Genomic DNA, 56883 nt, shown 5'->3' with positions numbered 1-56883 from the left:
CACACCGGACGCATCCCCCCGTCACGAGCACCAAGCCACGCCCGCGCACGGGGTTCGGCCGTGCGCGGGGCGCGGGTGGTCAGGCGGGGAGGGTCTTCTCGATGGCGGTGACGACCTCGGCGGACTCCGGCTCGGCCTGGGGCGCGAAGCGCGCGGCGACGGCACCGTCCGGGGCGATGAGGAACTTCTCGAAGTTCCAGCGGATGTCGCCGGTGTGGCCCTCGGCGTCGGGGACGTCGACGAGCTCCCGGTACAGCGGGTGCCGGCCGTCGCCGTTGACCTCGACCTTCTCGGTCATCGGGAACGTGACCCCGTAGGTCGCCGAGCAGAACTCGGCGATCTCCTCGGAACTTCCGGGCTCCTGGCCCATGAACTGGTTGCAGGGGACGCCGAGGACGGTGAAGCCGCGCCCGGCGTACGTCTCCTGCAGCTTCTCCAGGCCGGAGTACTGCGGAGTGAGGCCGCACTTGGAGGCGACATTGACGATCAGCACGGCCTTGCCCCGGTACTGCCCGAGGTGCGCGGGTCCGCCCCGCAGGGCCTCGATCTCTACGTCGAAGACAGACATGTGGCCGATCCTAGGAGATCGCTCCCCGGATCGGCTCCGTCCTCGCCGCCGGTGCCGCCGGCGGCCGGGGTGGCCGCGCCGCCGGCCGCGCTCATCCGCCCAGGGCGCCCGTCACTTGCCCAAGGCGTTCACGAAGGAGGCGAGCTGGTTGCCAGCGTTGCCCAGCTGGTCGAAGGCGTTGTTGACCACTCCTGCCGCATCCGTCGGTGAGCTCAGCAAGTAGAAGATGACGAAGGCGATCGCCACATAGCGGAGGTTCTTCTTCATCCGTAACGCCGTCCCTGGTTGTAGCGCGCGACACAATCGACCCGATCCCATTGTGCCCCGCCGCGGCTGCCCGCAAAGCGCGATTTTACTGTGACGTACGGGCAACCGCTTGGTGGCGCCCGGTTGAGAACGCCCGAACCGGCGGGGTACGTGCCCCGGCGGGCGGCCGTCAGTTCGGGATCGCGCTCATGAACTGCGACAACGACTCGGCGGCGTTGCCGAGTCCGCTCAGGGCGTTGTTGACGAGATGCGCCGCCCCCTGGGGGCGGCTGATGACATACCACGCCACGAAGGCGACGGCGGCGACCTTCATCCACTTCTTGTTCACTGCAACCACCCTCTGCGGTCGATCACTCACTCTCAGTGATTCCCCAGGGTGGCCGAAGAGAGATCAAGAAGGGACAAAGGGCCGGTCAGGTCCCCTTTGCGTGCCGGGCGAGGTAGTCGATGTAGAAGGGACGCAGCGCGTCCGCCATCTCGCCCTCGCCGGCGTGCGTGAACTCCTCCAGCAGCGACAGGCCGTGGAGGAGGTCGAACTCGGCGCGGTCGACCTCCCCCGTGGCCGCCGCGGCGGCCGGGATCGCGCGCAGCAGGTCCCACAGGAAGGAGACGTCGTGCCGCTCCTTGGCCAGACCCATCGCCCGCTCGTACAGCTCCTTGGACGTCAACTCGTCCAGGTTCCCGCCGTCTGGCGTCACTTCCGACATCCCCCGACTCTATTCGAGCGCGCGACCCGTCACCGCGCGCCGGGCGGCGGCCCGGCCCGTCACTTCGTGATGACGTTCGACGGGATCTCCTGGTCCTGCTTCAGCGCGCCGAAGAGCGTGGTCGCCTTGGACCTGTCCCAGGTGATGTAGGACCCGGCGGAGGCCGAGCTGCCGGAGCCCCCGATCGGGACGGTGGTCGTGACGCCGTTCCCGCCGCTGACGCCCTTCATCGCCCACATCATGCGCACGAGGTCGTACAGGTGGTCGCCGTCGTCCACGAGGAAGTTGCTGGTGGCGTTCATGGCCAGCGGGACGCTGCGGAACGGGTTGAGCATCGTGCCCGGGCTCGTCGCCTTCTTCATCAGCGCGCCGAAGAACTGCCGCTGGTGCTCCACGCGCTCGAGGTCGGCGCGGGCGAACGCGCGGGTGCGGACGTAGCCGAGCGCCTGACCGCCGTCCAGCGTCTGGCATCCGGCCTTGAGGTTCAGCCCCGCCTTGCGGTCCTTGATGTTCTCCTTGACGCAGATGTCGACGCCGCCGACGGCGTCCACGACGCCCACGAAGCCGCCGAAGCCGATCTCGGCGTAGTGGTCGATGTGCAGCCCGGTGGCCTTCTCCACGGTCTGGACGAGCAGCTTGGGGCCGCCGAAGGCGAAGGCCGCGTTCAGCTTGTTCGAGCCGTGCCCGGGGATCGGGAGGTAGGAGTCGCGCGGCAGGCTGATGAGGGACGTCCCGCCGGAGCCGTAGTGCAGCAGCATCATCGAGTCGGTGCGCCGCCCGGAGGCGAAGCCCGTCGCGAGCCGCTTCTGGTCGTCCTTCGACAGGCCCTCGCGGCTGTCGGACCCGACGATCAGCCAGTTCGTCCCCGGGGTGTCGGCGACCCGGCCCGGGTAGTCCACGAGGACCGACTCGCGCTTCAGCCGGGAGTCGAGGTAGAAGTAGCCGCCCACGACGACGACCAGGAGCACGGCCAGGAGGGCGCCGAGCACCCGCGGCCACCGCCGCCGGTGCCGCCGCCGGTGGGGCGCCCCGCCGTACGGCCCGCCCTGCTCGACCCGGCCCCCGGCGAGCTGGTCGCCGGCGTACGGGTCGTCGTGGGGGTCGCCGTAGGTGTCCCGCCCGTAGGCGGCGTGGTGGTGCTCCGCGCGTGCGGAGTGGTCCCTGCTGCGCGCCACGCGGCCGCCCTCCTTGCGTGTCCGGCCTTCCGGCCAGCCGTCGGTCATGGCGTAGACCCTAGACAACCCGGGCGTGCGCCGCGTCCGTCCGGCGCATGATTGTCCACACCCACAAATCACCGTCCTCTGTGAGAAATGAAGCGGACATCGTCCCCCTAAGGGCGCACACTGCCCCTGGCCGGTAGTACGCGCGGAGGGCGGCGCATGGGTGCACGACGGCTTTTCCCCAGGCGGTCGGGGGGTCCCCGGACGTTACGGCGCCGCCGGCGGCGCCGGGAGGCGGCTCCCGATCCGGGGTTTCCCGAGGTGATCCTGTCCTGGCACGCCAAGGACAAGGAACTCACCGAGACGGGCATGGCGACGATCGCGCGGCGGCTCCCCTCGATGATCGTCCAGGCGGCGGGGCTGGCCTGGCGGGCGAGCCGCGCCGACGCGCTCGCGACCGTCTCGCTCAACATCGCCGCCGGGTTCTTCACCGCGTTCTGGCTGCTGGCCACGACCGGCGTGCTGACCGCGCTGTTCAGCGCCGCGCCGACCCCCTCGCGGGTCCGCGACGCCCTGCCGTCGCTGGCGCTGGTCGCGGGGGCGGTGGCGCTGCGGGCCGGGCTGCAGTCCGGCGCGGGCTGGGCGCAGGCCCGCCTCGAACCGCAGGTCGAGCGGCTGGTCGAGCTGCGGCTGTACGAGGCGACCACCGCGGTGGACCTGACCGCGCTGGACGACTCGGACTTCCTGGACGACCTGAAGCGCGCGGAGGGGCGGGGCATGATGTCGGCGCCCCAGGTGGTCCGGCACGCCGTGGACGTCCTGACGGGCCTCATCGGCCTGGTCGCGGCCGCGGGGACGCTCGGCGTGCTGCATCCGGTCCTGCTGCCGCTGCTGCTCCTCACCGCCGTGCCGGAGGGCTGGGCGTCGGTCCGCAGCGCGCGGATGCGGTACATGATGATGCTGTCGCTGATCGGGGTGACGCGCCGCAAGTGGATCCTGTCCGACCTGATGGTGGAGCGGCGGCACGCCGCCGAGGTGCGCTCGTTCACGATGCGGCGGTTCCTGCTGGAGCAGTACGACCGGTCCGCGTCCCACCAGCGGCGGGTCGAGCTGGACGTGGCGCGCCGGCAGACCGTCGTGAAGGTCACCGGCGACGCGGGCAAGGGCGCGGCGACGGCGCTGGTCTACGTCGCGCTCGGCGTCATGCTGTGGAAGGGCGCGGTGCCGCTGGCGGTCGCGGGCACGGCTGTCCTCGCGATCCGCTCGGGCCAGTCGTCCCTGGTCAACCTCGTGTTCGCGGTCAACCGTTGCTACGAGGAGGGGCTGTACTTCGGCGACTACCTGGCGTTCTGCGACGCGGCCGAGCAGCGGATCCCGCACCGCGCGCTGCCCGCCGCCGCGGCGGAGCGGCGCGCGCGGCTCCCGGACGACTTCGAGCAGATCACCGTCCGGGACGCGGTGTTCACCTACCCGGGCGCCGAGACCCCGTCCCTCAGGGGCGTCTCACTGGACCTGCGCAAGGGCGAGGTGGTCGCTCTCGTCGGCGAGAACGGCTCCGGCAAGACCACCCTCGCCAAGATCATGGCGGGCCTGTACGACCCGGACGCCGGCGAGGTGCGCTGGGACGGCGTGCCGCTGGCGGAGGTGGAGCCGTCCGAGGTGTGGGAGCGCATCGCCGTCATCGCGCAGGAGTACACGCACTGGCCGATGACCGCGCGGCAGAACATCACGATGGGCCGCGGCCGCGAGCCCGCGGACGGCGAGGACGAGGACCCGGCGATGCTCGGCGCCGCCCGCGCCTCCGGCGCCGACGAGGTCGTCCAGGAGCTCGCCCTCGGGTACGGCACGCTGCTGGACCGCCGGTTCAAGGGCGGCGCCGACCTGTCGGGCGGGCAGTGGCAGCGGCTCGCGGTGGCCCGCGGCTTCTACCGGGACGCGCCGCTGCTGATCTGCGACGAGCCCACCGCCGCCCTGGACGCCCGCGCCGAGCACCAGCTGTTCGAGCGGATCCGCACGCACGCCGACGGCCGGACCGTCCTGCTCATCACCCACCGGCTCGCCAGCGTCCGCTACGCCGACCGCATCTACGTCCTGGAGCGCGGCGAGGTGATCGAGGAGGGCGACCACGCCGCGCTGATGGCCCGGGACGGCCTCTACGCCGACCTGTACTCCCTCCAGGCCTCCGCCTACGCGGCAGGCGGGGCGGCCGGGCCGCGGGCCGGCGCCGACCGGCCCGCGGCGGACGGCCTGGCCGCGGGCGCCGGCTGACGGAGGGACGGACTAGATGTAGGGGCCGAAGCCCGCCTCCTCCTCGCGGGGCGGGGCCTCGGGCAGGTCCTCGGGGCGCAGCAGCGCGACCTCGGCGGGGTCGATCTCGCCGGGGGCCGCGTCCTCCTTGGCGGTGATGCGCTGGGCCTGCCGGGAGACCGCCGCCTCCAGCAGGTTGCGGACGAGCCGGGCGTTGCCGAACGAGGAGCCGCGCGGGTGGGCCGCGACGAGGCGGCGCAGCGCGTCCAGGATCCCGGGGGCGAGCGCGAACCCGTCCTCCGCCGCCATGAACTCGAAGATCGTGACGAGCTCGTCGTCGGTGTAGTCGGGGAAGCGCAGCCGCTTCGGGAACCGCGACTTCAGCCCCGGGTTGGCGTCGAGGAACCGCTCCATCTCGGCGTCGTAGCCCGCGACGATGACCACCAGGTCGCCGCGGTGCTCCTCCATCAGGCGCAGCAGCTCGGCGATCGCCTCGTGGCCGAAGTCGCGCCGGTCGCCGCCGCCGGAGGCCAGCGTGTACGCCTCGTCCACGAACAGGACGCCGCCGAGGGCGCGGGCGACCGCGTCCCGCACCCGCGGCGCGGTCTGCCCGATGAACTCGGCGACGAGGTCGGCGCGGGTGACCTCCACCAGGTGGCCGGACGACAGCAGGCCGAGCCGGGCGAACACGGCGGCGATCAGGCGCGCGATCGTCGTCTTGGCCGTGCCCGGGTTGCCGGCGAACACCATGTGCCGGGCCGGGGGCGCCGGGGACACCTTGGCGTCGCGCCGCAGCTGCTCCGCGCGGACCTCGGCGACCAGCGCGGCCACCTCGCGCTTGATGTCGGCGAGGCCGATCAGCCGCTCGACCTCCGCGAGGGGGTCGCCGGGGACGTCGTCGCGGCCGCGGGTGAGGGTGTCGGGGACGTCCTCCGGCAGGATCACGTCGAGGGACTCGTCCTCGTCGACGATCCCGTCGGCGAGGACGCGGCGCCCCTGCATCGCGACGGCCCGGTCGAGCAGGTTCGTCATGATGCGGACGTTGCCGATCCCGCGCTCGCGCGGTGCCGCCTCGACCAGCGCGCGCACCTTCTCCAGGACGCCGGGGGCGAGCTCGAACCCCGACTCGGCGGCCTTGGCGGTGAACGCCTCCACCAGCTCCTCCTCGGTGAGGTCGGGGAAGCGGAGCGTGCGGGGGAAGGCGGCGGCGAGGTCGGGGTGCGCCTTCAGCAGCCCGTTCATCTCCGCCTCGGGACCGGTGAGCACGACGACGAGGTCCTCGGTGTGCGCCTGCACGCTCGTCAGCAGGACGTCCAGCACCTCGCGGCCCCGGGCCGCGTCGGACGCGGCCGACACCAGGGCGTGCGCGTCGCGGACGACCAGGACGCCGCCGTGGGCCTGCTCCACCGCCCGGCGGACGCGCAGCACGCTCTCGCTGGCGTACTCGCCGAGCAGGTCGGCGCGCTCCACCTCGACCGTGTGGCCGGACGACAGCACGCCGATGTCGGCGTAGATCCGGCCGAGGATCCGCGCGACCTTGCCCTTGCCGGTGCCGGCGTTCCCGGTGAAGACCAGGTGCCGCAACCGGGTCCGGGCCGTCATGCCCGCCTCGCGGCGCAGCCGCGCGGCCTTGGCCTCGGCGACCAGCGCCTCGACCTCCCGCTTGACGGGCTCGATGCCGACGCAGGCGGCCAGCTCGGCGAGCGGGTCGGACTCGGCGGGGCGGCCCGCGATGAGCCGCTGCGGGAGGTCGGCGGCGGTGACCTCCAGCGGCCCGGCGCCCGATCCGTCCGGGCCGTCCTGCCGGACGCGCCGGTCCGCGGCGGCGACGGCCTGGCCCGCCATGTGCTCCACGAGCCGGGCTCCGCGCAGGTTCAGCAGCGGCGGGGTGCGGCGGAGCATGGCGCCGGCGGCCTCGGCGACCTGCTCTCCGGCCGTCGCGCCGCGCCGCGCGACGGCCAGGGCGAACAGCTCGGCGAAGTCGTCCTCGGCGAAGTCGCGGGTGCGGGCGGCCTCGAACGCCCGGACCAGCGCGGGGTTGGCGTCGAACAGCCGCCGGTCGCCGCCGGGGCGGCACAGCGCGACGACGTTGAGCGCCGGCGAGCGCGCCATGAGCCGCCGCAGCTCCTCGGCCGCGGCGGCGCCGCAGCGCTCGTGCGCGGCGAGCTTCTCCAGGTCGTCGACGACCAGGAGCATCCGGTGCTCCAGGCACTCGCGGACGCGCGCCTGGAGCCACAGCACGGCCTCGCTCACGCCGAGCGAGGCGAAGACCTGGTCGGAGATCCACAGCGCCTCGCGGACGGCGCCGCGCTCGGCGAGCATCTCCTCGGCGATCTCGGCCGCGGTGCCCTTCCCGGTGCCCTCCGGACCCGCGATGAGGAGCCGGACCGGCCGCTGCCCGGCGACCCGGGCCGCCACCGCCTCCCGCAGCGCCCGCTCCAGCTCCGGCTGCCCGACCAGCCGCGACCCGCTCTCGGTCGCGGGCTCCGGCTCCGGGGTCCCGGCCCTCTGCGCGTCGCCCTCGCCGCCGCCGAACTTCAGTGTGTTGAAGACCCGGCGGACGGTGAACAGGCGCCGCAGGTCGACCTGGAACGGGCGCACCGGCACCCGGCAGCGCGGGCTGACCGGCGCCTCCGGCAGTCCCTGGACGGAGCCGGTGAACCGCACCGCCATGTCCAGCCAGGCGCGGGCCGCGTCCGCCTCGCCCGCGACCAGGCCGCGCGCCAGCCACGCCCGGACGTCGTACTGCCACGCCTCGGCGGCGAAGCCCTCGCGCGCCGCGCGGAACCGCTCCTCGACGTTCTCGTAGCGGGCGCCGCCGAGAACGACCGCCAGTTCGGCCGGGACGACCGCGGCGTCGGCCGCCAGCAGGAGCCGGGCCAGCGCCTCGTCGGGCTCGTGCCCGTCCGCGACGGCCCCTGCCAGCCGCTCGTGCGCGGCGTCCAGCCCCTCGCACACCCAGCCCAGGTAGCCCACCGGCCCGGCCAGCTCGGGCAGGACGGCCAGCTCCTCGTCGGTCAGGCCGGAGACCCACGCCTCCTCCAGCCGCCGGTTGGGGACGGTCATGTCCGCCTCGCGCAGCGCCGGGTCGGCGGCGCGCCGGTCGAACAGGCCCGTCAGCGCCCGCCGCCGCCGCTCCAGCGGCTCCAGGCCCTCGAAGACCTCCAGCCCGGCCCGCGCGAGCTCGAACATCACCGCGCGCCGCTCCCGGTCGTCGCCGGCCGGCTCGGGCAGCCACAGGCCCGGCGGGCGCCAGCGCCCGCCCTGGGTGAACCACGCGGCCGGGTCGCGCACGGCCGACTCCGGCGTCGCCAGGAAGTCCGAGAGCAGCTCGTAGTCGACATCGCCGCGCGAGCCGCCGCGCACCGCCGAGGCGCCCAGCATGAACGTCAGCAACGACCACTGCTCCGCGCCGGCCGCGCTGGTGTCCCTGCCGTAGAAGTCGCTGAGCTGACGCGTCAGCACGACGGCGCGCTGGTCGGTGTTGTAGGCGACCGCGCGCTCGCGCATCTCCTCGTACAAGCCGTCAGGCACGCGCCAGGGGCCGTACGCGTACACGTCGAGGACCGGCTCCTCGGTGAGGAGCACTTCGAGATGGTCCGGCAGCCGGGGGGAACTCACCTGGGGTCGTCTCCTACGCAGCGGATCGAGGCAATCACATCCGACAGCACCTTACGGCGCGTCACGATCACGCACACCCCCGTTGCGGCGGGTTGGCAGGCGGCCCGGCGTCCGGGATAGTTGTCGGACGGAAACTATTCGCCGGATGAATTCCGGCCAAAGCAGCACACAAGAGGGGAACCCCCCGTGTCACCTTTGGAAGTGACCACACGGCCGGACGGCGGACGCGCCGTCCTCAGGCTGTGCGGAGAACTCGATGTCGCCGGCTCGGAGGAGCTGCGCGTCCACCTGAACGAGGCGCGCCGCGAGCACGGCGACCACCTCGTCCTGGACCTCACCGACCTCGAGTTCATGGACTCGGGGGGCCTGTCGGTCATCGTTGCCTGCTACAAGGCCGCCACCGCGGCGGGCGGCAGCCTCGTCCTCGCCGGCCCCCGGCCCATCGTCCGCCGCGCCCTGGAGATCACGGGGCTGCACCGGCGCATCCCCGTGAAGAGGACCCTGCAGGAGGCGCTGGCGGCCGAGCCCGACCGCGCCTGAGCCGCCGGGGCCCGGCGGAGGCCGGGAGCGGCAGGAACGCGCTCAGAGCGGGAGGGCGGTGGGGCGCTTGGGGCCGCGGCCGTCGCCCGAGGAGCGGCCCGTGGCCCGGCGGCCGATCCACGGCAGCAGGTAGGTCCGGGCCCAGTGGACGTCCTCGCGCCTCATCGTGAGCCAGTCGGCCGGGTCCAGCGGAGGCCAGGGCTCGCGCCAGTCGCCCTCGACCGGGATCCCCACCACCCCCGCGACGTAGAGCGCCATGCGCCGGTGCCCCTCGGGCGACAGGTGCAGGCGGTCCTCGTACCAGGCGCGCGGGTCGTGGAAGACGCGCAGCGGCCACAGGTCCACCACCGGGCAGCCGCGGCGGTCGGCGATCGCGCGCAGGTGCATGTTGTAGGTGGCGGCCTTGCCCCGGATGCGGCCGCCCGAGCGCAGCCCGCGCGGGTCGAACCCGGTGAACACCACGACGCGCGACCCGGTGGCGCGCAGCCGCCGGACCGCGTCGTCGAACACGACCGCGGCCGCGTCGGGATCCGCGCCGGGCCGGATCATGTCGTTGCCCCCGGCGCAGAGCGTCACCAGGTCGGGCGACAGGCCGACGGCGATCGGCACCTGGTCCTCCACGATCTGGCGCACGAGCTTGCCGCGGACGGCGAGGTTGGCGTAGCGCAGGCCCGGGTTCAGCGCGGCGATGTGCTCGGCGAGCCGGTCGGCCCAGCCCCGGAAGACGTCGTCCTGACCGGGATAGGGATCATTGAGGCCCTCGGTGAAGCTGTCGCCGAGGGCCACGTACGTTCCGATCCGCCCAAGTTCGCTCATCGCAACCCCCCAACGCGGATTCACGGTCGATCACGACGAACAATCATGCATCGTGCACACGACCTACGCGACCGTAGCCGGTGGCCGGACCGCGCCGCGCCCCCGGCGGCCGGAGCCTGTCACGACCCGGCCTCGGCCACGCGCGCGAACGCGTGACCTGGCCGGTGGAGCGAAGCCGGAGGCGAGCGGAACCGGGCGGATCGCGAAGCGATGCCGCGTTCGCCCAGGCACGGTCACGCAGCGAGCCGCTAGGCGAGCGAAGTGGGCCGGGACTGAATCAACACAGCCTAGAAGACTGCTGAAGATCTTGGGGTTTTGGTCCCGCCGCGGATGCGGCGGGGCCAGTGTGTTGTGGTGTGGTGATGGGTGAGTGGGCCGGGGAGACGGTCGGTCCGGATGTGTGGGAGACGTGCCGGGAGCTGATCCCAGCGGGGAGCGTGTTCGCGTTCCTGGCCGAGCACCGTGGCGCGTTGTTCCCGGCGGTGATGTTCGCGGACATGTATCCGTCGGCGAACGGGCGGCCGTCGATGCCGCCGCAGATCCTGGCCGCGGCGATCACTTTGCAGGCCCTGCACGGGCTGTCGGATTCTGAGACGGTGCAGGAGTTGCGGTGTGACCTGCGCTGGAAGGCCGCGTGCGGGCTGGGCCTGCACGACACCGCGTTCGATGCGTCGCTGCTGGCCTACTTCCGCCGTCGGCTGGCACGCTCGGCCCGGCCCGACCGGATCTTCGAGGCCGTGCGGGAGGTGGTGCGGGCGACCGGGGTGCTCACCGGCAGGCATCGCCGTGCGCTGGACTCCACGGTGCTGGACGATGCGGTCGCCACCCAGGACACCGTCACCCAGTTGATCGCCGCCGTCCGCTCAGTGATCCGCCATGTCCCCGGGGCGGCCGAGGTGGCCGCGGCGGCGTGCACCGCCCACGACTACACCGACCCGGGCAAACCGCGCATCGCCTGGAACGACGAGCAGGCCCGCGCCGAGCTGGTGGACGCCCTGGTCACCGACGCGCTCAGGTTGCTGGGGCACCTGCCCGAGCAGGAACTGGGCGAGCGGGCCGCGAACGCGGTGGGCCTGCTGGCCCTGGTCGCCGGGCAGGACGTCGAACCGGCCGAAGGGTCCGACGGCCGCGACGGGCGCTGGCGCATCACCGACGGCACCGCCCCGGACCGGGTGATCTCGACCGTCGACCCCCAAGCCCGGCACGTCCACAAGACCCGCAGCCACCGCCAGGACGGCTTCAAAGCCCACCTGGCCGTCGAGCCCGAAACCGGCCTGTTCACCGCGGTGGCCCTGCGGCCCGGCGCCGGGGCCGCCCACCACGAGGCCCTCGTCGGCCTGGACCTGCTCGCCGGCGAGGACACCCCGGTGCAGGTGTTCGGCGACACCGCCTACTCCACCGGCCAGGCCCGCCACGCCCTCACCGCCGCCGGGCACCGGCTGTTCATCAAGCCCGCCCCGCTGCGGCCCGCCGTCCCCGGCGGCTTCACCCTCGACGACTTCGCCATCGACACCACCAACGGCACCGTGACCTGCCCCGCCGGGCACACCGCCCCCTTATCGGACCCCGGCGGACGCCACCACCAGCGCAAAGCCGTGTTCGGGAACCGGTGCACCGGATGCCCCCTGCGCGAGCGGTGCACCAACGCCAAGGCAGGCCGGATCCTGACCATCCGCCCCCACCACGACCTCCAAGCCGCCGCCCGCCGCCAATCGGCCCACGACCCGGCCTGGCAAGCCGACTACCGCCGCTGGAGACCACCGGTCGAACGCGCCGTCGCCTGGCTCGTCCACCACGGCAACCGCCGCCTCCGCCACCGCGGCACCATCAAAGCCGACGCCTGGCTCCACACCCGAGCCGCCGTCCTCAACCTCCGCCGACTCATCAACCTCGGACTCACCCGAACCAACGGCACCTGGCACCTGTCCACGGCCGAAGCATGACCACACAGGGGCTGTCCGGCCCACGGCCGGACAGCCCCTCACAAGATCTTCAGCAGTCTTCTAGGTCCAGCTCGGGGACGTGGTGCCGAGCTGCCCGCCGGCCGAGCCCGGCGCGGGGGCGGGGGCGTGCGCCCCGGTGGCGTGCACCGTCATCGCGTGCCTGACCAGCGTGATCAGCACCTGCTTGGTGGACTCGCGGCTGCGCGCGTCGCACTGCACGATCGGCACGTGCGCGCTGATCGACAGGGCCTCGCGGATGTCCTCCACCGCGTACTGGAACTCGCCGTGGAACCCGTTGACGCCCACCACGAACGGCAGGCCGAGCTCCTCGAAGTAGTCCACCGCCGCGAAGCAGTCCTCCAGCCGGCGGGTGTCGACCAGCACGACGGCGCCGATCGCGCCGCGGACCAGGTCGTCCCACATGAACCAGAAGCGGTGCTGCCCCGGCGTGCCGAACAGGTAGAGGATCAGCTCGCTGTCCAGCGACACGCGGCCGAAGTCCATCGCGACCGTGGTGGTCGTCTTGTCCGGGACGGCCGACAGGTCGTCCACGTCGGCGCTGGCCGCCGTCATCACGGCCTCGGTGGTGAGCGGCATGATCTCCGAGACGGAGCCGACGAACGTGGTCTTGCCCACACCGAAGCCGCCACCGACGACGATCTTGACCGAGGTCAGCTCGGCCTCCCCGCCGTGCGGCCCCGGGACCTGGTCAGAGCTTCCGAAGGCCACTGAGAACCCTTTCTAGCAAGCGGAGGTCCGGCTGTCCGCCGGCGGTGGTGGGGGACTGCGACTGGTGCAGCCGCAGCAGGCCCTCGACGGCCATGTCGGCCACCAGGACCCGCGCGACCCCGAGCGGCAGGCGCAGCAGCGCGGAGACCTCGGCCACCGAGCGGGCCGAGCGGCACAGATCCATGATCGCCCGGTACTCCGGGGTCAGCACGGCCACGTCCCGCGGCGGGTAGGGCGCGGCGGTGACCAGCGCCTCGATGGCCAGGTCGTAGCGCGGCCGGGTGCGCCCGCCGGTGACCGCGTACGGGCGCACGAGCGAGCTGCCGTCGCTCTCCTCCCGCTCGGGGGGGCGGCCCTGCACGGGGACGCGCCCCTGGTCACCCGGCCAGCGGCCGCCGCCTCCGGGACCGCCCCCGAAGGGACTGCCTCGATCCATGTCGCCGACCTCCGTCAGAGTCAGTCACGGTCAATAGCGGGCGGGCCCAGCGCCCATCTCGGTCACCGAGGGCCCCGAGTACGGGGGCTGCTGGTCCTGGGCGCGCAGGGCGGGAGTCAGCACCCGTCCCACCCGCTCCACCAGCAGCGTCATCTCGTAGGCCACCAGCCCGAGATCGCAGTCCGGGGCGGCCAGCACCGCGAACACCGACCCGTTCGTGATGGACATGACGAACAGCAGTCCGCGGTCCATCTCCACGACGGTCTGGTTCACGCCGCCGGCGTCGAAGATCTTCGCCGCGCCCTGCGTGAGGCTCATCAGTCCCGAGGCGATCGCCGAAAGCTGGTCCGCCCGCTCCGGCGGGAAGCCCGCCGAGTACGCCATCGGCAGTCCGTCCGAGGAGACCACGACGGCGTGCGCGACCTTCGCGACACGGTCCGCGAAGTTCGTCACCAACCAGTTGAGATCCTGCCCGCTCACCGGGTGCCTCCTGTCTCACCGTCACTCTGTGACGGAACCTCACCTGACGTGCCTGCGCCGCGTGCCTCGTGGCGTCCGCGGTGGACTCCGCGCTGCAGGCTCGCGAAGCGGTTGCGTACATCGTCGGCCGACTGGCCGTGGCCCTGCGCCCGCCCCTGCGGGATCTCGGGCGGCAGGCCCTGCGCCTGCTGCCCGGGGGCCGGCTGCCGGCCGCCCTGGGGCGGACCCGCCGGCGCCTGGGGCGCGTCCTGCGCCCCGCGGCCGACCGCCCCGGGGATGCGGTTCTTGCCGGGCACCCGCTTGGGCAGTCCTACGGTGGTGCGGCTCGCCGCAACGGGCTCGCGGGCCGCCTCGGCCGCGCGGAAGCCCGCGTCGGCCGGGGACTCCCAGCCCCTCGAGGGGTTCTCGCCGCCCGCGTCGCCCGACCTGTGCTGGAACCACTCCGACTGCATCGCGTCGAAGATGGGCGAGCGCTCGGGCAGCCGCGGCGGGGCCTTCGGCTCCGGCTGCGCGGCCGCCGCCCGCACGGCCGGTTCGGGGACGGGTGGCGGCTCGGGGATGCGACCCTCCGGCACGTTGGGAGCGGACATGGACGATACGTCCTCGGCGTAGGGATCGGAGACCTGCTCCAGCGGCCCGGTCTCCCACGGGATCTGCCGTGCGCCGCCGGACTCGGGCACCCTCGGCTGCGCCTCCGGGACCACGGGCAGCGGCCCGGTGCGCCCGGCCGGCCCGTAGGCGCCGTTGGTGCCGGGGCCCGCGGCCTCCTGCGCGCGCTCGTTGCGCGGCTGGAACAGCCCGTTCGAGGAGCCGCCGTCGGACGGGCGGCCCTGCAGATGGGTGCCCGGCTCGCGGATCGGCAGCTCCCCCGGCCTGCGCGGCTGCTGCCGCTCGCCGGTCCCGTAGGGGTCGGCGGAGGGGGTGCGGCGGTCCCGCGAGGGACGCCGCTCGGCTGGCGGAACCGCGGGCTGCGCGCCCGTGGTGTAGGGGTCGTGCCCGCCCTGGGACGGGATCGGCCCGGTCTCGTTGATGCTCGGCTGCGGCCCGGTGGCGCCCCGGACCGCCCGCAGCGGCCCCGTGCCGCCGACCATCGGGTGGGCGCCGGTGCCGCCCGCGACGGAGTGCGCCCCGGTGCCGCCGCCCATGGTGGCGGCGGGCCCGTAGTCGTCCTGCCGGAACCCGGCCCCGGGCGGCTCGGCGGCGGTGGTGGTGAGCGCGGCGAGCTGGCCGTGGGAGCCGGCCTCGCGCGGCGCGAGGCCCGGACGGGTGCCGATGCCACCGGACTCGCCCGGCGTGACGACGGCGTCCGGCAGCACCACGAACGCGGTGAGGCCGCCGCCCTGGGCGGCCCGCAGCTCGACGCGGATCCCGTGCCGGACGGCCAGGCGGCCGACCACGAACAGGCCCATGCGGCGCGCCGCCGAGAAGTCGATGACGGGCGGGTTCGCCAGCCGCCAGTTGGCCTGCTCCAGCTCCTCGGGCGACATGCCCACGCCGTTGTCGGTGATCTGCAGCATGCATCCGCCGCCGCTCAGCATCTGCCCGGACACCGTGACCTTGGTGTTCTCGGAGGAGAAGACGGTGGCGTTCTCGACCAGCTCGGCCAGCAGGTGGACGAGGTCGTTGACGACCGGGCCGGCGACCGTCATGTCGCCTTGAACCCGCAGCGCGACGCGCTCGTACTGCTCGACCTCGGACAGCGACGCGCGGACGACGTCGATCAGCGGGACCGGCTGGTTCCAGCGCCGCACCTGCTCCTGGCCGCCGAGGACGAGGAGGTTCTCGCAGTTGCGACGCATGCGGGTGGCGAGGTGGTCCAGCCGGAACAGGTTGCCGAGCTGCTCCTCGTCGCGCTCGCTCTGCTCCAGCTCCTCGATCAGCCGCAGCTGCCGCTCGATCAGGGACTGGCTGCGGCGGGAGAGGTTGACGAACATCGCGTTGATGTTGCCTCGCAGGACGGCCTCGTCGGCCGCCAGCCGGACCGCCTCCCGGTGGACCTCGTCGAAGGCCCGCGCGACCTGGCCGATCTCGTCGGTGGAGTCGATCTCGATCGGCTTGACCTCGATGCCGCCCGCGGCGGCCTCGGGATCGCGCAGCCGGTCGACCAGGCCGGGCAGCCGCGCGTTGGCCACGTCGAGCGCGCCGGTCTGCAGCCGGCGCAGCGGCCGCACCAGCGACCGGGCCATGACGATCGTGATCAGCAGGACGATGAGCAGCAGGATCGCCACGACGACGGCGTTGAAGATCGCGGCGGTCCGCGCGTCCGCGCCGCTCTGGTCGCTCTCCGCCTCGATCTGGCCGGCCATGTACTGCTCGACCGAGCGCATCTGGTCGATCATGGAGGTCATCGCGGTGCGGATCACCTTGGCGGACCCGGCGGTGCCGAGCGCGCGGGGCACCAGGCCGCCGCTCGCCGCGGCCGCCTGGATCACCCGCTGCCGCAGGTCCCGCGCCTGGTCGATCTTGGTGCCGACGACGGTGTCCTCGAAGCGCTGGAGCTGCTCCAGGGAGGCCGAGGCGCGGAAGGCGGCGAGCTCGCTGTCCTCCTGGGAGCGCGCGGCGGTGAGCGCGTTCAGCTCCTGGGAGTCGAGCCGGCGCTCGCGCGCGGCGATCAGGAGCAGGGCCCGCTGCCGGGAGACCGCCTCCTTGGCGCGCGCGAGGGCGCCGAGCGCGCGGCTGGACTCCGCGAGCGACTCGTCGGCCACGTTCTGCGAGATCCCGTCCAGGACGCCGGTCAGTTCCTGGGCCGAGTCGGTGTACTTCTGGAGCACGATGAAGGCCGGGACCTTCGTCCCGACCACCAGGGAGCGCAGCGCCTTGACACCGTCGACGCGGCTCCGGACCGTGGTGGCGTCGCGCACCGCCTCGGTGCCGTAGGAGCCGTCGATGGCGACGGTCAGCGCCCGCACCTTGGCGACCAGGGCGTCGGTCCTGCGCTGCTGCGCCTCCAGGGTCGGCTGGAGCGCCGCGGGCCGTCCGGCCGCTATGTACTCGATCGCCTGGTCGCGCTCCGCGGAGAACTCCTGGACGAACTCGGTGATCCCCTGCCCGAGCTCGGCCATCCGCTCGACGCGCCCGTACGTCTCCGCATCGCTGACCGAGCCGGAGATTCGCAGTCCGGAGAGCGCGACGGCGGCGACCGTCGGGACCAGGATCAGCACGATGAGCCGCTGCGGCACGCGCCAGTTCCGCAGGCTCAGCCTGCCCGACCGTCTCGAATGGTCCGACCGCACCTCGACGTCACCAGGCCGAGGATGGTCGCGACCCTCGTCGCTTGGTTGCATCCGCCGTTTACACCCTCTCCCTCACAATGCCGCACTCTCCGTGACGTAGCCGCCGCGAAGGGTTAATACAACATCGTCTCCGCCTCCGGCGCACGACATTGCAGCACATCCATGGATAGGCCGCAAAGGACCATAGGCGAGTCGATATCTTCCAACGACTCGATCATGACTTTATGCCTATATGTCCGGTTCAGTGAGCACGCGGCGTCACGCTGCGCACAGGGACGCTTCGTGATCATGCGACCGCGAAAAGTGACGCCACCTGCTCGCCTTCACCAAGACCCGTCCGGTGTCCCGCCCCTCGCGCCACAGGGGCGGCCGCATGCTCACTCTACGAATAGGCTTGGCCATGGATCGTCACCAGAACCCGCGGGAAGCCTTTATCCGGCGCATTATCCGAAGGGCCCGGCGGGCTCGCGGCGATTGGCGGTGGTCCTCCCAAGGACACAAGAGAGTCACACAATTCCGCCCGAATCGTCTTCGGCCGGGCGGTCCGCGATACGCTCCCGGCGCACGTGATCTTCGGGCACGGCGGTGTCGCGGCTACAGTCGGTCCCCCTGGCTCGCATGCCTTGGTCGGCCCATGCCCTGCCGAAGCAGCTTCCCCCTTCGAGTTAAGGAGTGCCCAATGCGGCAATCCCTACGTGTTTCAGCGCTGGTCAGCGCGCTCACCCTGGTCGCCTCGCTCATGACGGGCTGCGGCGGAGACGACTCCTCCGGCGGAGGCAAGGGCCTGGAGAAGAGCAGCATCAAGGTCGCCTCGCTGCCGCTCGTGGACGGCGCCGCCCTGCACATCGCCCAGAAGGCGAAGCTGTTCAAGGAGGAGGGCCTGGACGTCAAGATCGTTCCGGTCCAGCAGAGCATCAAGGCACTGCCCGCCCTCAAGGCCGGCGAGGTGGACGTCATCGCCGGGGCGAACTACGTGTCGTTCATGCAGGCCAACGAGAAGGGCCTGATCAAGCTCAGCATCCTGGCCGAGGGGGCCCAGCTCACCTCGAACATGATGAACGTGCTCGTCATGCCCGACTCCAAGATCAAGACCGCCAAGGACCTGGAGGGCAAGAAGGTCGCGGTCAACATCCTGAACAACATCCAGTCGCTCACGCTGGACGCCATTCTCAAGGCCAACAACGTCGACCCGAAGAAGGTCCAGTACGTCCAGGTGCCCTTCCCGGCGATGGCGCCCGCCCTGCAGAAGGGGGACGTCGACGCCATTCACACCGTCGAGCCGTTCCTGTCCGACAGCGAGAAGAAGTTCGGCGCCCGGGTCGTCGTGGACGGCGGCAGCGAGCCGGTGACCAGCCTCCCCATCAGCGGTTACGTGACCACGCAGGAGTTCTCGCAGAAGTACCCGAAGACGGCCGCCGCCTTCCAGCGGGCGATCATCAAGGCGCAGAAGATGGCCTCCCAGGACCGCAAGAAGGTCGAGGAGGTCCTGCCCTCCTACGCCAAGATCGACCCGCAGGTGGCCTCGGTCATCACGCTGCCGGCCTACCCCACCTCGCTGAGCACCACCCGCATGCAGCGGATCGCCGAGCTGATGCAGACCTCGGGCCTGCTCACGCAGAAGCCGGACCTGAAGACGATCCTCTTCCACCCGACGTCGTGACCCGGGGACACTGATCACCTCATGGCACACGAGCCCACGCCGCCCCGCGGCCTCTCGCGCCCAGGAATCTGGGCGCGGGGGGCCGCCGGGGTGGCGGTCCTGTTCCTGGCGAGCGAACTGCTGGGCCGCGCGGGGATTGTGGACCGTTCCTTTCTGCCCCCCGCCTCCAGCATCACCGCCCGCGCGTTCGAGCTCGCGGGCGACACCGAGTTCCTGTTCAACGTCCGCGTGACCCTCACCGCGTGGGGGCTCGGCCTGCTGATCGCGTGTGCGATCGCGATCCCGCTCGGGCTGCTGTTCGGCAGCGTCCCGGCGGTGAACACCGCGGTCCGCGCCATCGTGGAGTTCCTGCGCCCCATCCCGTCGGTGGCCCTCATCCCGCTCGCCGCGCTGGTCCTCGGGTCCGGCCTGGAGATGGAGGTGCCGCTGATCGTCTACGCGTCCAGCTGGCCCATCCTGTTCAACACCGTCTACGGGCTGGACGACGTCGACCCCACGGCCAAGGAGACCCTGCGCAGCTTCGGCTTCAGCCGGTTCCAGGTGCTGCTGCGCGTCTCCCTGCCGAGCGCCGCCCCGTTCATCGCGACCGGAGTGCGGCTGGCCGCGTCCATCGCGCTCATCCTGGCCGTCGGCACCGAGATCCTCTCCGGTTTCGGCGACGGTCTCGGCATGTTCATCGCCCAGGCCGGCAACGTCCCGGACGGGACGACGGACGTCCTCGCGGGGACGGTGTGGGCCGGATGCCTCGGTCTCATCATCGACACCGTGCTCGGACGGGGCGAGGACCGCGTGTTCCGCTGGCACAAGGCCCAGAGGAGTGGTGCATCGTGACCGCGGCGACCATCAGCGCGCCCCGCGCCCGCCGCCGCGGCGCGGCCGCCCGCATCGCCGGAGGCCTGCTGCACCGGCTGCTCCCGCTGGCCGTCCTCGTCGCGGTCTGGGAGACGGCGACGCGGGCCGCCGACAGCACCTTCTTCCCCCCGCCGTCGCAGATCGTCCGCCGGATGCGGGAGCTGTGGTGGTCCGGCCCGGCCGACCACCTGTACTTCACCTCCGAGGCGGGCGACTCCATCGCGCCGAGCCTCGGCCGGATGTTCCTGGCGCTGGCGCTGTCGATCGTGGTCGGGGTCGTCCTCGGCATCGCGCTCGGCCGCTCCCAGCGGGTCCTGGCCTACCTGCAGCCGCTGCTGCAGTTCGCCCGGGTGATTCCGCCGCCGACCCTGGTGCCGGTGTTCATCGTGCTCTTCAGCCTCGGCACGCAGATGCAGGTCGCGTCGATCATCTTCAGCGCCATCTGGCCCATCCTGCTCAACACCGCGGACGGCGCCCGCAGCGTCGACCCGGTGCAGATGGACACGGCCCAGGTGTTCCGGCTCTCCGCGCTCGACCGGATCCGGTTCGTCATCGTGCCGTCCGCGCTGCCGAAGATCTTCGCCGGGCTGCGGCTCGCGCTGTCGCTGTCGCTGATCCTCATGGTCTTCTCCGAGCTGCTGCCCGGCACCTCCGACGGGCTCGGCTTCATGCTGACCAACGCCCAGAGCCAGTCCGACCTGATGACCCTGTGGTCGGTGATCGTGCTCCTCGGCATCCTCGGCTACCTGTTCAACTCGATCCTCCTCGTGGTGGAGCGGCGCGTCCTCGCCCGCCACCGCGGGGCCCGAAAGGCCAGCGAATGACCACCCAGCTCACCGTCCGGGAAGCCTTCTTCGACTTCTGCCGGAGCGTGGGGATGACCACCGTCTTCGGCAACCCCGGATCGACCGAGTTGCGCATGTTCCGCGACTTCCCGGACGACTTCCGGTACGTCCTGGCGCTCCAGGAGACCGTCGCCGTCGCGGCGGCCGCCGGGCACGCGCTCGGCACCGGCGCCGCGACCCTGGTCAGCCTGCACTCCGCCGGAGGCGTCGGGCACTCCCTCGGCGCGGTCTTCAACGCCTACCGCGACCGCGTCCCGGTCGTGATCATCGCGGGCCAGCAGTCCCGCGCGATGCTGCCGGCCCACCCGTTCCTCGGCGCCGACGAGCCCGCCCAGTTCCCCCGCCCGTACGTGAAGTGGAGCAGGCAGCCCGAGCGGGCGGAGGACGTGCCCGCCGCGCTCGCCGAGGCGTACCGGGTGGCCATGACGCATCCGCGCGGCCCGGTGTTCCTGTCGGTGCCCGAGGACGACTGGGACCGGCCGTCCGAGCCCGTCCCGCACCGCGAGGTCCGCACCGACTTCACCGCCTCCCCCGCCGCCCTGCGGGAGGTGGCCGCCGCGCTGGACGAGGCCGCGAACCCGGTCATCGTCGTGGGCGCCGGGGTGGAGGACGAGGGCGCGCTGCCCGGCGTGGTCGAACTCGCCGAGCGGACCGGCGCGCCGGTCTGGATCAGCCCGCTGTCGGGCCGCTCGGGGTTCCCCGAGGACCACGCGCTGTTCCGGGGCTTCCTGCCGCCCGTGCGCGCCCAGCTGTCGGCGCGGCTGGAGGGGCACGACGTCATCCTCGTCCTGGGCGCGCCCGTCTTCACCTACCACGTGCACTCGGAGGGGCGGGTCATCCCCGAGGGCGCGCGGCTGTTCCACTTCGACTGCGACCCGGCGACCACCGCGTGGGCGCCGGTCGGCACCAGCGTCCTCACCACGATCGACGCGGGCGTGTCGGGGCTGCTGGAGCTCGTCGGCAAGGCCGACCGGCCGCGCCCCGAACCGCTGGAGCGGCTCGCCAGGCCGCAGGCCACCGACCCGATCGACCCCGCGCTGGTCATCGAGACGCTCCGCGAGCGGATGCCCGAGGACGCCGTCATCGTCGAGGAGTGCCCGAGCCACCGGGACCTGTTCCACGCGCGGCTGCCCATCACCCGGGCCGGGGGCTTCCTGACCACCGGCAGCGGCGCGCTCGGCTGGGGCCTGCCCGTCGCGGTCGGGCGGGCCATCGCGGGGTCGGGCGAGCGCGTCGTCTGCGTCATCGGCGACGGCTCGACCATGTACTCGGTGCAGAGCCTCTGGACGGCCGCGCAGCACCGGGTCCCGATGACCGTCCTCGTGCTCAACAACCACGGGTACGGCGCCGTCAAGGCGCTCGGCCGCCGGATCGAGCTGGACACCGTCCCGGGCACCGACATCCACGGCATCGACTTCGTGGCGCTCGGCCAGAGCCTCGGCTGCGGCGGCAGGACCGTCACCCGCGCCGCGGACCTGGACGCCGCCATGACCGAGGGGCTCGCGCACGACGGCCCGTTCGTCATCGACGTGCGGGTCGCGCCCGACGACTCCGCCGCCTACGCGCCCGAGGCGGGGTGAGCGGCATGCTGGAGGTCACCGGTCTCGGCCACGCCTACGGCGGCCACCGCGTCCTGCAGGGCATGGACCTGCGGGTCGGCGAGGGCAAGCTCGTCACCATCGTCGGGCCGTCCGGGTGCGGGAAGTCGACGATGCTGCGGTGCATCGCGGGGCTGATGGCGCCGAGCGAGGGGAAGGTCGTGCTGAACGGCGCCCCCATCGACGGCGTCCCCGACGATCTCGCCGTGGTGTTCCAGGACTACAGCCGCTCGCTGATGCCGTGGCTCACCGTGCGCGACAACGTCGGCCTGCCGCTGCGGCGCCGCGGGCTCGGCAGGTCGGAGCGGCGCGCCAGGGCCGCCGAGGCGCTGGAGTCGGTCGGCCTGAAGGACGCGGCGGGCAAGTTCCCGTGGCAGCTGTCGGGCGGGATGCAGCAGCGCGTGTCGATCGCCAGGGCGCTGGCGTACCGGCCGTCGCTGATGCTGATGGACGAGCCGTTCGGCTCGGTGGACGCCCAGACCCGCGAGGACCTGGAGGACCTCGTCCTCCAGGTCCACCGGAGCCAGGGCGTGACGATCCTGCTCGTCACCCACGACATCGACGAGAGCGTCTACCTCGGCGACAGGGTCGTGGTGCTCGCCCGGGACCCGGGCCGGATCCGCGCCGAGCTGCCCGTCGGGCTGCCCGCCGACCGCGACCAGATCGCCACGCGGTCCGACCCCGAGTTCGTCCGGCTGCGCGCCGAGGTGGGCCGGCTGGTCCGCGGCGCCGCCGGGAACGGCGCGGCGGACGGGACCGCCGGGACGGGCGGGACGGGCGGGACGGGCGAGAGGGTGGGGGCCGCGCCCCATTCCGGGGCGCGGGGAACTGTGAAAGGTTAAGCCTTCAAGGATCCCCCCGCGCATGGAGCATACTCATGTCTGCTTCCCACTCCCGAGCGGCCCTCGCGGGCGTGCTCGCACTCGCGCTCGCGTCCGCCACCGCCTGCGGCGGCTCCGATGGCGAGAAGTCGGCCAACGGCCTTGAGCAGTCCGAGGTGACGCTCGGCACCATGACGGTCGCCGACACCGCGCCCGTCCAGATCGCCCTTTCCAAGGGACTGTTCAAGGCCGAGGGCCTCACCGTGAAGACGCAGGTCATCCAGGGCGGGGCGGCCGGCGTCCCGCTGCTGAAGAGCGGCCGGCTCGACCTCAGCTTCGGCAACTACGTCTCCCTGCTCACCGCCGGGACCAAGGACCCCGGCTTCAAGCCGAGGATCGTCGCGGACGGGTTCCGCAGCGCGTCCAAGACCCACACCCTGATGGTGCGCGGCGACTCCCCCTACCGGACGATCAAGGACCTGGCGGGGAAGAAGATCGGCGTCAACACCAAGCGCAACGTGAGCACGATGCTGGTCCGCGCCGCCGGGCAGCCCCAGGGCGTGACCTTCGACGAGGACAGGAACTTCGTGGAGATCGCACCGCCCGCCATGGAGCAGGCGCTGAAGTCGGGGAGCGTGGACGCCGTCCAGGCGATCGAGCCGTTCGGCACCCAGATGCGCGAGTCGATGGGCGCCCGCATGGTCGCCGACCTGTCCACCGGTGAGACGGACGGCCTGCCGATCGCCGGCTACGCCGCCACGGAGAAGTTCGTGAAGAAGAACCCGAAGACGGTCGCCGCGTTCCAGCGGGCGCTCCAGAAGGCGCAGGGGATGGCCGCGGGCGACCGCGGGCTCGTGCGGAGCATCCTGCCGACCTACGCCAAGGGAATCGACGCCGGAGTCGCCGCCTCCATGAGCTACGGGACCTACCCGACGTCGGTCGATCCCGCCGCGCTGCAGCGGGTGGCCGACCTCATGCAGCGTTACCAGTACGTGGACAAGAGGATCGACGCCTCGGCGTTCGTCGCGTCCGCCCCATGAGGTACCGCCGCCTCCTTCTCGGCGCCGCCGGGGCGGCCTGCACGGCCGCCGCGGTCGAGGTCCTGAGCCGCGGCGGCCTCGTCGACGCGACGGCGCTCCCCCCGGCGTCGGCCATCGGCGGGGAGGCCGCGAGGCTGGCGGCCGACCAGGAGTTCCTCGTGGACGTCGCGGCCACCCTCAGGGCGTGGGCGGGCGGGCTCGTGCTGGCGGTGCTGGCCGCGGTCCCGCTCGGGGTCCTGCTCGGCTCGGTGCCGTTCCTCGGCACGGCCGCGCGCGGCCTGGTCGAACTGATGCGGCCCATCCCGTCGGTCGCGCTGATCCCGCTCGCCATCATCGTGTTCGCCGAGCCGACGCGGGTGGAGATGTCGCTGGTCTTCTACGCCTGCCTGTGGCCGATCCTCGTCAACACCCTCTACGCGCTCCGCGACGTCGACCCGGTGGCCAAGGACAGCCTCCGCTGCTTCGGGTTCGGGCCGCTGTCGGTGCTGTGGCGGGTGTCGCTGCCGAGCGCCGCCCCGTTCATCGCGACCGGCGTCCGGATCGCCGCGTCCGTCGCCCTCATCGTCGTGATCAGCACCGAGCTCTTCGCCGGCGGGGTCGACGGCATCGGCATCTACCTGAGCGAGACCCAGTCCGGCGGCGGCAACAGCGACCTGCTGCTGGCCGGGGCCTGCTGGGCGGGCGCGCTCGGCCTGGCGGTCAACACCGGCCTGCGGGGGATGGAGCGCCTCGCGTTCCGCTGGCACGGCGCCCGGGTCGAGGGGGTCGCGTGAAGACCGAACCGGGGCCGGCGGCGGACGTGGACGCCCGCACGGCGCGGGCGGGCGCGGGCCCCAGGGCCGCGGGCGCGGTGCGCGGGGTCGCCGAGCGGGTCTGGCTGGTCGCCCTCGTCGCGGTGCTCTGGGAGCTCGTCACCCGGGCGGTGGACGAGACCTACTTCCCGCCGCCCACGACGATCGCGTCCGCACTGCACGAGCTGTGGTTCTCCGGCCCGGCGAGCCGCGTGTTCTTCACCGGCAAGGCGCTCGACGACTTCTCCACCAGCCTCGCCCACCTGTTCACCGGATGGGCCGCCGCGGGCGCGGCCGGCGTGGCGCTCGGGACGGCGATCGGGCGCTCGCGGACCCTGTTCGACCTGCTGAACCCGGTGCTGGAGTTCCTGCGCGCGGTGCCGCCGCCCACTCTGGTGCCGTTCTTCATCATGGTGTTCCAGCTCGGCGCGACGATGCAGATCGTGACGATCGCGTTCGGCGTCGTCTGGCCGGTGCTGCTCAACACCTGCGACGGCGTCCGCGCCGTGGACCCGCTGCACCTCGACACGGCACGGGTGTTCGGCCTGGGCCGCGCCCGCAGGCTGGTGACCGTCGTCCTGCCCGCGGCGGCGCCGAAGATCTTCGCGGGGCTGCGCGTCGCGCTGTCGTTCGCGCTGATCCTGATGGTGCTGTCGGAGCTGTTCGGCAGCACCTCGGGCATCGGCTCGGAGCTGATCGGCGCGCAGCGCTCCTTCGAACTGCCGCGGATGTGGGCGGGCATCGTGATGCTGGGCATCCTCGGCCTGCTGTTCAACACCCTGTTCCTGCTCCTGGAAAGGCGGCTGCTCGCCTGGCACTCAGGCGCGCGGCGGCTCCGGACCTGACCCTGTCCCCGACCCCTGACCGATGAGACTCCCACCGACGGCTCTCATGACGCACACACAGAAAAGGCGGCCGCGATGCTCGAGATAAACGGCCTCACCCATTCCTACGCCGACGGGCACCTGGCCCTCGACGGCCTGGACCTCCACGTCCCGGACGGCGAGCTGGTCAGCATCGTGGGCCCGTCCGGCTGCGGCAAGTCCACCCTGCTGCGGTGCATCGCCGGGCTGATCCGCCCGACCGACGGGACGCTGAAGCTGCACGGGTCGGTGATCGACGGGGTGCCCGGTGACCTCGCCGTGGTCTTCCAGGACTACAGCCGCTCGCTGTTCCCCTGGCTGACCGTCCGCGACAACGTGGCGCTGCCGCTGCGGCGGCGCGGCAAGTCGCGCCAGGAGCGGCGCGCGGCGGCGCAGGAGGCGCTGGAGTCGGTGGGGCTGCCGGACGCGGGCCGCAAGTACCCCTGGCAGCTGTCGGGCGGCATGCAGCAGCGCGTGTCGATCGCGCGGGCCCTCGCCTACCGCCCCTCCCTGATGCTGATGGACGAGCCGTTCGGGTCCGTCGACGCGCAGACCCGCGAGGACCTGGAGGACCTCGTCCTGCAGGTCCACCGGACCCAGAAGATGACGATCCTGCTGGTCACCCACGACATCGACGAGAGCGTCTACGTCGGTGACCGGGTGGTCGTGCTCAACCGGTCCCCCGCCCGGGTGCACGCCGACCTGCCGGTGGACCTGCCGTCCACCCGCGACCAGATCGAGACCCGGGGCCTTCCGGAGTTCGTGCGGCTCCGGGCCGAGGTGGGAAGGCTCGTCCGGGGCGGCGCCAAGGTGCCGGGCGCGGCGCCCGCCGCGTCGGGGACGGCACTGGACAAGTAGGGGGAAGGCAATGCGCGTACTCGTCATCGGAGCCGGGATCGGCGGGCTCACCACCGCGTTAAGCCTGCACGAGGCGGGCATCGAGGCGCTCGTCGTCGATTCGGCCGCCCGGCTGCGGCCCCTCGGCCTCGGCATCAACCTGCTCCCCCACGCCGTCCGCGAGCTCACGGAGCTGAGCCTCGGCGACGCGCTGGCCGAGCTCGCCATCCCCACCGCCGAGATGGTGCACTTCGACCGGTTCGGCGGCCGGATCTGGGGGGATCCGCGCGGGCGGGCGCTGGGATACGCCTGGCCCCAGTACTCGATCCACCGCGGCGAGTTGCAGATGCTGCTGCTCGACACGGTGCTGGCGCGGCTCGGTGAGGGCGCCGTCCGCACCGGGACCCTCTTCGACGGGTTCGAGCAGGACGGCGACAGGGTCCGGGTCCGCCTCGTGGACCGCGCGTCCGGGGCCGCCGCGTCCGTTTCGGCGGACGTGCTCGTCGGCGCGGACGGCCTGCACTCCGCCGTCCGGGCGCAGCTGTACCCGGACGAGGGCGCGCCGCTGTGGAACGGCATCCGGATGTGGCGCGGCCTCACCGAGGCGGAGCCGATCCTGTCCGGGCGGACCCTGGCGGTCGCGGGCAGCAACGCCGCGGCGAAGATCGTGGTCTACCCGATCTCCATGCGCGCCGAGCGGCGGGGGAAGGCGCTGCTCAACTGGGTCGCCGAGGTCCGGGTCCCGGGCGACCTGCGGGGCGGCCCCGCGGACTGGAACCGGGCCGGCCGGCTGGAGGACCTGCTCCCCCACTTCGCCGACTGGCGGTTCGACTGGCTCGACGTCCCGGCGCTGCTCGCCGGGGCGGAGGAGATCCTGGAGTACCCGATGGTCGACCGGGAGCCCGTCGACCGCTGGACGTTCGGCCGCGTCACCCTGCTCGGCGACGCCGCCCACCCGATGTACCCCATCGGCTCCAACGGCGGCTCCCAGGCGGTCCTCGACGCCCGGGTCCTGGCGCATGAGCTGGCCACGGCCGCGAACGCCCCGGAGGGCCTCCTCGGCTACGAGAAGGAGCGCCGGGAGGCGGCCAACGCCGTCGTCCTCGCCTGCCGGGACATGCCCGCCGAGCGCGTCCTGCGGCTCGTCGCCGAGCGGGCGCCGCGGGGCTTCGCCTCCATCGAGGACGTCCTGTCGCCCGAGGAGCTGACCGCCATCTCCAGCGCCTACCTCCAGACGTCCTTCACCGACGTCGAGGTCCTCAACACCCGCCCGTCCTACGGCGTCGCGGGACCGGCCTCCCCGCCGTGAGGGCCGTCAGGCGGCGGTGACGGCCGCCAGCCTCGCGTCCACGGCGCGGGCGGCGCGGTCGTAGAGGGACGGGTCGTCGTGGAGCAGCGCCTGCGCGGCGCCCGTCCGGCAGAGGGCGTCCAGCTCGAAGGCGAGCTGGGGGACGTCGGTCGCCGCGCCGATCTCGCCGAGGTCGCGGGCCTCGCGGAGGCAGCGCTCCACGAAGGCCCGCCAGTCGAGCTGCGAGGCCGCGATCGCGTCGCGGACGCGGCCGGGCCTGGCGTCGAACTCGGCCATCGTGGAGTGGAAGAAGCACCCGCCGGGGAAGACGGGCTCGCGCTGGTAGCGCTGCCAGGCGTCCAGGAGCGCGCGGACGCGGCGGATCCCCTCGGGGGCGGCCCGCGCGGGCTCGACGACGTTCCGCCGGAACACCTCGACCGCCTTGCGGACGGTCGCGAGCTGGAGCTCCTCCTTGGAGCCGAAGTGGGTGAACACGCCGCTCTTGCTGATCCGCAGCTCGGTGGCGAGGCGGCCGATCGACAGGCCCTCCAGGCCCTCCGCGGAGGCGATGTCGGCTGCGCGGCACAGGATCGTGCTGCGGGTCTGCTCGCCCTTGAGAAGCCGTCCGTCGGTGCTCACGTCCCTAAATCTGCACGACCGTTCGTTCAAAGTCAATGCCGCGAACCCCTTGACGCGGGTGCCCTTCCAAGAAGATTGTACGACCGTTCGTTTATTTTTCTGGGAGGGAATCCGTCCATGACCACCGAGACCGCCCGGCCGTCGGCACCGCCGGGAGCACCCGCCGCACGGCGGGCCGTCCCCTGGCTCGCCGCCGGGGCGACGTTCCTGGCCATGCTCGACGCCACCGTCGCCAACCTGGCCGTCGCCGACCTGCACGCCGACTTCCCGGGCAGCTCGCTGTCCGGCCTGACCTGGGTGATCACCCTGTACGCGGTGCTGTTCGCGGCGCTGCTCGCCCCCGCCGGCCGGGTCGCCGACCTGGTCGGGCGGCGGTCGCTGTACCTGTGGGGCACCGGGCTGTTCACGCTGGCGTCGCTGGCGTGCGCGATCGCCCCGAACCTGCCCGTCCTGCTGGTGACGCGCGCCGCGCAGGGCGCCGCGGCGGCGGCCCTGATCCCCGCGTCCCTCGCGCTGCTGCTGCACGACACGCCCCCCGAGCGGCGCGCCCGCAGCATCGGCCTGTGGAGCGCGGCGGGCGCGTTCGCCGCCGCGATCGGCCCGGGCCTCGGCGGGGTGCTGGTCGAGGCGTCCGGCTGGCGGTCGGTGTTCGTCATCAACGTCCCGATAGGGCTGGCGATGCTGCTCGCCGGGCGGCGCCTCCCCCGGGCCGAGGCGGGCACGGGCCGGCTGCCCGACCTCGCCGGGACGGTGCTGCTCGGCGCCGGCGTGGGCGGGGTCGCGCTCGGCGTGACGCAGAGCCGGGACTGGGGCTGGACCGGCGCCGGGACCCTCGCGCTCCTGCTCGGCGGCGCCGCCCTGGCCGCCCTGGCGCTGTGGCGCTCGGCGCGGCACCCGGTGCCCGCGCTGGAGATCTCGCTGTGGCGCGACCGCCGGTTCGCCGCCGCGAACGCCGCGTCGTTCCTGTACGGGACGTCGCTGTACGCGTGGCTGCTCCTCGGTGTGCTCTTCCTGACGGGCCAGTGGCACTACTCGATCCTCGAGGCGGGGCTCGCCTCGACGCCCGGCGCATTCACCGCGACCGCGGCGGCGGTCGCGACGGGACGGCTCACCGCCCGCACCGGCGTCCGCCCCGCGGTGGCGGGCGGCGCGCTGGTCGTGGTCGCCTCCGGGGTCTGGGCGATCGCCGCCCTGCCCGCCGAGCCCCGCTTCCTGGCGTTCTGGCTCCCGGTCGGCCTCCTGGTCGGAGCGGGGATCGGGATGCTCAGCACCGGCACGGCCACGGCCGCCGCGCTGTCGGCCGGGCCGCTGCGGTTCGCCGGCGCCACCGGGCTCAACACCACGGCGCGGCAGCTCGGCGGCGCGCTCGGCATCGCCGTCCTCGCCGCGCTGCTCCCGGAGCGGACGGCGCTCGGCGACTACACCGCCGTCTACCTGTTCTGCACGATCACCGCCGCGGGCACGGGCGCCGCCGGCCTGCTCCTCGCCGGCCGTCCGGCGAAGCCCTGAAGGAGGAGACGATGACCGAGACGGCCCCGACGGAATGGACCGACGCGTCCGTGCTGCCCGCCGCCGACGCCGCGGCGCTGCTGGCCGGCGCCCCGTGGCGCCGGATGGCGACGATCGGCGACAGCATCGCCGCGGGCGTCCGCGAGCCCGTGCCCGGGTACCGCGACCTGTCCTGGACCGACCGGGTCGAGGAGGCGCTGGGCACGGTGAACCCCGGGTTCAGCGCGGTCAACCTCGGCCGCCGCGACCTCGTCGCCGCGCGGGTGGCGGCCGAGCAGCTCCGGCCGGCTCTGGACTTCCGGCCCGACCTGGCGTTCGTGGTCGCCGGGGGCAACGACATGCTCCGTCCCGACTTGGACGCGGACGGCGTCCGCCGCGAGCTGACCGCGATGGTCTCGGCGTTCCGCACGGCCGGCGCCGACGTCGTCACGATCGGGCTGCTGGACATCACGGCGGCCGGGCTCGGGCCGTCCCGCTACCGCGAGGTCATCTCGGCGCGGACGCGGCTGCTGGCCGAGCTCACCGCCGATGTCGCGGCCGAGCACGGCGCCTGCCACGTCGACAACCCTCACGGGCACCCCATGGCCGCCGATCCGGGCATCTACTGCGGGGACCAGTTGCATCTGAACGCGCGGGGGCACGCGTTCGCGGCCGCCAACACGATCCGGGCGCTGGCCGCTCACTTGGCGTCGGCGTAGCGGTCGACGACCGCGATCTCCATGGGGAAGACGACGGGGGTGTCGCCGAACAGCAGCAGGCGCGCCTCCCGGGCGGCGTCGCGCACGGCGCCCGCGACCTCCTCGGCCAGCTCGGCGGGGCTGTGCACGATGACCTCGTCGTGCTGGAAGAAGACCAGGCGGGGCGGCCCGAGCGCGGTGAGGCGGCGGCGCAGGGAGGCCAGGAGCGCCAGCGCCCAGTCGGCGGCGGTGGCCTGGACGACGAAGTTGCGGGTGAAGCGGCCCCGGCCGCGCAGCGCCTGGGCCGCCGTGCCCTGCCGGGGCCCCGGGGAGTCGTCGTCGCCCGCCGCCGTCAGCTCCCGCCACCCGGCCGACGGCGGCGGGCACGTGCGCCCGAGGCGGGACCGGACGAGCCCTCCGCGCTCCCCCTCCCTCGCGGCGGCCTCCACGTACTCGAACGCCTGCGGGAACCGGCTCTTCAGGACGGCGAGGAGCTGCACCGCGTCGGCCGTCCCTCCCCCGTACATGGCGGAGAGCAGGGCGATCTTGGCCTTGTCGCGCGCGGTCCGCCCGCCGCCGGCGTCGTCGCGGAACGCGTCGGACAGGGCCGCGTAGAGGTCGCCGTGCGCGGCGGCCTCGGAGAACGCGCGGTCGCCGGCGAGCGCCGCCAGCACCCGGGGTTCGAGCTGCGCCGCGTCGGCGACGACCAGGGACCAGCCGGGGTCGGCGACGACGGCCTTGCGCAGCACGCGCGGGATCTGCAGGGCCCCGCCGCCGCTCGTCGCCCACCGCCCGGACACCACGCCGCCGACGACGTACTCGGGGCGGAAACGGCCGCCGCTCACCCACGTGTCGAGCCATGTCCAGCCGTGCGCGGCGTGCAGCCGCGACAGCTCCTTGTACTCCAGCAGCAGCGGGACGGCGGGGTGGTCGAGCTGCCTGAGGACGTGCGCGCGGGTGGACGGGACCGGCAGCCCCGCCGCGGCGAACGCCCGCAGGATCTGCGCCGGGGAGTCGGGGTTGACGTGCACGCGCGGCCCGAACGCGGCGCTGATGCGGTCGGCGAGGTCCTGCAGCCGGCGGGGCCGCAGCCCGCCCGTGGGGCGCGGCCCGAGCATCTCGGTGAGCAGCGCGTCGTGCTCGGCGGCCGACCAGGGCAGCCCGTCGTGCCCCATCTCGGCGGCCACGAGGGATCCGGCCGACTCCGCCGCCGCGAGCAGCGCGAACCCGCCGAGCCCGGCGGCGGCGCGCTGCTGCTCGGCGTGCACCGCCACGACCTGCCCGATGTCGTCGGCGGCCTCCTCGCGGCCGGCGCCGTCGTCGAACAGCGACGGCTGCGCCGCGTCCTCCCGGGGCGGCGGAGCGTCGGCCGGGACGGGCTCGCCGCGCAGCCGCGCCCACGCGGCCCGCACCGAGCGCGGCTCCCCGTACCGCCCGGCATGGCCGAGCAGTAGGCTCTCGACCAGTTCGAGGTCGTGGCAGCGCGACACCCGCACCCCCGCCTCCAGCAGCCGGGGGTAGAGTCGCGCCGTCGAGGGCCACACCCACCGCGGCGCGGAGTCGCGCTCCCGCTCGGCGACGGCCGAGACCAGATCGGGGACCTCCTGGACGGGCCCCGTGGGCGCCCCGTCCTCGGCGACCGCCCGCAGCGCTCCCCCACGCCCACGCCCGGCCGCGACCGCGATCCTCACCCGCCCATTCTGACCCCACCCACCGACAAACAGGCCCCCGCACATGACGAAGACCCCTCCGCGAATGATCACGGAGGGGTCCAGCGCGAATCGATCCAGCAGGCCAGGGCCGCGGCCCGCTGCTCTCACAGCGTTTGAAGCTCAGCCGGCAACAACCTCACCGTTGCGATCGCGTCCGAAGGCAGATTCGAGCGAAGCGAGAATCTGATCGCGCAGCGAGCCGCAAGGCGAGCCGGAGCGATGCCAGCGATCGCCCGCATTTCTCGACGATGGAGGGCCGCTAGGCCCGAAGGAGGAGAGAAATGCTAGGCAGCAAGCGAGACCTGCTGGCCTGCCGGGGTGTCGCCGTAGCGGTCGGTGACCTTGTTCAGCTGGAGCTGGTAGTACAGGACGCCGAAGCCGAAGATGCCGAGCAGGAAGCCCATGCCGCCGCTGCAGCTCGGCTGGAGGCCGGCCGCCTTCTGGGCCTCGGCGATGCGCCCGCCGAGCTTGACCCACATGACGAGCGGCCAGATGCCGAGCGTGATGCCGCCGAACAGCATGGACAGCAGCGCGTTGGTGGCGGCGTTGTCGATGCGGCGGTCGTACTCGTGCAGCTCGTTGTGGACCTTGAAGAACCAGACGAGGCCGTAGATTCCGAAGGTGATGATCGGCAGGCCGAGCCACGCGCCGACCGGGTTGCGGCGCTTCATGTTGCGCCCGGTGCCGACGGCGGCGGGCGCCTGCTGCTGCGCCGGGGCGGGCGTGTAGCCGCCCTGGTACGCCTGCTGCTGTTGCTGGCCCTGACCCTGCTGGGGGTAACTCATTTGAGAAGCTCTCCTGAAGGACGCGGTCGTTCTCCGGCCGACCGTCCGTTACCGTTCACCGGTGTGGTGAGCCACGACTGTAACGGGATCGGGGCGCGCCGTGAGGCAAGATCGCGCACATTCGCCTCTTACTGGTGAAACCTCCAAAGAGATCCGGCTAGCGCAGCGGAATCGTCACCTCGTCCTCGCACGGCGGAGACGTCTCATGGTCCCCGCACCCCGTAGCGGCGAAGCAACGGATGCGCAGCTCTGACTCCGTCACGTCCAGGCGCAGGAAGTTCTTGAAGAAGGGCGGCCGGTCCCAGTCGGCCAGCTCCGAACGGAACCGCTGCGGCATCCTGCGGACGGGCAGCCGCAGGAACCGGGCGCGCGGGCGGCCGCCGCGCGGGACTCCGAGGAGGGCGGCGACGAAGCGCGCGCGGCGCGAGGGGGCGGGACCGTCGTACCCGCGCCCCGGCCTGATGCCGAGGCGGTGCTGGACGGCGGCGGTGGCCTCCTCGGGAGTGAGCTCGAAGAACCCCGGCATCCGCAGCCACCGGCCGTACAGCTTGCTGTAGCGCGACAGCGAGTCGCCGCGCAGCGGGTAGCAGCGGAAGTCGTCCTCCTCCACCACCCTGGTCCGCGGGATGATGTGCGTGGCGTGCATGAAGGCGCCGCCCCCGCCCGAGACGACGTACTGGATCGTCCGGCCGTCCCCGGTCCGCACCGGGTAGCGCTGGTAGTTGTGGATGTCGCCGCCGATCGCGGCCACGTAGTGGTGCGCCGGGTCCTGGACGATCTCGTCGACCGTCCCGCCGCCCTCGATCGGCCCGGGGCGGTGGTCGTCGTCCACGACCAGCGGCTTCCCGGTCACCAGCAGCTTGGGCTTCGGGCCGCCCGACACCTCCCGCAGCCAGCGGCCCTGGTCGCGGTCGAGCGCGCCGGTGATCCCGGTGTCGATGCCGATGATGCGCAGCGAGGGGGTGTCGATCGCCCAGTACGGGCCGGGCTGGACGGCCTGCTGGCCGGGCGCGCCCCGGTACAGCCGGCGGGCCTGCGCGAGCGCCTCCGCGTCGAGTTCCCCCGAGTGGCGCCAGAGCGTGCGCGGGACGAACGCGAGCGGGCCGCGCCACGGCGGCGGCGAGCAGTTCTCGTCCAGGCCGCAGAAGACGTGCAGGAAGCCCCGCAGCCCGTCGTACCAGTCGTGGTTGCCGGGCACGGCGTAGATGGGGGCGGGGTAGTCCTTGTAGGGGCGGAAGAACTTCTCGGGGTAGTCGGCCGCGTCGCCGGTCGGGTAGATGACGTCGCTGGCGATGACCATGAAGTCGGTGTCCGCGGCGGCGTGCAGCAGCGGGGGCACCACCGCGTACTGCGACCGGTCGCCCTCGCCGGTGTCGCCGACCAGCACGAAGGAGAACTCCGCGGCCGCGCGGTGCACGGTGAACGCCGCGGGCGTGCCCCGTTCGCGCAGGGCGGTCACGCAGCGGCGGCGGATCGCGTTCGCCGGGTCTCCGAACAGCCGGGCGAGCACGTCGTTGCGCGAGCGCCACAGCACCGAGGGGCGGCGCCAGGAGAAGTCCGGGACGCGCGCGGGGAGCAGTTCGTTGAAGTGGCCCGGCCTGCCGCAGGCCCAGCCGGCTCCCTCCTCGGAGGTGCGCGAGTTCTCGGGTCCGGGGGGGACCTCGGCAGACACAGAATGCCTCCGGACAGGGGGTGAGGGGGTCCTCACACCCTGTCCGGAGGCAGGTGCGGCGTCAAGCCGACACGGCGCCAGTAAGCCGACAGTTCGTCAGCCGAGCGTGGTTGACGCCGGCGCCACCCCCAGAGACGCCGGCGCCACCACGACGAGGGGGCCTGCGGTCATCATGAGTCCCCCCAGAACGGCGAAGAGTCGCCTTCTCATGATGCCTCCACAGACAGCCCCAAGGTCCCGTAGCGGGACGTAACCGACGCTATCCGGAGAGCCGTAATGGGCGCGTAAACCGCCCTAAATGTGCATCCAAAACCTCGGGCGGCCGGTCAGGGGGCCAGGACGCGGAGGGCGCCGGGCAGCACCCGCGCGGTGACCGGGAGCACCCCGGGAAGCTCGCCGTCCGCGCCGTAGGGGAGCGTCCTGCCGGTCCCGGAGGCGAGCTCGATGCGCACCTCGCGGCCGCGCAGCACCTCCACCTCGGGCCGCCGGACGTGGGTTCCGGACTCCAGCTCCCGCATGACCGAGAAGAACAGCGTCCTCGGCGCCTTGCGGATGAGCACGACGTCCAGCAGCCCGTCGTCGACGCGCGCGTCGGGGGCGATGTGCTTGCCGAAGCCGTAGTAGCCGGAGTTGGCGGCGACCACGGTGTAGCCCTCCCGCCGGTGCCTCTCGCCGTCGACGGTGATCAGGTAGTCGGCGTGCCGCCACGAGGCGATCGCGCGCAGCGCCCCGACGTAGTAGGCGGCCGAGCCGCGCAGCAGCCGCGTGCGGTTGGCGTTGTCGTTGGCGACGGCGTCCACGCCCGCGTAGACGCTGCCGAGCACGGCCGTCCCGTTGGCGTCGATCGCGTCGACGGCGCGGGGCTCGCCCTCCAGCAGCAGCGGGGCGAGCCGTTCCGGGTCGGACGGGACGCCGAGCTGCCGCGCGAAGTCGTTGCCCCGCCCCGCGGGGACGATCCCGAAGAGTGCGCCCGTCCCGGCGAGGGCCCCGCCGACGCAGCCGACCAGGCCGTCCCCGCCGACCCCGAGCACCACCCGGCCGGCCTCCCCCGCCTCGCGGGCGACGTCCGCGGCGTGCTCCATGCTCCGGCTGTACTCGACGTCGACCTCGGCGCCCGCGTCGCGCAGCCGCCGGGCGAGCGGCATCAGGCACGAGGCGGACGCGGACCCGCCCGCCGCCGGGTTGACGATCGCGGTGAACGCGCGCACGGCGCTCACTCCCTTCCCGCCGGAGGGACGAGGACCCCGGGGTTGAGGATCCCGGCGGGATCGACCCGGTCCTTGACGGCGCGCAGCACCGCGACGCCGAGCGGCCCGATCTCCCGGGCGTACCAGTCGCGGTGGTCGGTCCCCACCCCGTGATGATGGCTGATCGTCCCGCCCGCGGCGAGGATCGCGTCGCAGGCCGCGCGCTTGGCGGCGGCCCAGTGGCCGACGGCGTCCGCGCCCTGCGCGGACACGACCGTGAAGTACAGGGACGCGCCCGCCGGATACACGTGCGAGATGTGGCACATCACCAGCGGCGGCGTCCCGGCGCCCGACAGCGTCCCGGTCAGCGCGGACCGGACGGCCTCGTACAGCGCGGGGATGTCCGACCAGAACGCGGCTGTCTCCAGCGTCTCGGCGAACGCGCCGACGTCCAGGAGGGAGTCGCGCAGGTAAGGGGCGCTGAAGCGGCCGTGCTCCCACTTCTCCCCCGGCCCGGCGCCGAGGGGCTCGCCTCCGGCGCCGCGCAGCACCTCCGCGGCCTTGGCCCGCCGTTCGGCGACCGGGTCGCGGGCGCCCTCGAAGCCGAGGACGGCCAGGGCCCCGGCCGCGGCCGACCCGCCGCCGATCGCCGCCGGATCGGCCAGCCCGACCATGGTCTCGGTCTCGTCCGACAGGCGCAGGACCGCCGGGAGGGGGCCGTCCTGGGCGAGCCGCCGGAGCGCGGCGGCGCCCTGGTCGAAGGTCGCGAAACGCCAGCCCTCGTACTCCCTGGCCTCCGGGACGGGATGCACCCGCACCCGCACGGAGGTGATCACGCCGAGCGCGCCCTCCGAGCCGAGGACGAGCTGGCGCAGGTCGGGCCCGGCGGCCGACTTCGGCGCGCGCCCGAGGTCGAGCTCCCCCTCGGGGGTGGCCGCGGTCAGGCCCACGACCATGTCGTCGAACCGCCCGTACCCGGCCGACGCCTGCCCGCTGGAGCGCGCCGCCGCGAATCCGCCGACCGACGCCCACTCGTAGGACTGCGGGAAGTGCCCGAGCGTGAAGCCGCGCTCGTTGAGCAGCGCCTCCGCCGCGGGGGCGCGCAGGCCCGGCTCCAGGACGGCGGTCCGGGAGACCTCGTCCAGCTCGATCAGCCGGTCCATGCGCCGCAGGTCGAGAGCGACGAAGGCGTCCACGCCACGCGGCGCGAGCCCGCCGACGACCGAGGTTCCGCCGCCGAACGGGACGACCGCGATCCGCCGCGCGGCGCACGCCTCCAGCACGGCGAGCACCTCGCCGTGGCCGCCGGGCAGGACGACCGCGTCCGGGGCGTCGGAGGCGTCGCCCGCCCGGATGCGCAGCAGGTCGGGCGTGGACTTCCCGCGGGTGTGCCGGAGCCGGGACTCGGTGTCGGCGCGGACGTGCCCGTCGCCCACGACGGCGGCGAGCGCGGTCAGGTCGTTCCCCGACAGGCGGGGCGCGGCGACCTTCACGCCCTTCAGGTCGGCGGGCGGCGCCCCCGCGGGCCGCACGCCGAGCAGGTCGCGCAGCAGGCCGACCGTCGGCTCGGGCAGCGGCGCCGCCTTCGCCGGGTCGCCCCAGCCGCTCCACAGCATGTCGCGCGTCTCCACGCCCGCCTCCCTCGACGACCCGGCTTCCTGGTGGCTTACACTGTGACACATGACGTCGAATCGTCACAACAGGACGGCGGCGCGGACCGCCGACGACACCGTGCTGGACGCCGCGCGCGACTGCGTGCTCGCGGTCGGGGTGCGCCGCACGACGCTGACCGACATCGCGCGCCGGGCCGGCGTCTCCCGCATGACCCTCTACCGCCGCTGGCCGGACGTCCGCACCATCGTCGCCGACCTGATGACCCGCGAGTGGACCGGGATCGGCGAGGCGCTGCAGCCCCCCGACGACGGCCGTCCCGTCCGGCCCCGGCTGGTGGACGGCCTGGTCACCGGCGTGCGGACGTTCCGCGACCACCCGCTGCTCCGCAAGATCATCGAGGTCGACCCGGAGCTGCTGCTGCCCTACCTGCTCGACCGCTGCGGCGCCAGCCAGCACGCCTTCCTCGCGTGGTTCGAGGAGGCCGTCTCCGCCGGCCACCGCGACGGCACGATCCGGGCCGGCCACCCCGCCCGGCAGGCCCGCGCGCTTCTGCTGGTCGTCCAGTCGTTCGGGCTGTCGGCGCAGATCATGATCGACGCACAGGACCCCGAGGTCGACGCCGACGCGTTCGACGCCGAACTCCGCCACATCCTGGAAAGGACCCTCGCGCCGTGAACACGACCCGCGCCATGAACGCCGCCGGACCGGACCCCCGGACCTCGCTCAACGCCGCGCGCCGGGAGCGCGAGATCGCCGCACTGCCCGGGGAGGTGGTGGACGTGCTGGTCGTCGGGCTCGGCGCCACCGGGGCGGGCGCCGCGCTGGAGGCCGCCTCCCGCGGCCTGTCGGTCGCCGCGATCGACGCCCGGGATCTGGCGTTCGGCACCTCGCGGTGGAGCTCCAAGCTCATCCACGGCGGGCTGCGCTACCTGGCGTCCGGGCAGGTGGACGTCGCGCACGAGAGCGCGGTCGAGCGCGGCACGCTGATGACGCGCACCGCCCCCCACCTGGTGCGGGCGCTCCCGTTCGTGCTGCCGCTGACCCCGATGGTGTCCCGCTCGCAGGCGCTGCTGTCCGCGGGCGGCATGCGCGCAGGGGACCTGCTGCGGGTCGCCGCGCGCACCCCGCGCTCGGTGCTGCCGGGGCCGCGCCGGCTGTCGGCCGTCGAGACGCTCCGGCTCGCGCCCGCCCTGCGCCCGCACGGGCTGCGCGGCGGGCTGCTGTCGTGGGACGGCCAGCTCGCCGACGACGCCCGCCTCGTCACCGCGCTCGCCCGGACCGCCGCGGGGCACGGCGCCCGGATCCTCACCCGCTGCCGCGCCGTCGAGCTGGCGGGCGACGGCGCGCTCGTCCGCGACGAGACGACCGGCCGGGAGTTCACCGTGCGGGCGCGGGCCGTGCTGAACGCGGCCGGGGTGTGGGCGGGCGGCCTGGTGGACGGGGTGCGGCTGCGCCCGTCCCGCGGCACGCACCTGGTGCTGCGGGCCGAGACCCTGCGCGGGCTCACCGCCGCGATGCACGTCCCGATCCCGGGCCAGAGCAACCGGTTCCTGCTGGTGCTGCCGCAGGGCGACGGCCGCGTCTACGTCGGCCTCACCGACGAGCCGGCGGACGGGCCCGTCCCGGACGTGCCGGAGCCCACCGAGGGCGAGATCGGGTTCCTGCTCGACGTCCTCGACTCGGCGGTGGACGTCCCGGTGCGGCGCGCCGACGTGATCGGCGCCTACGCCGGGCTCCGGCCGCTGCTGGACCTCGGGCGCGGCGGCGACACCGCCGACATCTCCCGCCGGCACGCCGTCCTGACGTCTCCGGACGGGGTCGTCACGATCGTCGGCGGCAAGCTGACCACCTACCGGCGCATGGCCGAGGACGCCGTGGACGCGCTCGTGCGGGCCCGCGGCCTGACCGCCGGGCCCAGCCGGACCGCGCGGCTGCCCCTCGTCGGCGCGGCTCCGCGCGCCCGGCTTGACGTCCTGGACGCGCCGGCCCGGCTCGTCCAGCGGTACGGCACCGAGGCGCCGCTGCTGGCCGCCATGGGGAGGCGGGACGCGGCGCTGCTGGAGCCGGTCGTCCCCGGACTGCCGGTGACCGGCGCGGAGCTGGCCTGGGGCGTGCTGCACGAGGGCGCCCTCGACGCGGGCGACCTCCTGGACCGGCGCACCCGGATCGGCCTCGTGGCGGCCGACCGGGAGGCCGCGCTGCCCGCCGCCGAGGCGCTGCTGGCGACCCCGCCGGGTTTGCCCGTCGCGCCTTAGGTTACCCTTACCTAATCGTTTCGGATCGACGGGGAATCCGGCGGGGATGACGAGGCCGCCGGCGATGACGAGGATCGGCGGGGGGAACGCGTGACGCGCGGCAGAAGCTGCGGACACTGCCCGGGGAGCCACACCGGGGAGCGGCCGTGCCTGGCGACGGCGACCGCGAAGGCGGGCGCCTGGCTGCTCATCGAGCACCCGGGCCCCTGGCCGGAGCGCGTCGAGGACCTCGCCGACCCGGCCCCGGTGGCCGGGGCCGTCCGGGCCGCCAAGAGGGCGGGCGTCCGGCCGCAGCTGATCCGGCGGACGGGCCGCCGCCGCGCGACCCCGCCGCTCCAGGTCTACGCCTGCTTCTCCCGGGGCGGCGACGTGTGGATCGAGGGGCGCGAGCTGGCCGATCCGGCCGAGCTGGCGGCGCTCGACCTGGCCGCGCTCGCCGCGGGCCGGTCCCCCGGCCTCGGGGAGCGGGTGGCGGAGCCGGTCCTGCTGGTCTGCACGCACGGGCGCCGCAACGCCTGCTGCGCCCGCACCGGCGCACCGCTGGCCCGTTCCCTCGCGACGCGTTTCGAGCGCCTGATCTGGGAAACCACCCATGTCGGCGGTGACCGATTTGCGGCGAATTTGGTATGTCTTCCCCACGGATTCTTGTACGGCGACCTCGGCGAGACGGAGGCGAACGCGGCAGCGGACGCCTACCTGCGCGGCGAGGTCTCCCTCCCCAGGCTGCGCGGACGGGCCGGCACGCCCGAGCCGGCGCAGGCCGCGGAGCACTTCGCCCGCGCGCACACGGGGAGGCTAGGGGTGGACGACGCGACCGTGGTGTCGGTCACTGGAATCCCCGGAACAAGCCGGTACGAAGCCGTCGTTCATGTGAGGCGGAGCCGTTACCGGGTGATCCTCGAAGCCGTCCAGCAGCCCGACCCGTGCGGGAGCGACTGCGGGGAGAACCAGAGAACCTACGTTGTTAGGGAACTCACCCTTCTCAACGAGGCGGCCCTCGTGTAATCTCTCGGAGGCCCCATTCGAGGGTCTCCCTGTCGCACGTCCCCAGGTTTCCGGAGCAACCGGACGGGGAACAGAGCGGCAACTCCAGACGTTGGAACATTCGGCGCTTCTCTGACTCTTGTCATCCGAAGTACGTCGAGCGTCCATGTCCCGAATTTGTTCGAAACCAATCAAGGTGGGTGTTCCATGGCTCAGGTACGTCGGCAGGCAAACCTCCCTCGTCCCAGCTGGGGCTGGCAGGACGCCGCGGCGTGCCGGGGGGAAGACCTCGTCCTCTTCTTCGGCCCCGACGGCGAGCGCCAGCCCGAGCGCGAGATCCGCGAGCGCAAGGCCAAGCAGATCTGCATGGGCTGCCCGGTCCGTACGGACTGCCTGGACTACGCGGTGTCCCGGCCCGAGAAGTACGGCACCTGGGGCGGCCTGAACGAGGACGAGCGCGCATCCGAGCGCCGTCGTCGCATGCGTCGCGCCAACGCAGCCTGAACGAGTAGGCACAGGCGGTCAGAACGCTCCCATCGCGATCCCCGGCACGCCACCTGAAAAACGTCACGGCCCCGCCCCGCGGGGCCGTTTGCGTTGCCCGGGCCCGGTCCCTCCCGACCGGGCCCGGGCTCTTCGTCACATCTGCGTCACGACCCGGTCACATCGGCCCTCGACATTCCGCCGGGTCGGCCTTTTACCGCACCGGCCTCGCCGATGTGGCCATTTCCCGGAAATCCATGGGACGCCATTCACACCGCGCGCCCGGCGGCTCACACCGGTTCCGGCCCCGGGAAGGTCACGCCCGGCCCGGCCCCGGCGCCCCGCCCGGGGCGTCGCCGCCCGCGCGGGCGGCGTGCTCCAGCCAGGCCGTCACGTCGGCGTCGGTGAGCTGCTCGAAGTCGCGGTACCACTGCCCCACGGCGCGGAAGTCCCAGGGCGCGGCGGGCACCACGAGGTCGTCCACCTCCGCCTCCAGGCTCCGGACGGTCTCGGCGGCGCCCACCGGCACCGCGAGGACCAGCCGCGAGGGGCCCCTCTCGCGCACTGCGCGCACGGCGGCGCGGGCGGTTCCGCCGGTGGCCAGGCCGTCGTCCACCACGATCACCGGGCGCCCGGTGACGCGCGGCAGCGGGCGGCCGCCCCGGTAGGCCGCCACCCGGCGGTCCAGCTCGGCGCGCTCGGCGGCGACGGTGGGGGCCAGGTCCTCCTCGCTCAGCCCGAGCCGGGCGAGCAGGCCGGTGTCGAACACCGGGGAGCCGCCCTCGGCGATGGCCCCGACGCCGAGCTCCGGCTGCGGCGGATATCCGATCTTGCGGGTCACCAGCACGTCGAGCGGCGCCCCGAGGCTCCGCGCGATCTCGTGGCCGACGGGGACGCCGCCGCGCGGCAGCGCCAGGACCACGGCCCCGTCCAGGCCCATCGCGGCGAGCCGCAGCGCGAGCACCCGGCCCGCCTCGGCGCGGTCGGTGTAGGGGAGCCGGACGGTGCCCGCCCGCGCGCCGCCTCCGCCCGCGAATCCGCTCCAGGACATCGGCGCACCCCCTTCCGGGGTCTCCCCTACCCACTCACGTACCCGTGAGCCACCTCAGCGGGTTGTCGCGCAGGATCGTCTTGAGGGTCGCCTCGTCGGCGCCCGCGGCGCGCAGCGCGGGCAGGAACGTCTCGAAGAGGTATCCGAACCCGGCGCCGCCGTAGCGGGCGACCTGGGCCATCCGGGAGACGCCGGTGCTCAGCAGCACCCGGTCGGCGTGCCCGGCCTCCAGCAGGTCCAGGACGCGGCGGACGCCCGCTCCCACGGCGGCGGGGTCGGTCCCCGCGAGGCCGAGCGTGCCGAACGAGACGTAGCCGCCCGACTCGGCGATCTTGCGGTGCTGGGCGGGGTCGTCCACCCGGTCCTGCTGCCCCACCGCGACGCGCTCGGGGGCCAGCCCGGCGGAGGTCAGGATCTCCAGCTGGGCGAGGCCCGCCCGCCCGTAGGTCGCCACCGACAGCCCGGAGTAGCGGCCGGCCTGGGCGGCGGCGCGCAGGCACAGCTCCTCGGTCTCGGTCGGCGCCTCGCCCCAGGTGCCGATCTCGCCGATGACGCCGGGCAGCGAGTTCGTGCCGTCCATGCCGAATCCGACCTCGGCGAGCAGCCGCTCGGCGAGCCGGTCGACCGCGGAGGGGCCCTCATACTCGAACCGGGGGGTCTGAGGGGTCGTCCCCCCAGAATGACGCGCCTCGAACCGGGGGGTCTCGGGGGTCGTCCCCGCAGAATGACGCGAGTCGTACTGGGGGCTCGACTCTCCGGAATGGCGCGACTCGTACCGAGGGGTCTCGGGAGGCTGCGGGGTCGTCCTCTCGAAGGGGGCCGTCGTTCCGGGCGCGAGGACCTCGCGGACGAACGGGGGGTGGAAGGGCTCGGTGAACACGCCCGTCCCGGCCACCACGGCGACCCGGGCGCCCGCGCTGATGCGGGCGAGCGCGGCGGCGTTGCGCCCCATCCCCGAGCAGGTGAGGTCGACGACGAGGCCGAGGCCGTGCTCCTTGCGCAGGGTGTTCAGCTCCCGCTGGACGGCCTTCTCCTCGTCCAGCCAGCGGCCCGGGTCGGAGGCGGCCAGCTTGGGGCGCGCAGGCCAGCGCAGGTCCAGCTGGAGGTGCTCGTGGGAGAGCACAGGCCCGGTGATGTCGGACGTCGCGATCGTGCCGGTCACGGTCCGGAGCCGGCCGGTCTCCTCACGGGGGGTCATGTCACGCGAGGCTACGACATGTTTCCCCTTTTCAGGACCTCAATCGGAGTGGTTTTTATCCGTCGCGCCCTGGTCCCGGGGCACCTGGTCGCCCTGCGCCTCCAGCTCGGCGCGGATCCGGGCGGTGTCCCCGCTGGGCCAGAGCCGGTCGATCTCGGCGTTCAGCGCGGCCCCGATCAGCACCGCGAGCGCCGCCACGTACAGCCAGGCGAGGAGCGCGATCGAGGCGGCCAGCGACCCGTACACCGACACCCCGCTGAGCGAGCCGGCCAGGTAGATCCGCAGGACGAAGCTGCCCACGATCCAGATCAGCAGCGCCAGCGCGGCGCCGGGGGTCTGGCGCCACCAGGACGTCCGCACCGGGACGCTCATGTGGTACAGCAGGGAGAGGAAGACGATCGACAGGCTCACCACGACCGGCCAGTACAGGGCCTGGACGGCCTCGGCGCTCTCCGGCAGCACCTGCCGGACCAGCGCGGGCCCGGCCACCAGCATCGGGATCACGACGATCAGGGTCAGCAGCCCGATGAGGTAGAGCACGAACGCCCGCGTCCGGGTGCGGATCACGCCGCGGACGCCCGAGAGCCCGTAGGCGATCGTGATCGTGTCGACGTAGACGTTCGTCGCCCGCGACCCCGCCCACAGGGAGATCAGGAAGCTGACCGACACGATGTCGGGGCTGCCGCCCTTGATCACGTCGTCGATCAGCGGGATGACGACCGTCTTGACGGTCGGGCCGGTCAGCACCGTCTGGGCCTGCTCGATCACCCAGGAGCGCACCTCCGCGATCGTCTGCTCGCCGAACAGGCCGCGCAGGTGGCCCATCGTGCCGATGAGCCCGATGACGAGGGGCGGCAGCGAGACCAGGGCGAAGAACGCGGCCTCCGCCGCGAGGCCGGTGACCCGGTAGCGGAACCCGCCGATCGCGGTGCCCTTGGTCAGCGTCCAGGAGATCCCCGCCGCGGTCCGGGCGTCGGCGCGCACGCGGGCGGCGATGCGGTCGCGGCGGCCGCGCAGGCGCCGCCGCGGGCCTTCCGGGTCCTGTCCGGAAGGGGAGTCCCCGGCCCGGGGGGTGCCCGCTGCGTCGGAGACGGTGGTCACACCGCCCCACCGTAGAGGGTTGTGCGCCCGGAGCATGCCGCATCGCCCACTTCACTGGTCCGCTTCGCGCGTGGCGTGGCGATCGCCTCCCCCGCCCGGTCGTCTCGCAGGCGTGCCGCCCGATCCGTGCACATCCCTTGGCCCATACCCGCTATGACGGCACGGAACGTCATCCAGACCATGATCATCTGCGCCCGACCACGAGAAACCGGGCATTTGCCTTCATGAGTGACAATAGAAGACATGATCTGCCAGTCGTGCCGCGAGCGCCACCACGAGAAGTGCCGTGGCGGGTCCTGGTGCGACTGCCAGCACCACCCCGCCCCCGCCGCGCCGTCCTCCCCCGAGCGTCCGGCGGTCCCGTCCGGCGCGGATTCCGCCGCCGCCGGCGAGGCCGAACCCCAGGTGAACTGGAGGCGGCAGGGATGACGCATCTCACGCGTCCGCATGCCGGACGTCACTGGACAGTCCGCGAGACGCCGTGTCACAGTTCAGGTATGACTGCCGCGGACCCGTTGCTGGCCAAGCGCCGGCACGTCGACTTCCTCCGCGTCCGCAGCGCGATCTGTAGGTGACGCTCCGACCACGCCCCTGTACAGCCGGGCGCGTGGCGCATCGGCGTCACCTTTGACCTCACCCTGCTCAGCGTCGAGCCGGCTGCCTCAGAGCGCCGGTGCGCCGCGCGTCCCTCACGACCACAGATGAGGACGCGCGCCGTGCCACCCGCGACCAAACGCAAGAAGGGCGAGGGCCAGTGGGCCCTCGGCTACCGCGAACCGCTCAACAAGAACGAAGAGAACAAGAAGAACGACGACGGCCTGAACGTCCGCCGCCGGATCATCGACATCTACTCCAAGAGCGGCTTCGACTCGATCGACCCCTCCGACCTGCGCGGCCGGTTCCGCTGGATGGGCCTGTACACCCAGCGCAAGCCCGGCATCGACGGCGGCAAGACCGGCGCGCTGGAGGACGAGGAGCTCGAGGACCGCTACTTCATGATGCGGGTGCGCATCGACGGCGGTCAGCTGAGCGGCCCGCAGCTGCGCACGATCGCGGACGTCTCCACCCGGTACGCGCGGGGCACCGCCGACATCACCGACCGCCAGAACGTCCAGCTGCACTGGGTGCGGATCGAGGACGTCCCGGCGATCTGGGAGGCCCTGGAGGCGGTCGGGCTGCACACGATGGAGGCCTGCGGCGACGTGCCGCGCGTGATCATCGGCTGTCCGCTGGCCGGGATCGCGGCGGACGAGGTCGTCGACGCGACCCCGCAGCTGCGCGAGATCCACGACCGCTTCATCGGCTCGCCCGAGTTCTCCAACCTGCCGCGCAAGTTCAAGACGGCGATGTCGGGCTGCACGTCGCACTGCACGGTCCACGAGATCAACGACATCGCGTTCACGGGCGTGGTGAACGACGCGGGCGAGACCGGCTACCAGGTGTTCGTCGGCGGCGGGCTGTCCACCAACCCGATGTTCGCGCAGAGCCTCGGCGTGTTCGTCAAGCCCGAGCAGGCGAGCGAGGTGTGGCACGGCGTCACCTCGATCTTCCGCGACTACGGCTACCGGCGGCTGCGCAGCCGCGCGCGGCTGAAGTTCCTGGTGAAGGACTGGGGCGTCGCGAAGTTCCGCGAGGTGCTGGAGAAGGAGTACCTCGGGTACGCGCTGCCGGACGGCCCCGAGCCCGCCGCGCCGCTCGCCCGCCGCGACCACGTCGGGATCCACCCGCAGAAGGACGGCGCCCACTACGTCGGGTTCGCGCCCCGCGTCGGACGCGTGAACGGCGAGCTGCTCGGCGTCATCGGCGACCTCGCCGAGCGCTACGGCTCCGGCCGGGTCCGCACGACCAACGAGCAGAAGATGGTCATCCTGGACGTCCCGGAGGAGAGCACCGAGGCGCTCGCCGACGCGCTGGCCGAGCACGACCTCCAGGTCCGGCCGTCCACCTTCCGCCGCCAGACGATGGCGTGCACGGGCATCGAGTACTGCAAGCTCGCGATCGTCGAGACCAAGCAGCGCGCGATGGACCTGATCGACGACCTGGAGAAGCGGCTCCCCGACTTCGACCAGCCGCTGACGATCAACGTCAACGGCTGCCCGAACGCCTGCGCCCGCATCCAGGTCGCCGACATCGGGCTGAAGGGCCAGCTCGTCGTGGACGACGACGGCGAGCAGGTCGAGGGCTTCCAGATCCACCTCGGCGGGCGCCTCGGCGCCTCGTTCGGCAAGAAGGTCCGCGGGCTGAAGACCACCTCGGCCGGGCTCACCGACTACGTCGAGCGCGTCGTGCGCAGGTTCGACGAGCAGCGCGCCGGCGGCGAGACCTTCGCCGAGTGGGTGCACCGCGCCGACGACTCCGACCTCAAGTGAGCCGGGGTGATCGCGCGTGAGCGAGCGGATGACGCCCTTCTACTGCCCGTACTGCGGCGAGGAGAGCCTTGAGCCCGGCGGAGAGACGCCCGGCACGTGGTTCTGCCCCGACTGCGTCCGTTCCTTCAGCCTGAAATTCCTCGGTGTCGGCGCCCCCCGCACCGCGAGCAAGGAGGTCCCCCGGTGACCCTGCTGGAGACCGACAGACCCACGCTCGACCTTGAGGACATCGTCGAGTCGGCCGCCGCCGCCCTGGAGGGCGCCCCCACCCTCGAGGTCATCCGGTGGGCGGCCGCCACGTTCGGCGACCGCATCTGCCTCACCTCGTCCATGTCGGACGCGGCTCTGATCCACCTGGTGTCGAAGGTGAAGCCGGGCATCGACGTGCTGTTCGTCGACACCGGCTACCACTTCGCCGAGACGATCGGGACGCGCGACGCCGTCGAGGCCGTCTACCCGGTCAACGTCATCAACGTCACCCCGTCCCGCACGGTCGAGGAGCAGGAGGCGGCGCTCGGGCCGCGCCTGCACGGCCGCAACCCCGACCTGTGCTGCCACCTGCGGAAGGTGGAGCCGCTCGGCCGCGCGCTGGAGGGCTACATGGCCTGGTTCAGCGGCATCCGGCGGGACGAGACCGCGAGCCGCCGCGACCGGCGGGTCGTCGAGTGGGACCGCAAGCGCGGCATGGTCAAGGTGAACCCGATCCTCGACTGGACCCAGGAGGAGATGGACAACTACATCGAGGACAACGGGGTGCTCGTCAACCCGCTGCACTACGACGGCTACCCCTCGATCGGCTGCGCGCCGTGCACCCGTCCGGTGGCGCCGGGCGAGGATCCGCGCAGCGGCCGGTGGGCCGGGATGGGCAAGACCGAGTGCGGCATCCACCTGTGAACGCCCCCGTGGTCGCGGTGGCGCACGGCAGCCGGGACCCCCGCGCCGCCGCGACCGTCGCCGCGCTGCTCGACGCCGTCCGGGCGCGCCGCCCGGACGTGCCCGTGCACGCGTCGTTCCTGGACCACGCGCCGCCCGCACCCGACCGGGTGCTGGACGGCCTGGCCCGGGGCGGGGCGGACGAGGCGGTCGTGCTGCCCCTGCTCCTCACCGCGGCCTACCACAGCAAGACCGACATCCCGGGCGTCCTGAACCGGGTGCGGGGTCGGCACCCGCGGCTCGCCCTGCGCACAGCGGACACGCTGGGCCCGCACCCGCTGCTGCTGGACGCCCTGGAGCGGCGCCTGGCCGAGGCGGGCGTGGCGCCCGGAGACCCCGGCACGGCGGTCGTCCTCGCCTCGGCGGGCTCCAGCGACGCGTCCGCCAACGCCACGGTGGCGGGGCTGGCGCGGCGGTGGCGTGCGCGCGGCTGGCGGGACGTGGTGCCCGCGTACGCGACGGCCGCCCGTCCCTCGCCGGGCGACGCGGTGCGGGCCCTGCTCGACGCGGGCGCGCCGCGCGTCGCGGTGGCGTCGTACATCCTCGCCCCGGGCCACTTCGTCGACAAGGTCCGCCGGGAGTCCGTGGCGGCCGGCGCCGCCGCGGTCTCCCCCGCCCTCGGCGCGGCGCCGGAGGTCGCCGACCTGATCGTCCGCCGCTACGCCGAGGCGCTGGAGGCCCCCCGCGCGGCGGCCGCCGTCTGATCGGGCGTTCGACCCGCCCGCGGCCGGGTATGCGGGGTCCCATGACGCGAGAGGAACCCGGCCACGAGCCCGAGAAGACCGACGACCGCCGCTTCGCCCCGGTGAACGAGGGTTCCGACGCCCGCGGACGCACCGTCCCGGACGGCGAGGAGACCAGCGGCACCGGCACCCCCGGCGTGCGCTACGAGCACCCCGACAGCCTGCCCCCGGACGAGGCGGGCGTCGAGGAGGCCGAAGCGCACGACGACTCCCGCTGACCACCCGGCGGGAACGCGGCCCCGGGCGCCCGGGTTCATTTGCGGTCGTTCCACCAGGTGGTGATGGCGCGGCGGAGCGGCGCGTGGTGCTCATCGTCGACGATCTTGATGTCGCCCATCACGGCGTGCGCGGTGATGCGGACGACGGGGACGCGGGCGCCGGGGTGCGGATCGCGGACGGCGACCCGCCGGTCGCCGAGGAAGTTGTGTCCCGACAGCTCGATGCTGACGCCGTCCGGAACGATGATCTTGACGTCGCCCATCACGGCGGTCGCGGAGATGTGCACCTCGCCGGTGGGGACCTGCGCGCCGCGCAGGTCGAGCTCGACGTCGCCCATCACCGACACGGCCTCGAGCGGGCCGTCGATGCGGCCGACGATGCGCTCCTTGCAGTCGCCCATGACGGCGGTGAACTTGCGCTTGACCTGCACGGGCGCCGGGTTCGCGCCGGGCGCGCCCATGCCGGGCAGGTCGGCGGTGATGGGTTCGAGGTCGCCGCGGGTGACGGCCGCGTAGGCGGCCTCGGTGCGCTCGGTCAGCTCCTCGAAGGTGAGCCTTCCCTCCACCGACGCGATCCGCAGCTCCTCGACCACGGCCTCGCGCTCGGCGTCGGACGCCCGCACCGTGTCGGGCGCGCTCGCCGCGTCGACCGGCCGGGGGACGGATCCGGCGTCCGGCCGCCGCTCCAGCGGGCGGCTCGGGCAGGGCCGCTCCGGCTGCGGACTGGACTGACTCATGATTTCGAAGGTATGCCCCCCGCGGCCCCGGACAATCCGCCGCGCGGACGAGATCGCCCCACCACCTGAGGAGGATGGACGTCCGGCCACCCCAGAGGCATGATCAAGTTCTTGTCCGAACCTCGTTCTGTATTCTGCGGGTGGACGGCACGAACGTTGGGAGAGCACGTGACGCACGAGGTGTTCAACCAGGTCCCCCCGCTCGCCGGGCACGACGTGTCCGACGAGGCGGCCCTGCTGGACGGGCTGCACCGCGAGGGCGCCGGATGGGCCGAGGCGCAGGTGCGCGAGCTCGGCCTCCTCGCCGGAACCGAGCGGGCCCAGGAGTGGGGGCGCCTCGCCAACGAGCACCCGCCCGTCCTGCGCACCCACGACCGCTGCGGGCACCGGATCGACGAGGTCGAGTTCCACCCGGCGTGGCACGAGCTGATGACGGTCGCGGTGACGCACGGCCTGCACGGCTCGGCCTGGACCGACCCCCGCGAGGGCGCCCACGTCGCCCGCGCCGCGAAGTTCTACACCTGGCGCGTCGACGCCGGGCACGGCTGCCCGATCTCGATGACCTACGCCGCCGTCCCCGCGCTGCGGCAGTCGCCGGAGCTGGCCGCGCGGTACGAGCCGCTCCTGGCCCGGCCCGAGTACGACTTCGGGCTGCGGCCCCCGCTCACCAAGACCGCCCTCCTCGCCGGCATGTCCATGACCGAGAAGCAGGGCGGCTCGGACGTCCGGGCCAACACCACCACGGCCGCGCCCCAGCCCGACGGGACGTACCGGCTCGTCGGCCACAAGTGGTTCACCAGCGCCCCGATGTGCGACGTGTTCCTCACCCTCGCCCAGGCGCCCGGCGGCCTGACCTGCTTCCTCGTCCCCCGCGTCCTGCCGGACGGCGGTCTCAACCCGCTGCGCCTCATGCGCCTGAAGGACAAGCTCGGCAACAGGTCCAACGCGTCCTCCGAGGTCGAGTACGACGAGGCGGTCGCCTGGCGGGTCGGCGACGAGGGCCGCGGCGTCCGCACCATCATCGAGATGGTCAACATGACCCGGCTCGACTGCGTGATCGGCGCCGCGTCCGGGATGCGCCTCGGCGTCACCACCGCCGCCCACCACGCGGCCCACCGCTCGGCGTTCGGCAAGGCGCTGATCGACCAGCCGCTGATGCGCAACGTCCTGGCCGACCTCGCGATCGAGTCCGAGGCCGCCACCACCACGATGCTGCGCCTCGCGGGCGCCACCGACCGCTCGGTGCGCGGCAGCGAGTCCGAGACCGCCTTCAAGCGCCTGGCCCTCGCGATCAGCAAGTACTGGATCTGCAAGCGCTGGCCCGCCCACGCCGCCGAGTCCCTCGAATGCCTGGGCGGCAACGGCTACGTGGAGGACTCCGGAATGCCCCGCCTCTTCCGAGAGTCCCCCCTGAACTCGATCTGGGAGGGCTCCGGCAACGTAGCGGCGCTCGACATTCTGCGGGCCGTGCTCCGCGAGCCGCAGACCTTGGAGGCGTTCTTCGAGGAGGTCGAGCTTTCCCGAGGAGCCGACAAGCGCCTCGACGCGGCCATCAAGGACGCCAAGGAGAGCTTCGCCGACACCACGACCATCGAGTACCGCGCCCGCCGAGTAGCCGAAAACCTGGCGCTAGTCCTCCAGGCATCGCTGCTGGTCAGGCACGGTCACCCGGCGGTCGCCGACGCCTTCTGCGCCACCCGCCTGGCCGGCGACTGGGGCGGCGCCTTCGGCACCCTGCCGCCAGGCCTGGACGTCGCCCCCATCATCGACCGCGCCACCCCGAAGGTCGGCTGAATCCTCACTCAAGGTCGCCGAGCCGGGGAATCCGCCGGGTTCTTGCCGGTAGGTGTGTTCAGGGGGTGGCGGGTTTGCGGGCGGTGAGCAGGCGGGTCGGGACCCACGGACTGCCCCACCACGCGCGCCAGCCGAGGCCGCGCACGCCTATGTCCTCGGCATCCAGCCGGGCCAGCACCTCGGCGTACTCGCGGGGGGTCCGGGCCAGGTCGGCGATCAGCAGGCGGCCGCCCGGCCGCAGCACCCGGTACGCCTCGGTGATCGCTTGGGCGCGGGCGTCCGCGCCGAAGATGGTGTGCACCGTGAGGCTGGACACGACCAGGTCGAAGCTCGCCTCCGCGTACGGGAGCCTGCGCAGGTCACCCCCCTGCACGTGGACGCGGTCGGCGACGCCTTCGGCGCGGGCGTTGCGCAGGGTCGCCGCCGGGGTGTTGCCGGACTGGTCCCGTCCGCGCCACAGGTCCACGCCGACGGCCCGGCCCTGAGGGAGGCGCCGCGCGGCGGCCAGCAGGACGGCGCCGCGTCCGCAGCCGAGGTCGAGCAGCCGTTCGTCGCCGCGCAGGTCCAGTTCGTCCAGCACGTCCCGCCAGACCAGGAACTTGCCGCGCAGCGTGACGTGCAGGCTCAGGGCGAGGCATCCCGCCAGCAGGGTGCCGGAGACCAGCGCGGGCAGCGCGGCGGCCAGATCGGCGGTGACCACCATCACCAGCCCGGTCACCCAGAACCCCAGCACCACCAAGCCCACGAAGCCGAATCCGTAGGGCGCATCCATCCCGTACCGCGCGCCAGGCATCCCGCCACTCTGCCACGAACCGGCCGCTTGGGGGGCGGGCTACGACACACCGGTGCAGCACGACCAACTCGCCGCCGAGTACCCGATGCCGCCTCTTTATCCGGCGTACGCCTCCTTGGTCTGGAGGCTCGGGCGGTGGCCATCAGCCCGTCCAAGGCTTCGCGCGTGCGTATGAGGTCGGTGATGTGCGCGGAGCCGGTCGCGCTCCTGGGCCATCCGCTCCAACGCCGCGTCGGAGTTCGTCTCGCTCGGCGCAGCCAACCCCGACCTGGTCGAAAGTCTGAGGCTCGGACTCCCGCTGGCCGTCGCCGACGAGGCCACCTACTACCAGGGCGGCGACGCGGGCTACCTGACATATTCGCCCTAGCGTCACACGGCCTGACGGCAGGATCCAGGCCCCGCCCACGGCACCTCTCCGGTCAAGGCCGGCCGCCGCCGAGCCCGGCTCGACGGCCGAGCGGGCGCCGGGCGGCCCCGGACGCGTACGACCCGGGACCGGAGGTCGGGGTCGCAGCGTCAGATTTCACGAAAAGCCCTTGGGCATAGGGGTTTTCGCAGTCTGGACGAGCCTCGCGAAGCTACGATTCGGGGCAAGATCTCCTGAGCGTTGAGGTGCACATGACCGAGTCGTCCCCGCAGATTCCCACCGGCGTCCCCACCGCGGCACGCGTCTACGACGTGATGCTCGGCGGCAAGGACAACTACGAGGTGGACCGGGCGGTGGCCGAGGCGAGCCTCGCGATCATGCCGGAGCTGCGGGACATCGCCCTGCACAACCGCGCGATGCTGCACCGCGTCGTCCGCTACCTCGCCGCCGAGGAGGGGATCACCCAGTTCCTCGACCTGGGATCGGGCCTGCCGACCGTCCGCAACACCCACGAGGTCGCCCAGGAGACCAACCCAGAGGCCCGCGTGGTGTACGTCGACATCGACCCGATCGTGCTCGCGCACGGCCGGGCGATCCTGGCCGACAACGCGAACACCACCGTGGTGACCGCCGACATCCGCCGACCCGGCGACCTCCTCGGCCTGCCGGAGGTCCGCGCGCTCATCGACTTCGACAAGCCCGTCTGCGTGATGCTCGTCGGCATCCTGCACCACCTCGCCGACGAGGAGAAGCCCGGCCAGATCGTCCAGGTGCTCCGGGACGCGGTGCCCAGCGGCTCCTTCTTCTTCATCACCAACTTCACCCGCCTGGGCGACGCCCCCGAATCCGTCGCGCTGGAGAAGCAGCTCCTGGAGCAGCTCGGCTCCGGGCGCGTCCGCACCCCCGCCGAGCTGGCCGCGTTCTTCGACGGCTTGGAGATCCTGCCGCCCGGCCTCGTCCCGCTTCCGCTGTGGCGCCCCGACGAGCCCGTCCTGGACGCCAGCACCATCGACGTGCGCTTCATGACGGGCGGTCTCGGCCGCAAGTCCTGATTCCCGTCCGCGGTTCCTGCGGCGCCGAACCCGTGTCCCCATGCGGCCTTATCCCCCGAAACAACACATACCTACCGCGCCCGACCGTGTGGTCGGTCATGTTCATCGGGATCTGCCCAGAACCAGCGAGAACGGCAACGTCGTAACCTTCGTCACAGTCGTCGGCCTCTGCCAGCACTGTTGATCAAGACTGGACACCTCGCAGAACTCCTGGACGAATTCCAGGAAGGTCGGTTCCCGAATTTGGTCTAGTTCTGGATGGGATGAGAGCACCACCAGACCAGCAGGCAGGATATTTTAGGCGACGAGCGCGTCAACCATCGGCGTCCGCTTGAATCCATAATGTAGCCCAATGTGCAGTTGGGTGGTCTTGTCGTGCAATGTCCGAGAAGACCCTTTCCATAGAGAGTGGGTAGCCAATGCAGGCAGCACATGCCCTTTTGTGGCGAAGAAGTACTTTCTGTGTTGGTGATGGAAATTGCGTGGAAGCGGCGCGCATGCCGGACGGGAACATCGCGGTCCGGGACACCAAGCGAGGCGACGGCGGGCCGATCCTGACCTTCTCCGCGGCCGCCTTCGACGCCCTGCTCAAGCAGGCGAAAACCGAGGTCCCTTCGCGAACCGCGTAGTTTCGTCCGCGCGCGTCGCCGAGGCCCTCTCAAAGCTCCTTGACGGCCTCGGCGATGCGGTCCCTGGACTTCTGGGGCGACAGAGAACTCGACTTGAAGCTTTCCCACGCGAGACGGTAGTGCCGGGTGATGTCGGTGTCGAGCACCTCCGCCGACTGGACGCTGTCGATGAAGAGAACTTCCGGGAAGTTCACGTCATGGGCGGGCAGGAAGTTGAGGATCGTGAAAGATTCGTTGAAGACCGGAACGTGTGCGGCCTTCAGCGGGTGTATGCGCAGTTCGATGTTGGGCATCTCCGCCAGTTCGATCAACTTCGTCAACTGGCGCCGCATCGTGCCCCGGTTTCCGATGGAGCGCATCAGCACCGATTCGTCGAGGACGCTCGAGAAGTCCAGCGGATGCTCACGATACAGAATCTGCTGGCGGCGCATCCGCACTTCGACCAACCGGTCGGCCTGGGCCGCGGAAATCCCTTGGAACGCGCTCCTTCCACCTTCGATGATGTGATAGGCGTACTCCTCTATCTGCAAAAGCCCCGGGATGTTGTAGGTGACATGGTTCGCCGCGGAGTCGGCCTCGTCCTCGAGGGCGACATAGGCCGCGAACTCCGCGAAGATCAGGTCCTTCGCGTACCGCGCCCACCAGCCGCGCCGGGTGGCGGCGTCCGCCAGCGCCAGGAGCTCGCTCTTGTGCTGTCCCGCGACCTCGTAGAGGTCGAGCAGGAGGCGCACGTCGGAGACGCTGATGCCGATCCTGGCCGTCTCCACTCTGCTGATTTTGGATGGGGACCAGTCCAGCAGGGCGGCGACATGGTCGGCGGTGAGGTCGCGCCGGGCGCGAAGCCGTCGGAGTTCGGCGCCCAGGCGACGCCGTCGGACACTCGGGGCCGCTGCCACGATGCCTCCACCCTCCAGTAGGTAGCATGCGCTCTTGTCGACTCCCCCAATCCTCGTAGGCGGCTTCGGTGATTGCAATGCAAGTTGCACAATCGGATTAGAGAATCTCAGAACCCCGCCGAAGGGCACAATGCTCGACATACCAGCACTACACGGGCGTGATTATGGCTACGGGTGTCAGAAGTAGCAGCCACGGCCGATAGGTGCGCCTTGCCGGATGGATCCTTCCACGGCGTGCATGTTGCACACTCTGGCCTCTGTACGGACACTGGGATCGACGTCCTCTGCCGGGAGGACACGGGGTGTGAATGGGAGCGGCTCAGTGACCAGCCATCCGGTGCACAGGAGCATCCTCGCCCTCGATATCGAGAGTTCGACCGCCCCCCTGCGTACCAACCCGATCAAGAAAGAGCTGCGTGATCTGCTCTACGGGTTCCTGAACAAGGCGATGGAGTACGCGGGTGTGGGCGAGGAGCGGCACGATCGCCTCGACGACCGCGGCGACGGGATCCTCCTGCCGATCCGCCCGGTGGACGATGTGCCCAAGACCTTTCTGCTGTCCCGGCTCGTGCCGGAACTGACCCGGCAGCTCACCGACTACAACCTCGGGCTGTCCTCTGTCGAACGCATGCGGCGAGAACTGCGGGTGCGCGCGGCGATACACGCCGGTGACATCCTGTGCGACGAAACGGGCTGCATCGGGGAAGCGGTGGACGTCGCATGCCGCATGCTGGATTCCCCGAAACTCAAGGCGGTCTTACGGTCGGTTCCGGCGCCCATGGTCTTAGCAGTTTCCAGCGAGATCTATTGGGGGATCGTCAGGCACGAGTACGGTGGCATCGACGCCAGTGACTACCACCCGCATTACAGCGTCGTGGTCTGCGGCCGGCGCCAACAGGTGTTCGTGCACGTACCGTCACCGCTCGTCCTCGCCTCCTGAAGCCGACGAAGCTCGGGCAGGAACCGCCGCCGTCGAGCGCCCCCGAAGGGCCTCAGAGCTCGTCGGCGGCCTCGGGGGTGGAGACGATGCCCTCGGCCAGGCTGCCGAGCCGGACGTTGAGGTTCTGCGAGGTGCGGGACAGCAGCTCGAACGCCTTGTCGCGGTCGAGGCCGCGGCGGGCCATCAGGATGCCGGTGGCCTGGCCGATCACGGTCCGGGTGTCGAGCGCCCTGCGCAGGTTCACCATCTGGTTCTCGGCCTCGGCCCGGGTGCGGGCGCCGTCGGCCGCCGTCCGGACGACGGCCAGGGCGAGGGAGGCGTGCGTGGCCAGCAGCAGCGCGGTGTCGCAGGCGATGCCGTCCAGCGTCTCGCGCCCCCGCGAGTAGATGTTGAGCGCACCGACGGCCTCGTCCGACTCCGTGGGCAGCAGCAGGGCGGTGGCCAGGACGGACGCGTAGCCGTGGGAGGCGGCGGCGGGGCCGAACTCCGGCCACGCGGGGTCGGCCGCCAGGTCGCCGCTGCGCGCGAAGGCGGCGCCCGCGGGGTCGGCGGCGGTCAGGCACGGCCCTTCCCCGAGCCGGTACTGGAGCCGGTCGAGTTCGACCGCCGCCGGGTCGCTGTGGAACGGCGTGCGCAGGTCGCCGTTGCGCTCCCGCAGTGTGATGCTGGCCATGTCGGCGCCCGGCACCAGGATCTGGGCGGCCAGGAGGATGCGCCGCAGAACACCGTCGACCGTCTCCGCCTCCAGCAGGGAGCGGGTCAGCTCCACCATGTGGCCGGCGGAGTCCGGGAAGCGGTCGGAGCCGGTTGCGAGCCGGTCGTTCACCGAGTTCTCCTTCCAACGTGTCACCTGGCGGCTCGTGAGCGCGGTCATCCCCCGGGGGACCGCCGCAATCGCATGTTATTGCGTGCCCGCCAACGGGCCGAACGCCCCTCGCCACAGGGCCCGCGGCCCTCCCCGCCGGTTTGAGGCCACCGCGGATGGGGAGATGAGTCGAGACGACCGATCCGGTCTTCCGGGGTCCAACAGCGCGGCTCCACTTCACTTCGACGTTCCGAGTGAGGTGGTCCCATGCGCACGACCTTCACCCTCTCGCAGCTCCTGCCGCCCGGGACGCCGCCGCGCGTCCGCGCCGCCCACGGATGCGAGCCGCCTCGCCGTCGCGGAAGAGCCCGCCTCCCCCGGCCCTCGTCCGCGTCCGC

53 protein-coding genes are annotated in these 56883 nt (G+C 72.8%); 29 read left to right on the top strand and 24 right to left on the bottom strand.

The annotated features are described in order from the left end of the window. Window positions 1–79 precede the first annotated feature (79 nt). The 5 genes from FKD65_RS37910 to FKD65_RS37900 form a co-directional block, all read right to left on the bottom strand. A complete protein-coding gene (locus FKD65_RS37910) occupies window positions 80–568 on the bottom strand; it encodes a glutathione peroxidase (protein ID WP_141583987.1) in 489 nt (162 codons plus the stop codon). Window positions 569–679: 111 nt separating this feature from the next. After that, window positions 680–835: a hypothetical protein gene (locus FKD65_RS44620; protein ID WP_168221308.1), complete on the bottom strand. Its 156-nt coding sequence runs from the start codon at window positions 833–835 to the stop codon at window positions 680–682. Between the two features lie 169 nt (window positions 836–1004). Beyond that, a complete protein-coding gene (locus tag FKD65_RS44615; protein ID WP_168221307.1) occupies window positions 1005–1163 on the bottom strand; it encodes a hypothetical protein in 159 nt (52 codons plus the stop codon). Window positions 1164–1248: 85 nt separating this feature from the next. Then, complete coding sequence (locus FKD65_RS37905) at window positions 1249–1542, bottom strand: hypothetical protein (RefSeq protein ID WP_141583985.1); 294 nt, start codon at window positions 1540–1542, stop codon at window positions 1249–1251. A gap of 59 nt (window positions 1543–1601) precedes the next feature. After that, on the bottom strand, window positions 1602–2765 hold the full coding sequence (locus tag FKD65_RS37900) for an LCP family protein (protein ID WP_141583982.1): 1164 nt from the start codon (window positions 2763–2765) through the stop codon (window positions 1602–1604). 258 nt (window positions 2766–3023) lie between these two features. On the opposite strand from FKD65_RS37900, the gene FKD65_RS37895 reads away from it, so the two are divergent. Next, window positions 3024–4970: an ABC transporter ATP-binding protein gene (locus FKD65_RS37895; protein WP_368367168.1), complete on the top strand. Its 1947-nt coding sequence runs from the start codon at window positions 3024–3026 to the stop codon at window positions 4968–4970. Between the two features lie 12 nt (window positions 4971–4982). Here the strand turns inward: FKD65_RS37895 and FKD65_RS37890 are convergent, their stop codons facing one another. After that, entirely contained in the window at window positions 4983–8570 is a 3588-nt protein-coding gene (locus FKD65_RS37890; RefSeq protein WP_141583978.1) for an AAA family ATPase, read from the bottom strand. Between the two features lie 201 nt (window positions 8571–8771). On the opposite strand from FKD65_RS37890, the gene FKD65_RS37885 reads away from it, so the two are divergent. Continuing rightward, a complete protein-coding gene (locus FKD65_RS37885; protein WP_168221306.1) occupies window positions 8772–9110 on the top strand; it encodes an STAS domain-containing protein in 339 nt (112 codons plus the stop codon). Between the two features lie 42 nt (window positions 9111–9152). On the opposite strand, the gene FKD65_RS37880 is transcribed toward FKD65_RS37885, so the two are convergent. After that, entirely contained in the window at window positions 9153–9926 is a 774-nt protein-coding gene (locus tag FKD65_RS37880; RefSeq protein WP_141583972.1) for an SGNH/GDSL hydrolase family protein, read from the bottom strand. 362 nt (window positions 9927–10288) lie between these two features. Between FKD65_RS37880 and FKD65_RS37875 the strand changes: the two genes are divergently transcribed. Then, a complete protein-coding gene (locus FKD65_RS37875; protein WP_141576383.1) occupies window positions 10289–11869 on the top strand; it encodes an IS1182 family transposase in 1581 nt (526 codons plus the stop codon). 60 nt (window positions 11870–11929) lie between these two features. Here the strand turns inward: FKD65_RS37875 and FKD65_RS37870 are convergent, their stop codons facing one another. From FKD65_RS37870 to FKD65_RS37855, 4 genes are read right to left on the bottom strand one after another with little or no spacing between them, the layout of a single operon-like run. Next, a complete protein-coding gene (locus FKD65_RS37870; protein WP_240810400.1) occupies window positions 11930–12544 on the bottom strand; it encodes an ATP/GTP-binding protein in 615 nt (204 codons plus the stop codon). Window positions 12545–12578: 34 nt separating this feature from the next. Beyond that, on the bottom strand, window positions 12579–13034 hold the full coding sequence (locus FKD65_RS37865) for a DUF742 domain-containing protein (protein ID WP_141583970.1): 456 nt from the start codon (window positions 13032–13034) through the stop codon (window positions 12579–12581). 30 nt (window positions 13035–13064) lie between these two features. Continuing rightward, on the bottom strand, window positions 13065–13514 hold the full coding sequence (locus FKD65_RS37860) for a roadblock/LC7 domain-containing protein (protein WP_141583968.1): 450 nt from the start codon (window positions 13512–13514) through the stop codon (window positions 13065–13067). After that, window positions 13511–16693 carry a nitrate- and nitrite sensing domain-containing protein gene (locus FKD65_RS37855; RefSeq protein ID WP_205718398.1) on the bottom strand — a complete coding sequence of 1061 codons (3183 nt, stop codon included), beginning with the start codon at window positions 16691–16693 and terminating at the stop codon, window positions 13511–13513. Before FKD65_RS37855 ends, FKD65_RS37860 begins: the two co-directional genes overlap by 4 nt. A gap of 733 nt (window positions 16694–17426) precedes the next feature. Here FKD65_RS37855 and FKD65_RS37850 point away from each other — a divergent pair. The 10 genes from FKD65_RS37850 (at window position 17427) to FKD65_RS37805 (ending at window position 27363) form a co-directional block, all read left to right on the top strand. After that, the gene (locus FKD65_RS37850) at window positions 17427–18407 is read left to right on the top strand and encodes an ABC transporter substrate-binding protein (protein WP_141583963.1); all 981 of its coding nucleotides are present in this window, start codon (window positions 17427–17429) and stop codon (window positions 18405–18407) included. A 21-nt stretch (window positions 18408–18428) separates the two neighbouring features. Next, window positions 18429–19238 (top strand): ABC transporter permease, encoded by an 810-nt coding sequence (locus tag FKD65_RS37845; protein WP_141583961.1) that lies wholly within the window; start codon window positions 18429–18431, stop codon window positions 19236–19238. Then, window positions 19235–20083: an ABC transporter permease gene (locus tag FKD65_RS37840; protein ID WP_141583959.1), complete on the top strand. Its 849-nt coding sequence runs from the start codon at window positions 19235–19237 to the stop codon at window positions 20081–20083. The genes FKD65_RS37845 and FKD65_RS37840 overlap by 4 nt, the downstream gene beginning before the upstream one ends. Then, window positions 20080–21684, top strand: coding sequence for a benzoylformate decarboxylase (mdlC, locus tag FKD65_RS37835; protein WP_141583957.1), 1605 nt, complete (start codon window positions 20080–20082; stop codon window positions 21682–21684). Before FKD65_RS37840 ends, mdlC begins: the two co-directional genes overlap by 4 nt. 5 nt (window positions 21685–21689) lie before the next feature. After that, a complete protein-coding gene (locus FKD65_RS37830; RefSeq protein ID WP_205718396.1) occupies window positions 21690–22544 on the top strand; it encodes an ABC transporter ATP-binding protein in 855 nt (284 codons plus the stop codon). 35 nt (window positions 22545–22579) lie between these two features. After that, window positions 22580–23563 carry an ABC transporter substrate-binding protein gene (locus FKD65_RS37825; RefSeq protein WP_141583953.1) on the top strand — a complete coding sequence of 328 codons (984 nt, stop codon included), beginning with the start codon at window positions 22580–22582 and terminating at the stop codon, window positions 23561–23563. Continuing rightward, a complete protein-coding gene (locus tag FKD65_RS37820; protein ID WP_141583951.1) occupies window positions 23560–24336 on the top strand; it encodes an ABC transporter permease in 777 nt (258 codons plus the stop codon). Before FKD65_RS37825 ends, FKD65_RS37820 begins: the two co-directional genes overlap by 4 nt. Beyond that, window positions 24333–25199, top strand: coding sequence for an ABC transporter permease (locus FKD65_RS37815; RefSeq protein ID WP_240809802.1), 867 nt, complete (start codon window positions 24333–24335; stop codon window positions 25197–25199). The genes FKD65_RS37820 and FKD65_RS37815 overlap by 4 nt, the downstream gene beginning before the upstream one ends. A gap of 75 nt (window positions 25200–25274) precedes the next feature. Beyond that, complete coding sequence (locus FKD65_RS37810; RefSeq protein ID WP_141583949.1) at window positions 25275–26075, top strand: ABC transporter ATP-binding protein; 801 nt, start codon at window positions 25275–25277, stop codon at window positions 26073–26075. Between the two features lie 10 nt (window positions 26076–26085). After that, complete coding sequence (locus FKD65_RS37805) at window positions 26086–27363, top strand: flavin-dependent oxidoreductase (RefSeq protein WP_141583947.1); 1278 nt, start codon at window positions 26086–26088, stop codon at window positions 27361–27363. Window positions 27364–27369: 6 nt separating this feature from the next. Here FKD65_RS37805 and FKD65_RS37800 read toward each other — a convergent pair whose 3' ends face one another. After that, a complete protein-coding gene (locus tag FKD65_RS37800; protein ID WP_141583944.1) occupies window positions 27370–27981 on the bottom strand; it encodes a TetR/AcrR family transcriptional regulator in 612 nt (203 codons plus the stop codon). Between the two features lie 117 nt (window positions 27982–28098). On the opposite strand from FKD65_RS37800, the gene FKD65_RS37795 reads away from it, so the two are divergent. Both FKD65_RS37795 and FKD65_RS37790 read left to right on the top strand, forming a co-directional pair. Continuing rightward, complete coding sequence (locus tag FKD65_RS37795) at window positions 28099–29490, top strand: MFS transporter (RefSeq protein ID WP_141583942.1); 1392 nt, start codon at window positions 28099–28101, stop codon at window positions 29488–29490. Between the two features lie 11 nt (window positions 29491–29501). After that, a complete protein-coding gene (locus FKD65_RS37790; RefSeq protein WP_141583939.1) occupies window positions 29502–30188 on the top strand; it encodes an SGNH/GDSL hydrolase family protein in 687 nt (228 codons plus the stop codon). Here FKD65_RS37790 and FKD65_RS37785 read toward each other — a convergent pair. From FKD65_RS37785 to FKD65_RS37765, 5 genes are all read right to left on the bottom strand, one after another. After that, entirely contained in the window at window positions 30170–31858 is a 1689-nt protein-coding gene (locus tag FKD65_RS37785; protein WP_240809801.1) for a bifunctional 3'-5' exonuclease/DNA polymerase, read from the bottom strand. The two genes, FKD65_RS37790 and FKD65_RS37785, sit on opposite strands and share 19 nt — an antisense overlap. Window positions 31859–32163: 305 nt before the next feature. Further along, on the bottom strand, window positions 32164–32664 hold the full coding sequence (locus FKD65_RS37780) for a DUF4234 domain-containing protein (RefSeq protein WP_141583936.1): 501 nt from the start codon (window positions 32662–32664) through the stop codon (window positions 32164–32166). A gap of 157 nt (window positions 32665–32821) precedes the next feature. Next, window positions 32822–34336 (bottom strand): metallophosphoesterase, encoded by a 1515-nt coding sequence (locus tag FKD65_RS37775; protein ID WP_141583933.1) that lies wholly within the window; start codon window positions 34334–34336, stop codon window positions 32822–32824. A gap of 326 nt (window positions 34337–34662) precedes the next feature. Next, on the bottom strand, window positions 34663–35544 hold the full coding sequence (locus FKD65_RS37770) for a diacylglycerol kinase family protein (RefSeq protein WP_141583931.1): 882 nt from the start codon (window positions 35542–35544) through the stop codon (window positions 34663–34665). Between the two features lie 5 nt (window positions 35545–35549). Next, window positions 35550–37139: an FAD-binding oxidoreductase gene (locus FKD65_RS37765; protein WP_141587333.1), complete on the bottom strand. Its 1590-nt coding sequence runs from the start codon at window positions 37137–37139 to the stop codon at window positions 35550–35552. A 64-nt stretch (window positions 37140–37203) separates the two neighbouring features. Here FKD65_RS37765 and FKD65_RS37760 point away from each other — a divergent pair, with 64 nt between their 5' ends. The 4 genes from FKD65_RS37760 (at window position 37204) to FKD65_RS37745 (ending at window position 40880) form a co-directional block, all read left to right on the top strand. After that, window positions 37204–37812, top strand: coding sequence for a TetR/AcrR family transcriptional regulator (locus tag FKD65_RS37760; RefSeq protein ID WP_141583930.1), 609 nt, complete (start codon window positions 37204–37206; stop codon window positions 37810–37812). A gap of 14 nt (window positions 37813–37826) precedes the next feature. Continuing rightward, a complete protein-coding gene (locus FKD65_RS37755) occupies window positions 37827–39392 on the top strand; it encodes a glycerol-3-phosphate dehydrogenase/oxidase (RefSeq protein ID WP_141587332.1) in 1566 nt (521 codons plus the stop codon). Window positions 39393–39482: 90 nt separating this feature from the next. Beyond that, window positions 39483–40397, top strand: a complete 915-nt coding sequence (locus FKD65_RS37750; RefSeq protein WP_141583929.1) for a sucrase ferredoxin — start codon at window positions 39483–39485, stop codon at window positions 40395–40397. A gap of 186 nt (window positions 40398–40583) precedes the next feature. Further along, window positions 40584–40880 (top strand): WhiB family transcriptional regulator, encoded by a 297-nt coding sequence (locus FKD65_RS37745; RefSeq protein WP_075901375.1) that lies wholly within the window; start codon window positions 40584–40586, stop codon window positions 40878–40880. A 295-nt stretch (window positions 40881–41175) separates the two neighbouring features. Here FKD65_RS37745 and FKD65_RS37740 read toward each other — a convergent pair whose 3' ends face one another. The 3 genes from FKD65_RS37740 to FKD65_RS37730 are packed head-to-tail and all read right to left on the bottom strand — an operon-like array spanning window position 41176 to window position 44209. After that, on the bottom strand, window positions 41176–41910 hold the full coding sequence (locus FKD65_RS37740) for a phosphoribosyltransferase (RefSeq protein ID WP_141583928.1): 735 nt from the start codon (window positions 41908–41910) through the stop codon (window positions 41176–41178). A 34-nt stretch (window positions 41911–41944) separates the two neighbouring features. Next, complete coding sequence (locus FKD65_RS37735) at window positions 41945–43108, bottom strand: aryldialkylphosphatase (RefSeq protein WP_240809800.1); 1164 nt, start codon at window positions 43106–43108, stop codon at window positions 41945–41947. Window positions 43109–43147: 39 nt separating this feature from the next. After that, on the bottom strand, window positions 43148–44209 hold the full coding sequence (locus FKD65_RS37730; RefSeq protein ID WP_240809799.1) for a YihY/virulence factor BrkB family protein: 1062 nt from the start codon (window positions 44207–44209) through the stop codon (window positions 43148–43150). Between the two features lie 243 nt (window positions 44210–44452). Between FKD65_RS37730 and FKD65_RS37725 the strand changes: the two genes are divergently transcribed. The 6 genes from FKD65_RS37725 (at window position 44453) to FKD65_RS37700 (ending at window position 48472) form a co-directional block, all read left to right on the top strand. Continuing rightward, the gene (locus tag FKD65_RS37725) at window positions 44453–44638 is read left to right on the top strand and encodes a hypothetical protein (protein WP_141583926.1); all 186 of its coding nucleotides are present in this window, start codon (window positions 44453–44455) and stop codon (window positions 44636–44638) included. A 287-nt stretch (window positions 44639–44925) separates the two neighbouring features. After that, window positions 44926–46578: a nitrite/sulfite reductase gene (locus FKD65_RS37720; protein ID WP_141583924.1), complete on the top strand. Its 1653-nt coding sequence runs from the start codon at window positions 44926–44928 to the stop codon at window positions 46576–46578. 16 nt (window positions 46579–46594) lie between these two features. After that, entirely contained in the window at window positions 46595–46765 is a 171-nt protein-coding gene (locus FKD65_RS37715; protein WP_141583922.1) for an Insertion element protein, read from the top strand. Further along, on the top strand, window positions 46762–47472 hold the full coding sequence (locus FKD65_RS37710) for a phosphoadenylyl-sulfate reductase (RefSeq protein WP_141583920.1): 711 nt from the start codon (window positions 46762–46764) through the stop codon (window positions 47470–47472). Before FKD65_RS37715 ends, FKD65_RS37710 begins: the two co-directional genes overlap by 4 nt. Beyond that, window positions 47469–48215 (top strand): sirohydrochlorin chelatase, encoded by a 747-nt coding sequence (locus FKD65_RS37705; protein ID WP_141583918.1) that lies wholly within the window; start codon window positions 47469–47471, stop codon window positions 48213–48215. Before FKD65_RS37710 ends, FKD65_RS37705 begins: the two co-directional genes overlap by 4 nt. A gap of 41 nt (window positions 48216–48256) precedes the next feature. After that, the gene (locus FKD65_RS37700) at window positions 48257–48472 is read left to right on the top strand and encodes a hypothetical protein (protein WP_141583915.1); all 216 of its coding nucleotides are present in this window, start codon (window positions 48257–48259) and stop codon (window positions 48470–48472) included. 35 nt (window positions 48473–48507) lie between these two features. On the opposite strand, the gene FKD65_RS37695 is transcribed toward FKD65_RS37700, so the two are convergent. Further along, window positions 48508–49209, bottom strand: coding sequence for a DUF1707 domain-containing protein (locus FKD65_RS37695; RefSeq protein WP_240809798.1), 702 nt, complete (start codon window positions 49207–49209; stop codon window positions 48508–48510). A gap of 168 nt (window positions 49210–49377) precedes the next feature. On the opposite strand from FKD65_RS37695, the gene FKD65_RS37690 reads away from it, so the two are divergent. Next, window positions 49378–51003, top strand: a complete 1626-nt coding sequence (locus FKD65_RS37690; protein ID WP_240809797.1) for an acyl-CoA dehydrogenase family protein — start codon at window positions 49378–49380, stop codon at window positions 51001–51003. 58 nt (window positions 51004–51061) lie between these two features. Here the strand turns inward: FKD65_RS37690 and FKD65_RS37685 are convergent, their stop codons facing one another. Beyond that, window positions 51062–51796 carry a class I SAM-dependent methyltransferase gene (locus FKD65_RS37685; protein WP_141583911.1) on the bottom strand — a complete coding sequence of 245 codons (735 nt, stop codon included), beginning with the start codon at window positions 51794–51796 and terminating at the stop codon, window positions 51062–51064. 618 nt (window positions 51797–52414) lie between these two features. Between FKD65_RS37685 and FKD65_RS37670 the strand changes: the two genes are divergently transcribed. Together FKD65_RS37670 and FKD65_RS37665 are read left to right on the top strand one after the other, a co-directional pair. Next, window positions 52415–53215, top strand: coding sequence for an SAM-dependent methyltransferase (locus FKD65_RS37670; protein WP_141583909.1), 801 nt, complete (start codon window positions 52415–52417; stop codon window positions 53213–53215). Between the two features lie 419 nt (window positions 53216–53634). Further along, window positions 53635–53844, top strand: a complete 210-nt coding sequence (locus FKD65_RS37665; RefSeq protein WP_141583907.1) for a DUF397 domain-containing protein — start codon at window positions 53635–53637, stop codon at window positions 53842–53844. Between the two features lie 29 nt (window positions 53845–53873). On the opposite strand, the gene FKD65_RS37660 is transcribed toward FKD65_RS37665, so the two are convergent. Further along, window positions 53874–54740 (bottom strand): helix-turn-helix transcriptional regulator, encoded by an 867-nt coding sequence (locus FKD65_RS37660; RefSeq protein ID WP_240809796.1) that lies wholly within the window; start codon window positions 54738–54740, stop codon window positions 53874–53876. Between the two features lie 322 nt (window positions 54741–55062). Here FKD65_RS37660 and FKD65_RS37655 point away from each other — a divergent pair, with 322 nt between their 5' ends. Then, complete coding sequence (locus tag FKD65_RS37655; RefSeq protein WP_141583903.1) at window positions 55063–55680, top strand: hypothetical protein; 618 nt, start codon at window positions 55063–55065, stop codon at window positions 55678–55680. A gap of 52 nt (window positions 55681–55732) precedes the next feature. Here FKD65_RS37655 and FKD65_RS37650 read toward each other — a convergent pair whose 3' ends face one another. Beyond that, window positions 55733–56506, bottom strand: a complete 774-nt coding sequence (locus FKD65_RS37650) for a GAF and ANTAR domain-containing protein (protein WP_205718393.1) — start codon at window positions 56504–56506, stop codon at window positions 55733–55735. Between the last annotated feature and the right edge of the window lie 377 nt (window positions 56507–56883).

Source organism: Actinomadura sp. WMMA1423, from assembly GCF_006547145.1.
In the GTDB taxonomy this organism is placed as follows: domain Bacteria; phylum Actinomycetota; class Actinomycetes; order Streptosporangiales; family Streptosporangiaceae; genus Spirillospora.
This window is presented reverse-complemented; position numbering and strand designations above follow the sequence as displayed.

Coding starts and splice junctions, on each gene's coding strand:
- FKD65_RS37910 (WP_141583987.1), bottom strand. CDS start 568: ATGTCTGTCTTCGACGTAGAGATCGAGGCCCTGCGGGGCGGACCCGCG.
- FKD65_RS44620 (WP_168221308.1), bottom strand. CDS start 835: ATGAAGAAGAACCTCCGCTATGTGGCGATCGCCTTCGTCATCTTCTAC.
- FKD65_RS37905 (WP_141583985.1), bottom strand. CDS start 1,542: ATGTCGGAAGTGACGCCAGACGGCGGGAACCTGGACGAGTTGACGTCC.
- FKD65_RS37900 (WP_141583982.1), bottom strand. CDS start 2,765: ATGACCGACGGCTGGCCGGAAGGCCGGACACGCAAGGAGGGCGGCCGC.
- FKD65_RS37880 (WP_141583972.1), bottom strand. CDS start 9,926: ATGAGCGAACTTGGGCGGATCGGAACGTACGTGGCCCTCGGCGACAGC.
- FKD65_RS37875 (WP_141576383.1), top strand. CDS start 10,289: ATGGGTGAGTGGGCCGGGGAGACGGTCGGTCCGGATGTGTGGGAGACG.
- FKD65_RS37865 (WP_141583970.1), bottom strand. CDS start 13,034: ATGGATCGAGGCAGTCCCTTCGGGGGCGGTCCCGGAGGCGGCGGCCGC.
- FKD65_RS37850 (WP_141583963.1), top strand. CDS start 17,427: ATGCGGCAATCCCTACGTGTTTCAGCGCTGGTCAGCGCGCTCACCCTG.
- FKD65_RS37845 (WP_141583961.1), top strand. CDS start 18,429: ATGGCACACGAGCCCACGCCGCCCCGCGGCCTCTCGCGCCCAGGAATC.
- mdlC (WP_141583957.1), top strand. CDS start 20,080: ATGACCACCCAGCTCACCGTCCGGGAAGCCTTCTTCGACTTCTGCCGG.
- FKD65_RS37830 (WP_205718396.1), top strand. CDS start 21,690: ATGCTGGAGGTCACCGGTCTCGGCCACGCCTACGGCGGCCACCGCGTC.
- FKD65_RS37825 (WP_141583953.1), top strand. CDS start 22,580: ATGTCTGCTTCCCACTCCCGAGCGGCCCTCGCGGGCGTGCTCGCACTC.
- FKD65_RS37820 (WP_141583951.1), top strand. CDS start 23,560: ATGAGGTACCGCCGCCTCCTTCTCGGCGCCGCCGGGGCGGCCTGCACG.
- FKD65_RS37810 (WP_141583949.1), top strand. CDS start 25,275: ATGCTCGAGATAAACGGCCTCACCCATTCCTACGCCGACGGGCACCTG.
- FKD65_RS37805 (WP_141583947.1), top strand. CDS start 26,086: ATGCGCGTACTCGTCATCGGAGCCGGGATCGGCGGGCTCACCACCGCG.
- FKD65_RS37795 (WP_141583942.1), top strand. CDS start 28,099: ATGACCACCGAGACCGCCCGGCCGTCGGCACCGCCGGGAGCACCCGCC.
- FKD65_RS37790 (WP_141583939.1), top strand. CDS start 29,502: ATGACCGAGACGGCCCCGACGGAATGGACCGACGCGTCCGTGCTGCCC.
- FKD65_RS37780 (WP_141583936.1), bottom strand. CDS start 32,664: ATGAGTTACCCCCAGCAGGGTCAGGGCCAGCAACAGCAGCAGGCGTAC.
- FKD65_RS37765 (WP_141587333.1), bottom strand. CDS start 37,139: ATGCTGTGGAGCGGCTGGGGCGACCCGGCGAAGGCGGCGCCGCTGCCC.
- FKD65_RS37760 (WP_141583930.1), top strand. CDS start 37,204: ATGACGTCGAATCGTCACAACAGGACGGCGGCGCGGACCGCCGACGAC.
- FKD65_RS37755 (WP_141587332.1), top strand. CDS start 37,827: ATGAACGCCGCCGGACCGGACCCCCGGACCTCGCTCAACGCCGCGCGC.
- FKD65_RS37745 (WP_075901375.1), top strand. CDS start 40,584: ATGGCTCAGGTACGTCGGCAGGCAAACCTCCCTCGTCCCAGCTGGGGC.
- FKD65_RS37740 (WP_141583928.1), bottom strand. CDS start 41,910: ATGTCCTGGAGCGGATTCGCGGGCGGAGGCGGCGCGCGGGCGGGCACC.
- FKD65_RS37735 (WP_240809800.1), bottom strand. CDS start 43,108: ATGACCCCCCGTGAGGAGACCGGCCGGCTCCGGACCGTGACCGGCACG.
- FKD65_RS37725 (WP_141583926.1), top strand. CDS start 44,453: ATGATCTGCCAGTCGTGCCGCGAGCGCCACCACGAGAAGTGCCGTGGC.
- FKD65_RS37700 (WP_141583915.1), top strand. CDS start 48,257: ATGACGCGAGAGGAACCCGGCCACGAGCCCGAGAAGACCGACGACCGC.
- FKD65_RS37695 (WP_240809798.1), bottom strand. CDS start 49,209: ATGAGTCAGTCCAGTCCGCAGCCGGAGCGGCCCTGCCCGAGCCGCCCG.
- FKD65_RS37685 (WP_141583911.1), bottom strand. CDS start 51,796: ATGCCTGGCGCGCGGTACGGGATGGATGCGCCCTACGGATTCGGCTTC.
- FKD65_RS37670 (WP_141583909.1), top strand. CDS start 52,415: ATGACCGAGTCGTCCCCGCAGATTCCCACCGGCGTCCCCACCGCGGCA.
- FKD65_RS37665 (WP_141583907.1), top strand. CDS start 53,635: ATGCAGGCAGCACATGCCCTTTTGTGGCGAAGAAGTACTTTCTGTGTT.